The following is a 56,560-nucleotide window of genomic DNA, read 5'->3' as shown; positions in this document are numbered from 1 at the left end:
CTTTTCCTGCTGGCCGGCGGCCTTGGCGTGCATGGCAAGCGAAGCCAGCACGCACAGCGCGGCCAGCATGCTCAGGGTCATCATCTTCTGTCTGGACATGGCATCCTCCGGTCAGGCTTGCGATTGTCGGCGGCGCAGGCCGAGCAGGCCGAGGCCGGCGCCCAGCATCGCCCAGGCGGACGGCTCGGGCACCGCGGTCACCACGCTGACCGAATCCAGGCCGACGTAGCTCAGGGTGTCGGCCGGTCCATGGTAGCGGAAGGCGAAGCGCCCGGTGCCGCTGGCGTCCAGCGTGGCGCTGAACTGCTGCCAGTCGGTGGGGTAGTCGGCATTCCCGCCGACGGTGGCGAGGATGGTGGTGAAGCCGGCCGGATCCAGGCTTGGACCGGACGAGAAGCGCACTTCGAGCAGGTCGTTGAAGCCGGGATCGGCAGAGTAGCGGGTAGCGAAGTTCAGCACCGTGATGCCCGACAGGTTCAGGGTCGGGGTGATCAGCCAGTTGTCGACCGTGCCCATGCCGTTGGCCGCGCCGAGGAAGTTGGCGGCGGCATAGGCGTCGGCGGCGCCGGCCTGGGCGGAGAAGATGGCGGTGTTGCCCTGGAACCAGCCATCGCCCGCCGCCGGCAGGCTGTTGTTGACCTGGGCCCATCCGCTCAGGCCGCCGACATTGCCGAATCCTTCGTTGAGTACTTCGACCCCTTCGGCCTGCGCGGCCGGGGCGCCGATCGCGGCCAGCGAGAAGGCCGCTGCCGCAATCACATTGTTGACGGGTTTCATTGAAAGCCCTTTCCTGTTAGCCAGTAGGATGGTGAACCGCTCGCGCTGGCTGATCGACGAGGCCATGCTGAACTCATCATATGATCGAGATGACAACAGGCGTTGATATCCAACTAAGGTGCGGGCTGGACTTTGGAAGTACCGCCGCGCTGGCTGGAAGGGGGCGTGGAGTGGGACTGGGGCGGGACGAAAGAGGCGGAGAGAATGAGGCATGTCGCTCCCGCGAAAGCGGGAGCGACGGGGCATCATTTGCGGCGGAACCGCAGCTTGCCGACGATGCCGATCGGGAAGAAGTAGATCGAGAGGATGAACAGCACGCCCAGCCACAGCATCCAGCGGTCGGGATGCAGGGCGGCGGCCAGCATCGGCAGGCTGGACAGCGCCTCGGAGGCCTGGCCCATCAGGGTCTTCAGGTAGTTCTGCGCGATGATGAAGAGGGCGGCGCCGACCACCGCGCCGTACATGGTGCCCATGCCGCCGATCACGACGATCAGCAGGATGTCGGTCATCACCTCGAAGCCGAGCGACGTCTTCGGGCCGACATAGCGCAGCCACAGCGCCATCAGGGCGCCGGCCAGGGCGGCCACGACGGCGGCCAGCACATTGGCCCAGATGCGGTAGACCACGGTGCGGTAGCCCAGCGCCTCGGCGCGGAACTCGTTCTCGCGGATCGCCTGCAGCACGCGGCCGAAGGGCGAATTCACCAGGCGCAGCAGGAACAGGAAGAGGACCAGGCAGCCGAGGAACACGATGTAGTAGGTGATCAGCTTGCCGTCGATCGAGCGCCCGAAGACCTCGTTCTCGACCAGGGTGAAGCCGGGCGACAGCAGCTCGGGCACGCTGAAGGTGCGGCCGTCCTCGCCGCCCGTGAAGTCGGACAGCTGGGACGCCAGCACCGCGAACGAGGACGCCACCGCCAGCGTGATCATGGCGTAGAAGATGGCGCGCACGCGCAGCGCGAACAGGCCGATCACGAAGGCCAGCACGACGGTCAGCAGCACGGCCAGGCCGATGCCGGCGAAGACGATGCTCCAGCTGGGCTCCTCGCTGCTCGCCAGGGCGATGCCGACGCCGTAGGCGCCGATGCCGTAGAACATGGTGTGGGCGAAGGAGACGATCCCCGTATAGCCCAGCAGCAGGTCGTAGGACGCCACCAGCACGATGTAGACGCAGATGGTCGCCGCGGTGTTCAGCGGCCGCGCGCCGCTGAACAGGAAGGGCGCCAGCAGCAGTCCCAGCAGGGTCAGGAGCAGGAGGGCGGTCAACGCGCGGCTGCGCGGCAGGTCGCCGGAAAGAAGTTTGATCAGCATGCTCAGCCTCGCGACTTCGAATACAGGCCGGCCGGACGCCATAGCAGGATGGCGATCATCAGCACGATATTGGACACCAGCGCCACCTTGGGCGCCAGGAAGCCGGCATAGTTGGCCAGCAGGGCCATCAGCAGGGAGCCGATGAAGCAGCCGCCCACCGAGCCCAGGCCGCCGATGATGACGACGATGAACACCATGATCATGACTTCGCTGCCCATGCTGGCGACCAGGGTTTCCTTGTACAGGCCCCACATCACGCCGCCCAGGCCGGCCAGGCTTGAGCCAGCCGCGAACACGCCGACGAACAGGCGGCGGATGCGGTAGCCCATGGCTTCGACCATTTCGCCGTTCTCGACTCCGGCGCGGATCAAGAGGCCGATCTTGGTGCGGTTTAAGGTCAGGAACATCGCGGCAAAGACCAGCAGGCCGACCACCACCGCCAGCAGGCGGTATTTCTCGATCGCGGCGTCGCCGATGAAGATGGCGCCGCGCAGGGTGGCGGGCAGGGGCAGCGGGATCTGCTCGGCGCCCCAGATTACGTTGATCAGCTGCTCGGACACGATCATGCCGCCCATGGTGATCAGGATCTGTTTCAAGTGCTGGCCGTAAACCGGCATGATGACGATGCGTTCGAAGGCCCAGCCGATCAGGGCCGTCACCAGCATGGCGACCAGCACGGCCAGGCCCAGCACGCCGAGGTTGGCGAGCAGGGAGTCGGCTTCGAGCCAGCCGCGCATCGGCAGCAGCACCATGGTGGCGCTGAAGGCGCCGACCGAGACGAAGGCGCCGTGGCCGAAGTTCAGCACGCTCATCAGGCCGAACACGAGGGTCAGGCCGCTGGCCATGATGAAGATCATCATGCCCATGGCGAGGCCGGCCACGGTCAGGGTGAGCCAGGTCGGCAGGGAGACGAAGGGCAGCACTGCCAGGGCCAGCGCCGGGACCAGCAGCAGGGGCGCGAGGTCGCGCCGGGCCGCCGGCAGCGGGGCCTCCGCCTGGGATTGGGAGATGGGGAGGGTTGCGCTCATTGATGGCTCATTGATGGGAATCCAGTGAAAGGCCGAGCAGGCGCTGCTGCAGCGCCTCGTCCCCGGCCAGGTCGTGCATCAGGCCGGCATGGGCGACGCGACCGTCGTCCATCACGCTGACGGTATCGCCGAGGCTGCGAACGAAATTGAAGTTCTGCTCGACCAGCAGGATGGTGGTGTTGGTGTCCTTCAGCTCGCGGAAAGCCATCATCAGGCTCTGCACGATGGCGGGGGCCAGGCCCTTGGTCGGCTCGTCCACCAGCAGGAGCTTCCTCGGCTCGACGATCGCGCGGGCGATCGCCACCATCTGCTTCTGGCCGCCGGACAGGTTGCCGGCCGGGTAGTTCCAGAACTTCTTCAGGGCCGGGAAGAAGCCGCAGATCCAGTCGACGCGCGCCTCATCCAGCGGGCCGTTGCGGGCCGCCAGGTAGAGGTTCTCGCGCACCGTCAGTTCCGAGAACACGGCCATGCTCTCGGGGACGTAGGCGATGCCGGCGCGCGCGATGTCCGGGGTCGACATCCTGGTGATGTCGCGGCCGTCGAAGACGATGCTGCCGGCGCTGGCCTTCCACAGGCCCATGATGGTGCGCAGGGTGGTGGTCTTGCCGGCGCCGTTGCGGCCCAGGAGGACCGCCAGGCCGCCGCGCGGCACCACCAGGTCGACGCCCTGCAGGATGTGGTACTGGCCGATGTGGGTGTGCACGCCGGACAGGGTCAGGATCGGCTCAGACATGTTCCGGAGTTCCAAGATAGGCTTCCTSTACGATTTTCGATTGCATGACTTCGCGCGGCTCGCCGTCCGCGACCAGGGTGCCGTTGTGCAGCACGATGATGCGGTCGGCCAGCGAACGCACCACGTCCATCTTGTGCTCGACCAGCAGCACGGTCCTGTTGCGCTCGGCCTTGACCTGGTGGATCAGGTCGAGCACCACCGGGACCTCGTCCACGCTCATGCCGGCGGTCGGCTCGTCGAACATCAGGATCTCCGGTTCCAGCGCCAGCAGGATCGCCACTTCGAGCTTGCGCTGGTCGCCGTGGGGCAGGGTGCCCACCAGTACGTCGCGTTTGGCGATCATCGACACGCGCTCGAGGTAGTGCTCGGCGCGCGCGATGATCTCCTTGTGGCCGAACCAGACCGAAAACATGTTCAGGCCGATGCCGGCGCGGCTCTGCACCGCCAGGCGCACGTTCTCCAGCACCGTCAGGTCAGGGAAAAGATTCGTGAGCTGGAACGCGCGGCCCACGCCGAGGCGGGTGCGTTGCGCCGCCTTGTAGCGGGTCACGTCGCGGCCGGCCACGTGCACGCTGCCGGATGTCGCCGCCAGCTGGCCGGAGATGAGATTGAAGTAGGTGGTCTTGCCGGCGCCGTTGGGGCCGACGATCACGGTCAGGGTGCCCGGGTAGAACGCGGCCGTCACCCCGTTCACCGCGACGTGGCCGCCGAAGCGGATCGTCAGGTCGCGGGTCGCGAGGGAAGGCTGCGCCTGTCGTTCCTGGTCCGCCATGTCAGCGCTTGTTCCGCACCGGCAGCGGCAGTTCGCTGGCCGGGATCTCGCGCACCAGTTCCAGCAGGTCCCACTCGTTCTTCTGGTCCTTCTTGATGCGGAAGTGGTACATCGGCTGCAGGGCCTGGTGGTCTTCCTTGCGGAAGGTCATGGTGCCCTTCGGCGTCTCGAAGGACATGCCTTCCATCGCCGCCGCCAGCTGGTCGCCGTTCGCGTTCGGCACCTTCGACAGCGCCGCATAGACCGCGCCGGCCGCCGCCATGCCGCCCGCCGTGAACATGTCGGGCGGGGCCTTGAAGCGCCTGGTGTGCTCGGCCACCAGCCAGTCGTTCATCTTGTTCTTCGGGAAGCCGTAGTAGTAATAGATGGTGCCTTCGGTGCCGGCGTAGGCCTTCCAGGTCTTCATCACCGGCAGGATGTTGCCGCCCGGGGCCAGCGTGATGCCGTAGCGCTCGGGCTTCATGTCGGCGATCTTGTTCAGCGGGTTCGGGCCGGCCCAGACGATGGCCAGCACGCGCGGCTGCGGCTTGTCCTTGAGGGCGTCGAACAGGCGCTGGGTGGGCGCGGTGAAGTCGGTCGAGGCGGCCGGCGCGTATTCCTCGTGCACGACATTGGCCTTGCTGCCGGTGGCGGCCAGAGCTTCCTTGCCGGCCTTGATGGCGTCGCGGCCGAAGGCATAGTCCTGGGCCAGGAAGGCCACGCTGCCGCTCTTCAGGGTCGAGGCGGCGGCCAGCGCGTCCTGCATCGAGTTGCGCGCGGTACGGAAGATGTACTTGTTCCACTTGGCGCCGGTGATCTCGTCGGCCACCGCCGGTTCGACGATCAGCACCTTCTTGTATTCCTTGGCCACCGGCAGCATCGCCAGCGCCGAGCCGGACGAGGTGGTGCCGACCGCGATGTCGGCCTTGTCGTCGCCGTAGGCTTCGGCCAGCAGCGTGCGGCCGAGGTCCGGCTTGCCCTGGTCGTCCTTGACGATCACCTTGATCTTGCGGCCGTTGATTTCCATCTTTCCGCCGGTCAGGTACTCGAGGCCCATCATGAAGCCGGTCTCGGTTTCCTTGGCATAGGATTCCAGGGCGCCGGTCTTGCCGGCGATGAGGGCGACCTTGAGATCGGGCGCGGCGAGGGCGCTGGCGCCGGCGGTGGCGATGAAGGCTGCCAGCAGGGCAGTCGGGAGGGGCTTGATGCGGGTCATGTGGGTCTCCTCGTTTCTCTCACTGCGTTTTATTCAGGGCACGGTCGCCAGGAAGCGGGCGATCGCCTCGAGTGCCGCCGGTTCGGTCAGCATCGGCGCATGGCCGACCTGGGGCACTTCGACGTACTGCATGCCGGGGGCGGCGCGCCGCATCCAGTCGGACTGGCGCGGCTCCAGCAGGTCGGACAGCTCGCCGCGCACCAGCAGGACGGGACGCTTGCGCGCCAGCCGCCGGAAGGCCATGCGGCCCGCCAGGGACGTCGGACGGAGTTTACCGGTTTGTAATGCAATGGCAATGTTTGGATCGTAGCGCGGCGCCAGCCGGCCCTCGCCGTCCTGCTCGAAGGCGCGGCGCGCCCACTTGTCCCACTCCGCATCGGAGTTGTCGGGGAAGGCGCACAGGTTGATGTCCTTGACGTGGCGGGCGGCGTCGTCCCAGGACGCCAGCGAGGCGGTCTTGCCGGTATAGCCGGCGATGCGCGCCAGTCCTTTTTCGGACAGCACCGGACCGATGTCGTTGATGATGGCGGCCGCGATCAGGTCGATATCCCGGGCCGCCAGCGCCATGGTGATCAGGCCGCCCATCGAGGTGCCGATGAAGACCGCGCGGGCAATGCCGAGGTCGGACATCAGCTTGACCACGTCGCCGGCATAGACGTTCGGGTTGTAGTTGTCGGGATCGGGATCGCGCTGCGAGCGTCCGCGTCCGCGCACGTCGAGCGCCAGCACGCGCCGCGACAGCGCCGCGATCATCGGCGCGAGTTCGTCGAAGTCGGCCGAGTTGCGGGTCAGGCCGTGGATGCAGATCACTGGCAGGCGCGCGGGTCCCGAGGCGGAGGCGTAATCGCGTGCGTACAGCTGCAGGCCGTCATCGCTCGTAAAGCTGATTTCAGTGTAGTTGGACATTGGACCCCGTTGTGATTTTAAAAAAGGGCGCCCCGCGGGACGCCCTGCAGCCATCGGGCGGGGCGATCAGAACTTCACGTTGAGGGTGGCGCGCACGGTGCGCGGGTCCCCGTAGAACGCGGTCACGGTATTGAAGAAGCCGGAGAAGTTGTAGCCGGCGGTCTTGTAGCGCTTGTCGGCCAGGTTGCGGCCGTGCAGTCCGACCTGGATCTTGCGGTCGGAACTGGTCCAGACCACGCCCGCGTCCCACAGCGCATAGCCATCCTGGGCCAGCATCAGGTTGCCGGGGATGGTGGCGTCCAGGGTGGCCACGCCGGTGCTGCGCGCGATCTCGGTCTGGTACACCTTGCTCTTGTAGGAGACGCTGTTCATGAAGCTCATCGAACCCGAACGGCCCATGATGCTGACCGGCCAGTCGTAGTTGATGGCGATGTTGGCCGAGTTCTTCGGGGTGTTCTGGAACTCGGTGCTGCCGGCGATGTTCACCAGGCTGGCGCCGTTCGCCACCATCCACTCGTTGTACTTGGCGTCGATGTAGCTGTACATCGCGTTCACGCTGAGCTGGTTGGTCAGGTAGGCGACCGCTTCCAGTTCCAGGCCCTTGATCTTGGCCTTGCCCGCGTTGGTCAGGCTGCCGGCGAAGCCGTTCACGCTGCCGTCGGCGGCATAGGTCGGGATCGAACCCGGGATCTGCACGTTCTTGTAGTCGGTGTAGAAGACCGCGGCATTGGTCTGCAGGCGGCCGCCGTTCATCGACGACTTCACGCCCAGCTCGATGCTGCTGACTTCTTCAGGGTCGACGCCACGGCGCTTGGCCAGCGACACGACGGAGTTCGGACCGCCGGTGGCGGCCAGGTCCATGCGCGGATCGAACATGCCGCCCTTGAAGCCCTTCGACCAGGTGGTGTACAGATTGTGTTCCGGGGTCAGCTTGTAGCCGAAGCCGAGTTTCGGCGTGAACTTCTTGTCGGTGCGGTGCAGGGCATCCTTGCCGAGGTTGGTGTTCGGCGCGCCGAAGGCGACAGCGCCGGCATTGCCCAGGCGCGGCGAATCGTTCAGGCCCAGGTAGGTCTGCTTGAAGATCTCGGCGCGACGCTCGTCCTCGGTATACCGGCCGCCCACCGTGACGCTGAAGGCATCGGTCACGTTGTAGCTGGCGTCGGCGTAGGCGGCCCAGGTCTTGGAGTCGATGTCGTCGTGGGTCAGCAGCGACAGGCCGCCGGCGGCGTTGTACAGCACGTCGAAGTCGTTGTAGGCATTGGTCTTCATGTAGAACAGGCCGGCCACGCCCTGCACCTTGTCGCCGGTGTAGGTCAGCTGGAATTCCTGGCTGGTCTGGTTGTCCTTGTAGAAGGACGGCGCTTCCCACAGCGGCAGTTCGAGCGAATCGAAGTCGATCGGCGCATAGGACTTCGACTTGCGATAGGCGGTGATCGACTTCACCGACAGGGTCGGGTTGATCGTGTATTCGGCCAGCAGCGACGTTCCTTCGACGGTGACCTGCTGCTCGTGGCCCAGCACCTTGTACAGGTTGGCGCGGGTGTCGTAGGTGCCGGAGGCCGGCTGGATATTGCCAGGTGCCGGGCCCAGGGTCAGGCGCCGGCCCTGGCGCGCCTCGGAATCGTCGACGGTCTTGTCGGTGGCCAGGCGGATGAACAGCTCCGGGGTCGGGGTCAGCTCGAGGCTGACGCGGCCGGCGACCACGTCCTTGTTGTAGTTCTGGCGGCCGTTCAGGATGTTGTGGCCGAAACCGTCGCGGTTGAAGGTGCCGACGGTGGCGCCGATGCGCAGGATGTCGGAGATCGGCATGCTGCCCTTGACCACAAGGTCCTTCTCGCCGTAGTTGCCGAAGGTGAGCTTGGCGTCCAGCGTGGGCTTCGGCGCCAGCTTGCGGGTCACGTACTTGACGGCGCCGCCGATGGTGTTGCGGCCGTATAGGGTGCCTTGCGGGCCGCGCAGCACTTCGATGCGTTCGAGGTCGTAGATGTCGGTGAGGGCGCCTTGCGGACGGGCCAGGTAGACGTCGTCGAGGTAGATGCCGACACCCTGCTCGTAGCCGGCGACCGGATCCTGCTGGCCGATGCCGCGGATGAAGGCGGTCAGCGTGGTATTGGTGCCGCGCGACGCCTTCAGGGTGGTGTTCGGGGTGGAGTCGGTCAGGGCGGTGATGTCGGGCACGGCCTGCTTTTCCAGCTCGGCGCCGGAGATGGCGGTGACGGCGCCCGGCACGTCCTGGATCAGTTCGGCGCGGCGGCGGGCGGTGACGACCACCTGGTTGATGTTGTCGCCGTTGGCATTGGCATTGGTGTTTGCGGTGGCGGCGGGCGCGGCGTTGGCGGCGTCCGCACCTTCCTGGGCATGGGCTACCCCGACCGCGGCGCCGTAGAGCGCCAGCAGGACGGCGGTGGAGATGGCGGAACGGTTCAGCAGCATCAGTCTGTTTTCGGTACGACGCATTGTATGTCTCCTAATATTATTGATAGCGCATGCGTTCAGGTTTTTTCGCACGGAGGGAAGTTTGCCCCGCACAAGACTGGTTGAATAGATAACAACGCGCTCAACAGGTGTGCAAAAATGCACAGGGATGTTTTGAGACGCACCCATGTGTGACCTGAAAACGCCGGGTCTCACTCTGGCGGTAGGCGGCCGAAGACCCGATTCAAGGAAAGTCTTGGCGCCAAAATGTGCACTGGTGCACAATAATTGTTGCTGATATCAGACAATCAACCTATGAATACCTTGCCCGAGTGGACTGACCTGCGTTTCTTTCTTGAACTGGCGCGTGCGGGGACCCTGTCGGGCGCCTCGCGCCGGCTGGACGTCGAGCACACCACCGTGGCGCGGCGCATCGACCGCCTCGAGAGCCAGCTCGGGACTACCCTGTTCGACCGCTCGCGCGAGGGTTACGAGCTGACCGAGATGGGCCACGCCCTGCTGCCGCATGCGGAAGCGATGGAAGGGGCGTCGCTGGCCGCGCTCGAGCGGCTGGGCGGCACCGAGCTCGGCGCCCAGGGCGTGGTGCGGCTGGGCGTGCCGGACGTGTTCGGGGTGAGGGTGGTGGCGCCGCTGCTGGTCAAGCTGCTCGACACGCATCCCGACCTGTCGATCGAGATGCTGTCGCTGGCGCGCTTCGCCAACCTGGCCAACCGCGAGGCCGACCTCGGCGTGATGCTGGATCCACCGGCCACCGGCCGCTACGTGGTCACGCGCCTGGCTTCCTTCCGCTTCTACCTGTACGGATCGCCCGCCTACCTGGAGCGCCATCCGCCGATCCGTACCCACGCCGACCTCGAAGGCCACGATTTCGTCGATTATGTGCAGGACCGCCTGGCGAGCCGCGAGCTGTCCTACCTGAACGAACTCGGATTCACGCCGCGGCGACGCTTCTGCTCGCTCGGCATGGGCGCCCAGGTCGAGGCGGCGGCGCTGGGCATGGGCCTGATGATGGCGCCGCCTTATGCGATCCCGGACGACGGCCGCCTGGTGCCGGTGCTGCCGGGCTTCTACGCCGAACGCTCCTTCTGGCTCGCCGCGCCCACCGACCTCTATCGCCTGCGCCGGGTGAAGGTGGTATGGGACCTGCTGCGCGACCTGGCCGACAACAATCCCTCGCTGTGGTGGATCAAGGACGACATCGGGCGGGCGGCGTGATCCGCGTTCGCCCCTACGAGGAAGGCGACCGCGAGGCCGTCAACGCGGTGGCGCGCGCCGCCTTCATGCAGTATTCGCGGGATTACACCGACTGGCCCGGCTTCATCGAGGGGATAGCGCGGATGGCCGATCTCGCGGCAGGCGCGGATATCCTGGTGGCCGAACAGGCGGGCGAGATCGTCGGCGCGGTCGCCCACGTCGGGCCCGGCCGGCCGCGCGCCGCCTTCTTCCCGATGGCGTGGTCGGTGATCCGCATGCTGGTGGTGGATCCTCGGCGGCGCGGGCAGGGCGCGGGGAGGGAACTGGTGGCGGGCTGCCTGCGCCTGGCGCGCGACGCCGGGGCGCCCGCGGTTGGCCTGCATACGAGTCCGATCATGGCCTCGGCGCTGCGCATGTACGAGGCGCTCGGCTTCGTGCGCGACGCCGACCTGCCGCCGATCCGCGGCGTGCCCTACGGACGCTACGTGCTGCCGCTCAAGCCATGAAGTCGAACAGCGACATCGGCTTGACCTGACCATTGCCGAACAGCGCGCTGCCGCCGAGGCCCGATCCGGCCAGCGAATACTGCTGCGCCAGCATCGCCGCCTGGCGGCTGACGGTGTCCACGATCTTCGCTTTCTTGTCGCTCAGCTTGTCGGCATCCTGCTTGACCGCGATGGCCTGGTTCGCCACCGTCCCGCCGGTGGCGATCTGCTGGCCGGCACGCTTTGCCAGCTGTTCGGCCAGGCCCTTGCCGGCATTCGCGAACAGCGCCGTCACCTTGCCCGGGTCGGCGGCGATGGCCGCCTTCAGCTTGGTCTCGTCGAGCACCAGGGCGCCGCTCTTGCGCGTAACGCCGATTTCGGCCAGCGCCTTCGGATCGGCGGCGTCGAGCACCTGATTGATCTGCGCGGTCACCTGGTTCAGCGCCGAGTCCGAGCCCGGGTCGCCGCTGCGCAGCGTGGCCAGCTGGCTGCCCATGGTGTTGAAGGCGCTTACCAGGCTCTTCACGTTGGCGGCAATCGCGGACGGATCGCGGGCCACCTGCACCTCGCTCTTGCCGACCGCGCCCAGGGTCAGCGAGACGCCGGCGATGGCCTTGTCGACCTTGTTCGTGCTTGCCGTGACGGTCTTGCCGTCGACCACCAGCTGGGCGTCCTGGGCCGCGGTCTTTTCCGTCATCGCGCTGTTGCCGCCGTTGCCGTAGGAGAGCAGTCCTTGCACTGCCGGGTCGCCGCTGACGCTGATGCGCATGCCGTTCGCCGCGCCGCTGGTGCCGGTCAGCCTGAGGGCGAAGCCCTTGCCGTCCTGCACCACCTCGGCGTTCAGGCCGGCGTCGCGCATGGCCTTGGCGATGCCGTCCAGGGTGTTGTTGCTGCCGTCGATGCGCAGCGACTTGGTCGCCGAACCGGTGTCGATCTTGATCACAGTGGCGGCGCCGCTGCCGATCGGGGCATCGCGGGCGGCCAGGGCCTTGCTGGCCAGCTGCTGGGCCTGGGCCAGCTGTTTGACCTCGACCGTGTGCGAGCCGGCCGTGGCGGTTGAACCGCTCAGGCTGGCCTCGACCGCCTTGGTGCTGCTGCTGGCCGACATGTCCATCCCGGCGGCGGACAGGCCGCCGGCGGCGTTCCGGAAGCCGTCCAGCGCGAGCGCCATCCTGCCCAGGCTGGACAGGCGCGCATTGTCGCGCTGCAGCTGGGTGTCGATGAGCTTGACGGCCGGGTTCTTCGCCAGCAGCGACTGGGTAGCGCTGGTGTAGAGGCTGGACAGGCTGCCGCTGGTGGCGCCAAGGCCCGGCGACGAGGTCGAGGTCGAGATAGTCATGCGCACATTATGGGCCAGGCGGCTCCCTCTCGATGTATTCAATTGCAAGGGGTTTACCCGTCAATTCAAGCGTGCGGACCGATTGCCGACACTCGCCTATACTAGGTGAGGTATCAAAAAAACAACTACATAGCCACCAATCCATTCCTTTAGCTGATAAGCAATCCAATGGCGCCGCCGTTTTCCAAGCCTGCCGTGCTGGTCGTCAAACTGGCTTTACTGCTCATCCTCGGCATCGCCGTGGCGGCGGTGGCGGTGGCGCGTTGGGAGATGACGCCGCGTAACGGCATCTACGAACCGGTCAACCAGCCGATCGCCTTCAGCCACAAGCACCACGCCGGCGACGACGGCATCGATTGCCGCTATTGCCACACCTCGGTCGAAAAATCCGGTTTCGCCGGCATGCCCTCGACCGGCATCTGCCTGAGCTGCCACTCGCAGCTTTTCCTCGATTCGCCCGCGCTGGCCCCGCTGCACGAGAGCGCGCGCAGCGGCCGGCCGATCCACTGGGTGAGGGTGCACGACCTGCCCGACTTCGTCTATTTCCCACACGATATCCACGTGAACAAGGGCGTCGCCTGCGTCGAATGCCACGGCCGCGTCGACCAGATGCCGCTGACCTGGCGCACCGCCACCCTCGAAATGCAGTGGTGCCTGGGTTGCCACCGCACCGCGCCGCAGCACGTCCGCCCGCTCAGCAAGGTGCTGTCGATGGCGCCGCAGCGGCCGCTGACGCCGGAGGAAGTCCGCCAGCTCGACCGCCTGTACCGCCTGCGCAGCACGAATGCGCTGACCAACTGTTCGACCTGCCACCGATGAAAAGAACCGGCCATCCCGTCATCCCCATCCACGGCCACGGCCACGATCACGATCACGATCATGATCACGGCCGGGACGAGCCGTCGCGGCGCCGCTTCCTGAAGCTGATGGCGGCTTCCGCGGCGCTGGCCGGCGCCGGCTGCAGCGGGCCGCCGCCCGAGGCCATCGTGCCCTATGTGCGGATGCCGGAGCAGGACGTGCCGGGACTGCCGCTGTTCTACGCCACCGCCTTCGTCCGGCGCGGCTTCGCCCACGGCGTGCTGGTCGAGACCAATATGGGCCGGCCGACCAAGGTCGAGGGCAATCCCGAGCATCCCGTCAGCGGCGGCGCCACCGACGTCTTCGCCCAGGCCTCGATCCTGCAGATGTGGGACCCGGACCGTTCGCAGACGGTGCAGCAGGGTACGGAGCTGTCGAGCTGGTCGGCCTTCGAGGCGGCCCTGGAAGCGCGCCGCCCGCGGTTCGCGCGCGACGGCGGCGCCGGCCTGCGCGTGCTGAGCGGCCCGGCCACCTCGCCGACCCTGGCGGCCCAGCTGGCGGCGCTGCAGAAGAAGTATCCGGCGATGCGCTGGCACGCCTGGGATCCGTTGCACGACGACGGCGCCGCGGCCGCCTCCAGCCTGGCCTTCGGGCGTCCGCTCGACACCCTGTACCGGCTCGACAAGGTGGCCGTGCTCCTGACCCTGGACGCCGACCTGTTCGGCGCCGAGGGCGGGCGGGGCGGCAGCCTGGCGCATGCGCGCGCCTTCACCGCGCCGCGCCGGCTGGGCGCCAGCGTCGCCGCCAACCGCCTGTACGCGATGGAGTCTACGCCGACCCTCACCGGCGCCTACGCCGACGAGCGCCTGGCGCGGGCGCCGCACGAGATCGAGGCCTCGCTGTGGCGTATCGCCGGCCTGCTGGAAGCGGCGCCCGGCGGCGGCACCGCGCCGGATCCCGCCGTCGCGCGCTGGGAGACGGCGGTGGCGATGGCGCTGCGCGGGGCGCGCGGCCATGCGCTGGTGGTGGCCGGACCGAGTTTGAGTCCGGCCGGCCGCGCCCTGGCCCATCTGCTCAACCAGCGCCTGGGCGGGCAGCAGGGGCCCGTCGCCCATATCGAGCGGGTGGCGCTCGGCGCGCCCGAGCATGGCGCCACGCTGGCCGGACTGGCGGCCGACATGCAGGCCGGCAGGGTCGACACCCTCTTGATGCTGGACACGAACCCGGTCTATACCGCACCGCCCGCGCTCGGCTTCGCCCATGCCCTGCGCCGCGTACCGCTGAGCGTCCACCTCGGGCTCTACCGCGACGAGACCGCGCGCGAGGCCGGCTGGCACCTGCCGCTGGCGCACGGTTACGAAGCCTGGAGCGATGCCCGCGCCCATGACGGAACGGCCAGCATCGTGCAGCCGCTGATCGCGCCCCTGTATGGCGGCCGCTCCGCGCACACGGTGCTGGCGACCCTGCTGGGCGAGGGCAGCCGCGACGGCCTGGTGCTGGCGCGCGCCGTCTGGCAGGCCGCGCGTCCCGAACTGGCCGGCCCGGCCTTCGACGCCTTCTGGCGCGAAGCCCTGCGCCGCGGCCTGGTCGAGGGCAGCGCCGCGCCGGAGGTGACGGTGCGCGAGGTGCCGCCGGTGGACATGCCGAAGCTGGAAACGCCGCCGCTGGTGGCGCGCTTCGTGCCCGATCCGGCCGTCGATGGCGGCGAGTTCTGCAACAACGCCTGGCTGCAGGAGCTGCCGCGGCCGCTGACCTCGCTCACCTGGGATAACGCCGCCCTGATCGGTCCCGACACCGCCAGGCGCGCCGGCCTCCTCGATGGCGGCGTGGCCCGGCTGACGGTGGACGGCCGCAGCATCGAGGCGCCGGTGATGGTGCTGGCGGAGCAGGCCGAGGGCGTGGTCACGCTGCCGCTCGGCTATGGGCGCAGCGGCGCCGGCTCGGTCGGCAATGCGGTCGGCTTCGACGCCTACCGCCTGCGTCCCCAGGCCGCGCTGGGCGGACCGGTGCCGCTGCGGCTCGATGCCACCATGGGCGGCCATGTGTTCGCGCTGCGCCAGCGCGAGGTCGACATGCACGGGCGCGATCCGGTGAAAGTGGCGCAGGCCGGGGCGAAAGCCGCGCCGAAGAACCGCGAAGAGCAAGAGGGCGGCAAGACCTCGCTGTATCCGGAGTACCGCTACGACGAGTACAAATGGGGCATGGCGATCGACCTCAACGCCTGCATCGGCTGCGCCGCCTGCACCGTCGCCTGCCAGGCCGAGAACAATATCCCGGTGGTCGGCAAGGAAGAGGTGATGCGCGGCCGCAGCATGCACTGGATCCGGGTCGACCGCTACCGTCTCGGTGCGCGCACCTTGTTCCAGCCGGTGCCCTGCATGCATTGCGAGCATGCGCCCTGCGAAGAGGTGTGCCCGGTCGGCGCCACCGTGCACGACGACGAAGGCCTGAACGTCCAGGTCTACAACCGCTGCATCGGCACCCGCTTCTGCTCGAACAACTGCCCCTACAAGGTCCGCCGCTTCAACTTTCTGCAGTATTCGAACCAGAAGCTCGAGAGCCTGAAGGCGCTGCAGAACCCGGAAGTGACGGTGCGCCGGCGCGGGGTCATGGAAAAATGCAGCTACTGCCTGCAGCGCATCACGCGCGCCCGCATCGACGCCGAGAAGCAGGGCCGCCGCATTGCCGATGGCGAAGTCGTCACCGCCTGCCAGGCGGCCTGCCCGACGACGGCGATCCACTTCGGCGACCTGAACGACCCGCGCAGCGACGTCCTGGCGGCCAAGTCCTCGCCCTTCGACTACGCCCTGCTGCAGGAACTGAACACCCGGCCGCGCACCAGCTACACCACGCGCCTGATCAACCCCGACCCGGAGCTGGAATGAGCGCGCCGCAGCCCAGGTCCCGCGACACCCCGGAACTGCGCGCCGGCTGGGGCTATGCCGACGTCAGCGACAAGATCGCCGGCATCGTCCTGTCCGGAACGTTCGGCTGGAAGTGGTGGAGCGCCTTCCTCGTCGCCTCGGCCGGCGTGATGGCGCTGCTGGTGGCGGTCAGCTGGCTGCTGGCGAAGGGCATCGGCATCTGGGGCGTCGACATCCCGGTGGCCTGGGGCTTCGCGATCGGGAACTTCGTCTGGTGGATCGGGATCGGCCACGCCGGCACCTTCATCTCGGCCGTCCTGCTCCTGCTGCGCCAGCGCTGGCGGACCTCGATCAACCGCTTCGCCGAGGCCATGACCCTGTTCGCGGCCAGCATCGCCGGCCTGTTCCCGATCCTGCACCTGGGCCGGCCCTGGTTCTTCTACTGGATCGTGCCCTATCCGAACGTGATGAACGTGTGGCCGCAGTGGCGCAGCCCGCTGGTGTGGGACTTCTTCGCGATCGCCACCTACCTGCTGGTGTCGCTGATGTTCTGGTACGTGGGCCTGATTCCCGACCTGGCCACCCTGCGCGACCGCGCCGGCGCGCGCGGGCAGCGCGGGGCCCAGGTCGCCTACGGCCTGCTGGCCCTGGGCTGGCGCTTTGATGCCCGGCATTGGGCGCGCTTCGAGAAAGCCTACCTGCTGCTGGCGGGGCTGGCGACGCCGCTGGTGGTGTCGGTGCACACCATCGTGTCGCTCGACTTCGCGGTCGGGAACACGCCCGGCTACCACTCGACCGTGTTCCCGCCTTATTTCGTGGCCGGGGCGTTGTTCTCGGGCTTCGCGATGGTGCTGACCCTGGCGATTCCGCTGCGCGCGGCCTTCGGGCTGCAGGACTTCATCACCGGACGCCACCTGGCGAATGCCGCCAAGGTGCTGCTGGCGACCAGCTGGATGGTGGGCTACGGCTACCTGTCCGAGATCTTCACCGCCTTCTACAGCGGCGACAAGTACGAAACCTACATGACGATCAACCGCTGGGTGGGGCCGTATGCGCCGGTCTACTGGAGCATGCTGACCTGTAATATCGTGCTGCCGCAGATCCTGTGGTGGCGGCGCGTGCGCCAAAGCGTGCCGGCCCTGTTCCTGCTCAGCCTCGCGATCAACTGCGGCATGTGGATGGAGCGCTTCCTGATCGTGGTCTCCTCGCTGCACCGGGACTTCCTGCCATCGAGCTGGGGCATGTTCTACCCGACCCGCTGGGACTGGATCACGCTGTTCGGTTCGATCGCCTTCTTCGTCTGGCTGTTCCTGCTGTTCGTGCGCTTCCTGCCCCTGATCTCGATGGCCGAGATGCGCGAGCTGGTGCGCGACACCGCGGAGGGCAAGAAATGAGGCAAAAACCGAGCCGGGCAGTGTACGGCCTGCTGGCCGAATTCCCCAACGCGGACAGCCTGTGCGCGGCGGCGAAGGAGGCGAGGGCGCACGGCTACACCCAGGCCGAAGCCTACAGCCCGTTCCCGGTCGAGGGCCTCGAAGAGCTGCTCGGCACCCGGCGCAGCTGGGTCGCGCCGGCGACCCTGATCGGCGGCGTGCTGGGCGGCGCGGCCACCTATTTCCTGCAGTGGTATGCGGCCGTGATCGACTACCCGATCAATATCGGCGGCCGGCCGCTGCACTCCTGGCCATCCTTCATTCCGCCGACCTTCGAGCTGACCATCCTGGGCGCGGCGGTGGCGGCGGTGCTGGCCATGCTGATCCAGAACGGCCTGCCGCAGCTCTATCATCCGCTGTTCGAGGTCGAGGAATTCGAGCTGGCCAGCCGCAACCGCTTCTTCCTCTGCCTGCCCGCCCACGACCCGGTGTTCGCGCCGGGCCCGGCGCGCGATCTGCTGGAAGGCCTGCATCCCATGCTGCTGCGCGAGGTGCCGGCATGAGATTCCTGCCCGGCCTCCTGTTGCCGCTGGTCTTGCTGGCTGCTTGCGAACGGGCCAGGCAGGACATGTACGACCAGCCGCGCTACAAGACCTTCGCCGCCAGCACCCTGTTCCCGGACGGCGCCTCGGCGCGCATGCCGCCGGCCGGCACCCAGCCGCGCGCCCGCGGCGCCTTTTCCGACAGCACCGGCGGGCGCAAAGGCGGCACCGCCGTGCAGGAAGACATCGCCGCCGAGACCGCGCAGACGAATCCCTATCCGGTCGACCTGCGCCTGCTGGAGCGGGGCCGCGAGCGCTACATGATCTACTGCCTGCCCTGCCACAGCCCGGTGGGCGACGGGGACGGCCTGGTGGTGCGGCGCGGCTTTCCGGCGCCGCCGACCTATCACCAGCCGCGCCTGCGCGAAGCCCCGGACCGCCACATCTACGACGTGATCACGAACGGCTACGGCGTGATGGTGCCTTATGCCGACCGCATCGAACCGGCCGACCGCTGGGCCATCGTGGCCTTCATCCGCGCCCTGCAGCTGAGCCAGAACGCGCCGGCCGACGGCCTGCCGCCGGATATCCGGGCGAAGCTGGACGCGCAACCCGAAACTGCCGCCGCAGCCGGAGCTACGCCATGAGCCGCACCGTGCTCGCGATCGCCGCCGTAGTGATGGCCGCCGTGCTGGCCCTGATCGGCTGGCGCATCGACCTGCGCGCGCTGCTGGCGGGCTACCTGGTGCTGTGGTGGTTCGTCACCGGCGCGCTGCTGGGCGGCCTGGCGAATGTCTGGCTGCACCAGCTCACCGGCGGCGACTGGGGCGAGCTCATCCGCACGCCGCTGCTGCGCGCGGCGCGCTGGTTGCCGCTGGCCTGCCTGCTGTTCCTGCCGGTRCTGGCCGGCATGCATCTGCTCTATCCCTGGGCCGGCGCCGGGCCGGTGGAGCCGGCAACTCCCTTCCGCAAGCTGTGGCTGAGCCCCGGCTTCTTCGTGGCGCGCAGCCTGGCATACCTGCTGCTGTGGAGCGCGCTGGCCTGGATCGAATTGCGCGCCCGCCACCGTTCGGGTGGCCGCGCCGCCGCCTGCCTGCTGGCCTTCGTCTTCTCGAGCGGACTGGCGTCGGTCGACTGGCTGATGTCGCTGCGGCCGGAATGGTATTCGAGCGTGTTCGGCTGGCTGACCGGCACCGGCCAGATGCTGAGCGGGCTGGCGCTGGCGGTGCTGCTGATCGACAGGGAGGCCGCGCGCCAGCGCCTGCCGGACTTCGGCAACCTGCTGATGATGTATGTGCTGACCTGGGCCTACCTGGCCTATGTGCAGTTCCTGATCATCTGGTCGGCCGACCTGCCGCGCGAGATCTCCTGGTACCTGCTGCGCGCCACGCCGGGCTGGAAGGCGGTGGCCTGGACCCTGGCCGTCGTGCACTTCGCGGGGCCGCTGCTGATCCTGCTGTCGCGCCATGCCAAGCAGGCGCCGACGATGATGGGGGGACTGGCCGCGCTGCTGCTGGCGGTCCACCTGCTCGATTGCTGGTGGCTGGTGCTGCCCTCGGTGACGGGCCTGACGGATCACTGGACGTGGCTGGCGCCGCTGCCGGTGCTGGCCGGCGTCCTGCTGGCCTGGCTGGCCTGGCGCGGCGCGGAGACGAAGAGGAGGGCGGCCCATGCCTGAGAGCGAAGACAGCGGCATCCACGTCCGCGCGATCCGGCGCGGGGCGCTGGCGATCGCGGGCGGCATCGTGTTCGCGGTGGCGGGCTCGTGGTGGCTGCTGCACAGACTCGGTCCGGTGGCGAACACGGCGCAGCCGCCGGCCGCGATCCCGGCGCCGCGCCTGCAGCCGGCGCCGCAGGACGAGCGTGCGGCTTACTTCGCGGAAAAAGAGAAGCGCCTCGGCAGTTACGGCTGGGTCGACCGCCAGGCCGGCGTCGCCCACATTCCGCTGGACGAGGCGATACGGCTGATGGCGGCGCGCCGCCAGCAGGAGCGCAAGCCATGATCCGCTTGTTACGCTTGCTACGGCTGCTGGTGGCGGCCTGCTTCATGCTGGCGCTGTGCCGGGGGACGGCCGGCGCCCAGGCCCTGCGCCTGCCGGCCCAGCCGGCGGCGGATTTTTCGCCGGCGATCGGCACCCGCCTGCCGCTCGACGCCATGCTGCGCGACGAAGCCGGCCGGCCGCTCCGCCTGGGCGAGCTGTTCGGCGCCGCGCCGGTGGTGCTGGTGCCGGGCTACTACAGCTGTCCGAACCTGTGCAGCACCCTGTTCGAGGGCGTGCTGCAGGCCCTCTCGCTGGGCGGGATGGCGGCCGGCAGCTACCGCCTGGTCGGCTTCTCGATCGACCCGCGCGACGGCGCCCAGGCAGCAAGCTCCAAACGCCAGGCCTATGCTTCCCTGCTGCCCGGCGGCGCGGCCGACCTGCGCATGCTGACCGCCGACGCGCCGGCGCTGGCGCAGATCGAGGCGGCGCTGGGCTACCGTGCGCCGCGCGACCAGAAGACGGGGGAATTTGCCCATGCCGCCGGCTTCGTGGTGGTCGATGCCGGCGGGCGCGTCACGCAATATTTCCCCGGCGTGCGCTTCGATCCGGCCGCCCTGCGCACGGCGCTGCAGGCGGCTCGCGATGGAGGTATCGGCAGCAATAGCGGCAGCGGCGCTACCTCCCTCGGCGAGCGCATGCTGATGCTGTGCACCCATTACGACCCGGCGCTCGGCAGGAACAGCGGCGCGGCGATGGCGGCGGTGAGGACCGGCGTGCTGTTGGCCTTGCTGGGCCTGGGCGGCTGGCTGTGGCGCCGGCGCGGCTTCGATGCCACGAAGGAGGGCAGGCCATGACGGTGCCTTTCCACCTGTTGCCGGCCGACGGCGCCGCGTCCGCCACCCGCCTCGACAGCCTGGCGCTGTGCCTGCTGCTGCTGACCGGCGCGGTGGCGCTGGGCGTGCTGGTCATGATGATCGTGTTCTGCGTGCGCTACCGCGTCCGCTCCAAGGCCGACCGCAGCCACGTGCCGTCCAGGGACCTGCCCGTGGAAATCGCCTGGACCGCGATCCCGATGCTGCTCTTCCTCGGCCTGTACGCCTGGGGCGCGATCGACTATGCCGCCCTGTACCGCCCGGATCCCGCCGCCACGCCCGTCTTCGTGGTGGCCAAGCAGTGGATGTGGAAGGCCGAGCACCGCAACGGCCGGCGCGAAGTGGGCCAGTTGCACCTGCCGCTGGGGCGGCCGGTACGCCTGGTGCTGACCTCGCAGGACGTGATCCACAGCTTCTTCGTGCCGGCCTTTCGCATCAAGCAGGACGCGGTGCCGGGGCGTTACACCTCGATCGGCTTCACGCCCAGCAAGGCCGGCGAATACGAGCTGTTCTGCGCCGAGTACTGCGGCACCGAGCATGCCATGATGACGGGGAAGATCGTGGTGCTGCCGCCCGCCGAGTACGGACGCTGGCTGGCCGAGGGCCCGCGCCAGCCCGGCATGGCCGCGCGCGGCTTCGCGCTGTTCCGCCAGTACGGCTGCAGCGGCTGCCACGCCGCCGGCTCGAGCGTGCACGCGCCCGACCTGACGAACCTGCTGGGACGCCGCGTGCACCTGCAGGACGGCCGCGAGATCATCGCCGACGAAGCCTACGTGCGCGATTCCATCTACCTGCCGCGCAAGGACGTGGTGGCGGGCTACGAACCCATCATGCCCTCGTTCGCCGGCCAGATCGGCGAGGAGGACCTGCTGGCGATCATCGAATACATCAGGGAGAGCGGACATGACCCGTCCACAGAGCGACCTTAGCCTGATCGAGGAAGACGACACCCGGGCCGGCCGCAGCTACCTGTCGGAAGGCTGGACCCTGGGCTCCTGGCTGGGCACGCGCGACCACAAGCGCATCGCGCTGCTGTATGCGGTGTCGATCACGCTGTTCTTCTTCCTGGGCGGGATCGCGGCGGCCCTGATCCGCCTGGAGCTGGCCACGCCGCAGGGCGACCTGGTCAGCGCCGACACCTACAACAAGCTGTTCACCGCCCACGGCGTGATCATGGTATGGCTGTTCCTGATTCCCTCGATTCCCTCGGTGCTCGGCAACTTCCTGATGCCGATGATGATCGGCGCGCGCGACCTCGCTTTCCCGCGCCTGAACCTGGCCAGCTGGTACCTGTACATCGCTGGCGGCGCGATCGTCCTGTGGGCGCTGCTGGCCGGCGGCGTCGACACCGGCTGGACCTTCTACACCCCGTTCTCGACCATGTTCTCGAACTCGCACGTGGTGCTGGCCCTGACCGGGGTGCTGGTGGTCGGCTTTTCCTCGATCCTGACGGGGCTGAACTTCATCGTCACGGTGCACACCATGCGGGCGCCCGGCATGGGCTGGTTCCGGCTGCCGCTGTTCGTGTGGGCCAACTACGCCACTTCGCTGATCCTGGTGCTGGCCACGCCGGTGCTGGCCATGACCCTGGTGCTGGTGGCCGTCGAGCGCCTGTTCCAGGTCGGGATCTTCGACCCCGCGCTGGGCGGCGACCCGCTGCTGTTCCAGCACCTGTTCTGGTTCTACTCGCACCCGGCGGTGTACATCATGGTGCTGCCGGCGATGGGCGTGGCCAGCGAGATCATTCCCTGTTTCGCGCGCCGGCCCGTGTTCGGCTACCGCTTCATGGCCTATGCGATCCTGGCCATCGGCGTGATCGGCTTCCTGGTCTGGGGCCACCACATGTTCGTCAGCGGCCAGTCGGTGTATGCGGGCATGGTGTTCTCGCTGCTGTCCTTCATGGTCGCGGTGCCGTCCGCGATCAAGGTCTTCAACTGGACCGCCACCCTGTACAAGGGCCGCATCAGCTTCAGCGCGCCGATGCTGTACGCGTTCGGCTTCGTCGGCCTGTTCACAATCGGCGGCCTGACCGGGCTGTTCCTGGCCGCGCTGGCCCTCGACGTCCACCTGTCCGATACCTATTTCGTGGTCGCCCACTTCCACTACATCATGGTCGGCGGCTCGGTGATGGCCTACCTGGGCGGCATCCACTTCTGGTGGCCGAAGATTACGGGACGCATGTACTCGGAGGCCTGGGGCAGGCTGGCGGCGGTGGTGATCTTCGCCGGCTTCAACCTGACCTTCTTCCCGCAATACCTGCTCGGCTATGCAGGCATGCCGCGCCGCTACCACAGCTATCCGGAGGAGTTCCAGATGCTGCACGTGCTGTCCTCGGCCGGCGCGGTCACGCTGGCGATCGGCTACCTGCTGCCGCTGGGCTACCTGGCCTGGTCGCTGCGCTATGGCCGGCCGGCGCCGCCGAATCCCTGGCAGGCCACCGGGCTCGAATGGCAGGCGGCATCGCCGCCGCCCGTCCACAACTTCGCCCAGCCGCCGGTGGTGGCGCGCGGCCCCTACGCCTACCATACCGATTGAATCCCATGACTACGGTCAAGCAGCCCCACGCCGAGCAGTTCACCAGCCGCGAGCAACAATCCTTCGCCGGCACCTTCGGCATGTGGGTGTTCATCGCCAGCGAACTGCTGTTCTTCGGGCCGCTGCTGTTCGGCTACCTCTACCTGCGGGTTCACTATCCCGAGGCCAGCGCCGCCGCCAGCCGCCATACCGACTACCTGCTCGGCACCGCCAACACCGCGGTGCTGCTGACCAGCAGCTTCCTGATGGCGCTGGCGGGCAATGCCGCGGAAAGCGGCCGGCGGCGGCGCGCCATGCGGCTGTTGTGGGCGGTTGCGGCGCTGGGCCTCGTCTTCCTGGTGCTGAAGGGCTGGGAATACCACAATGATTTCCTGGACAAGCTCTTCCCCGGTCCCGGCTTCCGGCCGGAGCAGGGCGGCCGGCTGCAGGAGATGCCCGGCATGCAGCTCTTCTTCATCCTGTATTTCGTCCTTACCGGGCTGCATGCGGTCCACCTGACGATCGGCATCCTGGTGTGCCTGGCGATGGCCTGGCGGTTGCGCCATCCGCCGCCAGTGGGGGTATCCGCCGATGCGATCGAATACGCGGGCCTGTACTGGCACTTCGTCGACGTGGTCTGGATCTTCCTGTATCCGCTGCTCTACCTGGTCGGCAGGGCGGGAGGCTAGCATGGAGCGCGATACCCGTATCCTTCGCCGTCCCCCGGTCCTGACCTGGCTGGCCTTGCTGGTCCTGCTGGCGATCAGCGCCGGCRCGTCCTGGCTGCAGCTGGGCTGGATCAATACGGCGATCGGACTGGCGGTCGCCACGGTCAAGGTGGTGCTGGTGGGCCTGGTCTTCATGCGCCTGCGGGTGACCCACCCGCTGCTGCGCCTGACGGCGCTGGCGGGGCTGGCCACGCTCGCCCTGCTGTTCATCCTGTCCGGCACCGACTACGCCACCCGCAGCGAGGTGCAGGCGCCCTGGCAGCATCCATCCACGGTGGCGCCGCGCCTGGGACGCTGATCCGGCCCGGGTCCGGTTTCAGGCGTCCAGGCGGACCGCCCAGTCGGCGATCAGCTTGCGGTAGGCTTTGCCGACCGGCCGGATCTTGCGGTCCAGGTCGAACAGCCCGCGCGGATTGACCACGCCGCGCTGCTCGCGCAGTTCGATGTCCCAGTCGACCTGGTCGGTGACCGAATACCAGGTGAAGCCCGTCACCGCGACCCCGGCCCGCATCAGGCCGCGCACCAGCGCCCATTGCCTGGCCAGCCAGGCGCAGGCTTCAGTGCCCTGCGGTCCCTGGTCGCGGTTGGTCTCGGTATGCATCAGGGGCAGGCGGTAGCGCTCGGCGTATTCGCGGGCGATCACCGCATAGCCCAGCAGTTCGTCGACCGGATGCATGCCGCCGTCGGCCTCGACGTGGTGCTCGTTCGAGCGGTAGTAATCGGTGCCGAGGATGCAATGCTTGCGCAGCGCATGGTTCTCGAAGAAGCGCAGCTCTTCCTCGCTCATGCCGTTGTCCAGCACGAAGCCGCGCAGAGCGGGTTCCAGCTCGCGCCCGTAATTGAGGTCGAGGGTAAGGAAGCGCCGCAGGTTGCGCGTCTCGGCGATCGGTTCGGCGTCCGGCTCGGTGGCGTGGAAGTATTCGCTGGACTCGCTCTGGATGAAGCGGGTACCGGGACGCAGGGCGCGGATCGCATGCATGGCCAGCAGGTTGGCCTTGACCAGGTGCTTGATGGCGGTGACGTAGGCATGCTCGTCGCTCAGCTCTTCGTTCCACAGGCCATAGAGGGCGGAGAAACGCGCGCACACATACATCTCGTTGACCGGCGTGAACATGTGGATCCAGGGATAGCGCTGGGCGAAATCGGCGGCATAGCGCGCGAACAGCTCGGGGAAATCCGGATTCTGGAAATTGCCGATCCAGTCCGGCACGCCGAAGTGGCAGAGGTCGGCGATCGGCTCGATGCCGAGGCGGCGCAGCTCGGCGAAGGCCTGGTCGGCGAAATCCCAGTCGTAGCGCTGTGGGGCCAGCCAGCTGCGGTGCAGGGGCACGCCGTAGCGCAGGGTGCGGATGCCGAGCCCGGCCGCCAGCGCGAAGTCGGTGCGCCAATGGGTGTAATGGCCGCATTCCTCCATCTGGTCGCGGCGGATGCGGCCGTGGCCGATGGTGGGGCTGCTGTTTTCGATCCCGCTGGCGAACTTGAAAGAGGAGGGTGGCGCCGTCATCGGCGTCCTCCGAGCGGCGGCTGCGGGGTGACGACGCCGGGAGGGACCTCCGAGACGCTGGACAGCCCGGACAGCATCATGCAGTCCTGCAGCTCCTGCTCGAACAGCTGCAGCGCGCAGTAGACGCCGTCGCGGCCCTTGGCGCACAGGCCGTACAGGCAGGCGCGCCCACTCAGGCAGGCTGAAGCGCCGAGGCCGAGGGCCTTGACGATGTCGCCGCCGGTGCGGATGCCGCCGTCGAACAGCACTTCGATGCGGCTGCCGACCGCCTCCGCGATTTGCGGCAGCACCGAGATCGAGGAGGGCGCGCTGTCCAGCTGGCGCCCGCCGTGGTTGGAGACGACGATGGCGTCGGCGCCGATGTCGAGGGCGCTGCGCGCGTCGTCTGGATGCATCACGCCCTTCAGGATCAGCTTGCGCGGCCATTCCTTGCGCACCCAGCGCACGGTGTCGAGGTCGAAGCTCGGGTCGAACTGGGCTTCGATCCACTTCGACAGCGAGCCCACCGAGCCGCCTTCCTTGATCTCGTGTTCGAGGTTGCCGAAGGTGTGGCGGCGGCTTCCCGCCATGCCGGCCAGCCAGCGTGGATGGGTCAGCATCTCCATCAGGTTCCTGGGCGTCAGCCGCGGCGGCACGCCCAGGCCTTCCTTCTCGTCGGCCCAGCGCTTGCCCTGGGTGTGCAGGTCGATGGTCAGCACCAGCGCCGAACAGTTGGCCTCCAGCGCGCGGCGGATCAGGCTTTCGTTGACCTTCTTATCCTTCATCAGGTAGAGCTGGAACCAGAAGGGCTTGCCGCTTGCCTCGGCCACGTCCTCGATCGAATTGATCGAGCAGGTCGACAGGCAGTAGGGCACGCCATAGTCCGCCGCCGCGCGCGCCGCCTCGCACTCGCCGTTCGGCCACATCAGCCCCGCCAGCCCGRTCGGCCCGACCGCCAGCGGGATGCGGGCGGGGTCGCCGGCCATGGTGGTGGCGGTGTCGCGCCTGGCCACGTTGCGCAGGCTGTGCTGGCGCAGCGCCAGGGCGCGCAGGTCGTCCAGGTTGCGCTGCAGGGTCAGCTGCTGCTCGCTGCCGCCGTGGATGTAGTCGAACAGCACGCCGGGCAGGCGGGACCTGGCCAGGGTTTCGAGGTCGAAGATGCTGGCGATTTTGCTCATGGCTTGGTCATGTCAGAGTTCTCCACGGGCGGCCAGGATGCGGATGCGGTCGCCGATGCGGCAGGCCAGTGCCTGGATCGTGAGCGAGGGGTTGACCCCGCCGCTGGTCGGGAACAGCGAGCCGTCGCAGACCCACAGGTTACGCACGTCCCAGCTGCGCCCGTCGGCGTCGACCACGCTGGTGTCGGGATCGAAGCCCATGCGGCAGGTGCCGAGGATGTGGCTGGTGTCTTCGCTGGTCCACAGGTCCTTGCCGCCCGCCGCTTCCAGCATCCGGCCCATGTAGCGGCGGGCATGTTCCTGCATGCGGCGGTCATTGTCGGAGTACGAGAATTCGACGTGGGCGATCGGCAGGCCATGCTGGTCGCGTTCGCCGGCCAGAATGACGCGGTTGCCGGGCCGCGGTTCGGTCTCGGCCACCGCCACCAGGCCGCTCATGTAGTTGTAGTCGAGCATGGCCTGGCGCAGCCGCGCGCCCCACAGCTGGCGCGAGGTGGCGACCAGCTGGGCCCAGGCGCGCGGCAGCGGGCCCTGGCTCATGAAGGCATAGCCGCCGGCGAAGTGCTTGCCTTCGTCGGCGTAATTCCAGTGCTCGCAGACGGCCATGTTGGGCGGCCCCTTGTTCCAGCGGATTTCCTCGTCGAAGCGCGCCCACACGCCCGGTCCCGCATGGGTGGTCAGGTGGGTGCCGACCAGGCCAGAGCGGTTGGCCAGGCCCTGGGGAAAGGACGGGCAGCTCGAATTCAGCAGCAGGCGCGGGGTCTCGATCGCGTAGCCGGCCACCACCACGTTGCGCGCGCGCTGGAAGCGCCATTGCCCGCTGCGGCGGTAATGCACGCCGCTGGCCAGGCCATTCGCGTCCAGTTCGATGCGCCCGGCCATGGCGAGGTCGCGCACCTCGGCGCCGGCGCGCAGCGCGCGCGGGATCCAGACCACCAGCGCGCTCTGCTTGGCATTCGTCGAGCAGCCGAAGTTGCAGAAGCCGCGGTAGACGCAGGGCGGCGACTTGCCGCGCGGCGCCGACACCGTCGCCAGCGGCACCGCCGACCAGGCCACGCCCATGCGCTCGGCGCCGCGCGCCAGCACCAGGCCGGCGGCGTTCATCTCGTGCTCGCGGTAGGGATAGCGACGGTGCGGCGGGCCCCAGGGATAGCGCAGCGGGCCGGCAATCGCCAGCGCGCGCTCGGCTTCCTCGTAGTACGGCGCGATCTCCTCATAGCTGAGCGGCCAGTCGAAGCCATAGCCGAGCAGGCTGCGCGAACGGAACCACTCGGGCCGGAAGCGCAGCGAGATCATGCTGAAGTGGACCGTCGAGCCGCCCACGCCCCAGCCTGAATTATTGCCGCCGAGGGCGATCGGGTCGTCACCGGAGCTCAGGCGTTCGTCCAGCCAGTACAGCTGCTGCTGGGCTTCCTCGTCGGAGGCGAAATCCTCGAGCGGGCGCCAGAACGGACCGGCCTCCAGCACGACGACCGAGAAGCCGGCCTCGGCCAGCTTGCAGGCGAGGGTGCCGCCGCCGGCGCCGGCACCGACGATGGCGAAGTCCACGGCGTCGTCGTCGCGGTACTCGCGCATCGGCATCCAGCCCCCGCGTTCGAACACGTCGGGCGCGCGTCCTTGTCCGGTGCGTGGCTGGTAGTCCATCAGCCCGGGTCCTCCGCCTTGCGTGCGCGCGCCTCCCATGGGTCGCGGCTGTCGAATCCGAGGCGCACGTAGCCGCGCGGGCTGGCCGGGCCGCCGAACCCGATCTCGCTCCAGGACCAGGGGTGGGCGTAATAGATGCCGGCCGCGGTCTTGAGCAGCCAGTGCGTGAAGAAGCGTTCCGGATGCAGGGCCTGCCATTGCGGCGAGCGCACGTCCTGGTCCGCCAGCGCCTGCAGCACGGCATCCTGTTCGGCCGCATCGAGCGCCGTGAAGTCGCGGCCGTGGCGGCAGCGGGCCTCGTCGGCGAGGGCGGCGAGGCCCAGGCGCCAGCATTCGCGCAGCGGCGGCATGTCCGGATGGCGGAAGCCTTCGCCGACGTTATCGTGCAGCATGGCGTCGATCCAGGGCGTGATCGGGATCGGTTCAGGGCGGTCCGGCTGGGGCAGCAGGCGCCGGTTGACGGCTTCCAGCAAGTCCCACTCGGCTTCGCTCAGGAAGCGGCGCGGTGGAACCTGGCCCAGGCGTTGGGCCAATACGCGCCGGGTGGTGTCGTCGAAGGAAGGGCTGTCCCACTTGGCCAGCACGTCGTAGCCGGGATAGCGGGCGTTGGTGTTCATGCCGCCTCCCGCCAGGCCGGCTCGCGGGCGCGCAGCGCCAGGGCGGCGCGTCCGGCCAGCGCCAGCGCGGAAAAGCTGGGCGGCGCCGGCAGCGGCGGGCCGCTCAGCAGGTTCTGGCTCCAGTTGCGCCAGCCGCCCATCTGGCGCGCGATCCCGAAGGCGTGGAAGGCGACGCCCCCAGCGCCCAGCCAGGCGGTGGCGGCCAGCCAGCCGCGTGCCAGGCGCGAACGCCTGCGCGACGGGGCCGCCGGCGCGCTCGCCGCTGCCAGCAGCGCGGCGCCGACCGGCGGCAGGCCGACCGGCAGCCACATCGCCGGGTTGTGGTAGGCGCCGCGGAAGTGCAGCAGTGCCGCTTCCATGCTGGTGCCGGCCAGGCCGGCCGCCGCCAGCATGCCGAGGGCGCGGCCGCGCGGCATGCCGGCCAGGGTCGGCTCGCCACGCCCGACCTCGCGCGCGGCCAGCCCGAGCAGGCCGGCCAGGGACAAAGCCGCCGGCGCGCCGACCGGCGCCGCATAGAACAGATTGCCCCAGGACAGGCCGCCGGGCCGGCGCAGCACGTTGTAGACGTGAAAGCCCAGACCCGCCACGCCGATCGCGCAGGCGGCGCCGAAGGGCAGGGCGGCCACGCGCCGGCCGGGTTGCCGCGCCGCCTTCGAGGCGCCGGCCAGGACCAGGGTGGCGCTCGCCAGCGGCGCGAACATGCCCGGGTTGTCGAAGCCGCCGCGATAGTGTTCGAGGGCGCTGTCGCTCAGCACCGAGGCGGCCAGCATCGCCGAGGACAGGTAGAGCTGGCCTGCGGCGCGGGTTTCGGCGTCGGCGGCGCGCGGCGCTGCCGGGGAGCGCACCGGGCGCACGGAACGCGGCCGCGAGCGCGCCGCCAGCACCGCCGCCAGGGCCAGGCCGAGGGTGACGGCGCCCAGCGCCCGCGCCCCCGGCCCGGACTCTGTGCGCGCCAGCCGGGTCACGGCTTTTCCTTGGGCAGGATGCCGCTCAGCACCTGGCGCGCGACCCCGGCCAGCATCGAGCCTTCCTTGGGATCGCCCTTGACGACGGTTTCCATGAAGGCCTTGGCCTGTTCCAGCGTGATGTGGGAGGGCAGCGGCGGCACCTCGGGGTCGGTCCTGAACTCCAGCACCACCGGACGGTCGGCGTGCAGGGCTTCGCGCCAGGCGGTGCGGACTTCTTCCGGATTGTCGCAAAAGATGCCCTTCAGGCCGATCAGCTCGCCGAACTTGTGGTAGGGCACGTCGGGGATCTGCTGGGTGGCATTGAATTTCGGATCGCCTTCCATCACCCGCTGCTCCCAGGTCACCTGGTTCAGGTCGCCGTTGTTGAAGACGCAGACGATCCAGCGCGGATCCTTCCACAGGCGCCAGTACTTGGCCACCGTGATCAGCTCGGCCATATTATTCATCTGCATGGCGCCGTCGCCGACCATGGCGATCACCGGCCGCTCCGGGTGCGCGAACTTCGCCGCGATCGCGTACGGGACCGCCGCGCCCATCGAGGCCAGGCCGCCGGACAGCGAGAACATCTGGCCGCGCCGCACCTTCAGGTCGCGCGCATACCAGTTGGCGCAGGAGCCGGAGTCGCTGGTGACGATGGCGTCGATGGGCAGCTGCGGTGACAGGTCCCAGGCCACGCGCTGCGGATTGATCGGATTGGCCGGCTGCAGGGCGCGGTTCTCGAGCAGCTTCCAGGAGTCCGCCACTTCGCTCTCGACGTGGCGGCGCCAGTCGTCGGCCTTCTGTTCCAGCAGGGGCAGCAGCAGGCGCAGGGTCTCGGCGCTGTCGCCATGCAGGTTGACCTCTGCCGGGTAGCGGATGCTGAGCATGGTCGGGTCGATGTCGATCTGGACCGCGCGCGCCTTGCCTTCTTCCGGCAGGAACTCGGCATAGGGGAAGCCGCTGCCGATCATGAGCAGGGTGTCGCAATGCGTCATCAGGTCCCAGCTGGCCTTGGTGCCTAGGATGCCGATCGAGCCGGTGACCCAGGGCAGCTCGTCGGGCAGGACGCCCTTGCCGAGCAGGGCCTTGGCGGCACCGGCCTGCAGGCGGTCGGCCACGGCGATGACTTCGTCGGTGGCGCGCAGGGCGCCGGCGCCGACCAGGATCGCGACCTTCTTGCCGGCGTTCAGGACCTCGGCCGCGCGCCGCAGGTCGGCCTCGTGCGGCACCACGCGCGGCTTGCTGTAGCCGATGCCGGACCGGACCGAGCCGTGTTTATGGGGCGGATCTTCGTAAGGCAGTTCCTGCAGGTCGCCGGGAAGGATCAGCACGCCGACGCCGTTGCGCCCGAGCACCGTGCGCATCGCACGGTCGACCAGGTGGCGCACCTGCGACGGGGCCTCGGCCTCGTAGACGTAGTCGGCAACGTCCTGGAACAGGCGGTCCAGGTTCAGCTCCTGGGTGTAATGGGCGCCGCGCGCGGTGCGCGGGGCCTGGCCGCAGATCGCCAGCACCGGCATGTGGTCCATCTTGGCATCGTACAGGCCGGTCACCATGTGGGCGGCGCCGGGGCCGCCGGTCGACAGGCAGACGCCCGGCTGGCCGGTGAACTTGGCATGGGCGGACGCCATGAAGGCCGCCATTTCCTCGTGCCGCACCTGGATGAAGCTGATCTTGTGCCTGGACCGCTGGAGGGCGCCCAGCACCCCGTTGATGCCGTCCCCGGGATAGCCGAAGATGGTGCGTACGCCCCAGTCGTACAGGCGTTCGACGAAGAAATCACCGACGGTCTTGCTCATCCTTTCCTCCTTTTGCTCAATCCAGGCAGGCCCACGCCCGGCGCGGCGGCGCCCCACAGCCAGCCGCGGTGCTTCGCCGCCCAGAATTCCGGGCTGACGGACCTGGCGCCGCAATACGGCGATTGCAGGGGAATCGAGCGGTAGGCGAGGGCGGAGGTGTCGACGGGAATCGCGATGGCGCGCGGGGAGCCCCGGCGTTCGGCCTTGCTCCTGGCCGCTTCCAGGCGTTCGGGCTCGCGTGCGATCAGGGCGATCATGGCGCCATGGCGGCCAAATTCCCGTACCGCGGCGCGGCCGATGCCCGCGCTCGCGCCGGTGATCACCACCACTTCTGCGGCTCGGTCCGGCATGCTCTCTCCTTGCGTTTGCCAGGAATGAGGGAAGCTTAGCACCGCGCGGCTTGACGCCGCGTTCCGTTAGGTTTGTGCAAATGTTCCGGGCTTGAAGGGATTGCGATCGTTTAACTCATCGATATAGTCGTCGATCCCGCCGCTTTCCCTTTCCAGGAAGCGCTCGACCGCATCGGCAAACGAGGGATGCGCCAGCCAGTGCGCCGACCAGGTGCGGGTCGGCAGGAAGCCACGCGCCATCTTGTGCTCGCCCTGGGCCCCGCCCTCGAACACCTGGATGCCCTGCTCGATGCAGAATTCGAGCGGCTGGTAATAGGCGGTCTCGAAGTGCAGGCAGGGCACGTGTTCGAGCGCCCCCCAGTAGCGGCCGTACAGCGTGGTCTCGTCATGCACGACCAGCGAGGCGGCGATCGGGTTGCCGTCGCGCTCGGCGATGACGAGCAGCAGATTGCCCGGCATCTCGCGCCCGATGCGGCGGAAGAAATCCAGGTTCAGGTAGGGCTTCGAGAAATGCTCGGCATAGGTGTGGCGGTAGCAGCGCGTGAAGAAGCGCCAGTCCTCGTCAAGCGCGTCGACGCCGCGCACCCGGCGCATCGTGATGCCCGCTTCGGCCACCTTGCGCCGCTCGGCCCGGATGTTCTTGCGCTTCTTTTGCTCCAGGGTCGCCAGGAATTCCTCGAAGTTCGCGTAGCCGGCGTTCATCCAGTGGAACTGCACGCCGCTGCGCAGCAGGTAGCCTGCGTCCGCCAGCTGCCTGGCCTGCTCGTCCGGCGGGAACAGGATATGGGTCGAGGAGACATCGGCGGCCTGCTGGGTCGCGCGCAGCACCTCGACCAGGGCCGCGCGGGCGGCGTCGTCGCGGGCCAGCAGGCGCGGTCCCGTCACCGGCGTGAACGGAATCGCCGACAGCAGCTTGGGATAGTAATCCAGGCCGTTGCGCTGGTAGGCGTCGGCCCAGGCCCAGTCGAACACGTATTCGCCGTAGGAGTGTCCCTTCACGTAGAGGGGCAGGGCGGCGGCGAGTTCGTCATCGTCGTAGAGGGCGATGAATTGCGGCTGCCAGCCCGTTTCCGGCGTGGCGCTGCCGGATTCGTGCAGGGCGTGCAGGAAGGCGTAGGAAAGAAAGGGATTGGGGTTGTCTTGCCGGGCCAGCAGGCTGTCCCAGGCCCCCTGGCCGATCTCTGACAGAGAGGAAGCGATATGCGTGCGATAATTCAAGATGACTTCCGAATATGAAAAGCTGACTTCAATGGATAAGCGATTCTTCAACCTGTACTCGCACGATTTCGCGCGCGTGGCAGTCGCCAGTCCGCGTTGCCGCGTGGCCGACCCCGCCTTCAACGTCCAGGAAACGCTGCGCCTGGCGCGCGAAGCGGCAGACCAGGGCGCCGTGCTGGCCGCCTTCCCGGAACTGGGCCTGTCCGCCTATACCTGCGACGACCTGTTCCACCAGCGCGCCCTGCTCGACGCCGTGCTCGACGCCTTGCGGCAGCTGGTCGAGGCCTCGCGCGAGTTGCCGCTGGCCATGGTGGTCGGGGCGCCGCTGCGCCTGAACCACGTGCTGTTCAATTGCGCGGTGGTGGTGGCCGGCGGCCACATCCTGGGCGTGGTGCCGAAAAGCTACCTGCCCAATTATGGCGAATTTTACGAAAGCCGGCAGTTCAGCGCGGCGGACAACGCGGCGGCCGACCGCATCACGCTGCTGGGCCAGGACGTGCCCTTCGGTCCGGAGCAGATCTTCGAGCTCGAGGGTGTGCCGCTGTTCCGCTTCCACGTCGAGATCTGCGAAGACGTCTGGGTGCCGGTGCCGCCGTCGTCCTTCGCGGCCCTGGCCGGCGCCACCGTGCTGGTCAACCTGTCGGCCTCGAACGTGGTGGTGGGCAAGAGCGGCTACCGCCACCAGCTGGTCAGCCAGCAATCGGCGCGCTGCCTGGCGGCCTATCTGTACACCTCGGCCGGCCTGGGCGAATCGACCACCGACATGTCCTGGGACGGCCAGTCCCTGATCTACGAGAAGGGCGACCTGCTGGCCCAGTCGCCGCGCTTCCTGCAGGACTCGCACCTGATCTTCGCCGACGTCGATCTCGAACGCCTGTCGCTGGACCGCATGCACACGACCACCTTCGCGCAGTCGGTGCGCCGGCATGCGGCGGAGGTCGAGCGCTTCCGCAGCACGCGTTTCGCCCTCGCGCTGCCGCTCGACAAAGACCTGCCGCTGGCGCGCACCATCGAGCGCTTCCCCTATGTGCCGGCGGACGGCAAACGCCGCGACGAGCGCTGCACCGAGGTCTACAACATCCAGGTCCAGGCCCTGCTGCAACGCCTGCAGTCGTCCGGCCACCAGAAGGTCGTGATCGGCATCTCGGGCGGCCTCGATTCGACCCATGCGCTGCTGGTCTGCGCCAAGGCCATGGACCGCCTCGGCCTGCCGCGCTCGAACATCCTGGCCTATACGATGCCCGGCTTCGCCACCAGCGAACGGACCCTCCGGCAAGCGCGCCAGCTGATGGAAGTGGTTGGCGCCACCGCCCACGAAATCGACATCCGCCCGAGCTGCATCCAGATGCTGAAGGACCTCGGCCATCCCTATGCCGAGGGCAGGGAAGAATACGACGTCACCTTCGAGAACGTGCAGGCGGGCGAGCGCACCAGCCACCTGTTCCGGCTGGCGAACCACCACCATGCGATCGTGATCGGCACCGGCGACCTCTCCGAGCTGGCGCTGGGCTGGTGCACCTACGGCGTGGGCGATCATATGTCGCACTACAACGTGAACGCCAGCGTGCCGAAGACGCTGATCTCCCACCTGGTGCGCTGGGTGGCGGACACGCAGCAGATCGGTGAGAACGGCGCCGACGTCCTGATCAAGGTGCTGGAAACCGAGATCAGCCCGGAACTGGTGCCCGCCAAGACCGGTACCGGCAAACAGGCCGGCATCGCGCCGGCCGGCAAGCCGGCCCAGGTGACGGAAGACTTCATCGGGCCCTACGAGCTGCAGGACTTCAACCTGTATTACACGCTGCGCTACGGTTTCGCGCCGACCAAGGTGGCCTTCCTCTCGTACAGCGCCTGGCACGACCGCAACGTGGGGCCATGGCCGGAAGGCGGCAGCCCGGCGCGCAACGAATACGGGCTGGCGGCGATCAAGAAGAACCTGGGCATCTTCCTGTGGCGCTTCTTCAAGACCAGCCAGTTCAAGCGCTCCTGCGTGCCGAACGGGCCGAAGGTCGGCAACGGCGGTTCGCTGTCGCCGCGCGGCGACTGGCGGGCACCGAGCGATTCCGAAGCCACGGTATGGATGGAGCAGCTGGCGCGCATCCCGGACCAAGAATCAACCTGAAAGGAGAAAACCCCATGAAACAGATTACCTGCGTAATCAAACCCTTCAAGCTGGACGAAGTGCGCGAGGCGCTGGCGGAAGTGAACGTCACCGGCCTCACCGTGACCGAGGTGAAGGGCTTCGGCCGCCAGAAGGGCCATACAGAGCTGTACCGTGGCGCCGAGTACGTGGTCGATTTTTTGCCAAAAGTAAAAATCGAGGTGGTGGTCGACGATTCGATGACCGAGCAGGTGGTGGATGCCATCATCAAGGCCGCGCGCACCGGCAAGATCGGCGACGGCAAGATCTTCGTGCAGGAAGTCGAGCAGGTGATCCGGATCCGTACCGGCGAAACCGGCGCGGACGCGGTCTGAGCCTGCTTCCGTCAATTCGATCAAATCCGCTTGTCGTTCAGACCAGGCTCATGTTACATTTCCATTTTGAAATGTCACATTGGCCTGGGCGGCCATTCAGCATGCGGATGAGTCTACGGTGAAGCATATCCTGGTAGTCGACGATGAAGAAGCGGTAGGGTACGTGTTCGAGCGCTACCTGGCTATCAAGGGTTACCGGGTGTCGGTGGCTTACAGCGGAGAACAGGCGCTGGCGGCCTTCGAGGCCGACCGGCCCGACCTGGTGGTCACCGACTACAAGATGCCCGGCATGAACGGCGCCGAGCTGCTGCTGCGCCTGCGCGCCATCGATCCCGCCCTGCCGGCGGTCATGATTTCGGCAAATCCCATCGAGGTCGGCCCGACCCTGGAGGGCATCCGCTTCTTCCCCAAGCCGGTGTCGCTGGAGACCCTGGTCGAGCATATCGGCACCGTCATCTGAGCCGCCTCAGCGCCCCACCTGCAGGTTGAACTTCCAGGTCAGCAGGCGCAGGCCGCTGATGAAGAAGGCGCTCGACCACAGCGCGAACTCGCGCGGTACGCCATACATCCCCATCAGCAGGAACATCCAGCTGCCGAGGAAGGCGCAGATCGCATAGGGCTTGCCGTCGCGGAAGACCATCGGCACCTCGTTGCACACGATGTCGCGCAGCACCCCGCCGAAGATCCCGGTGATCACCCCCATCATCGAGGCGATGAACAGCGGCATATTCGCTTCCATCGCCGCCGATGCGCCCGCCACCGAGAACAATCCCAGCCCGAAGGCGTCGGCGATCACGATCAGGCGTTCGGAAACGATGTGCCGCAGGGTGCGCATCAGGGGCGAAGCCACCAATGCCAGTACGAAGATCAGGATCGCGTACTCCTGGTGCTGGACCCAGAACAGCGGTCTTCGGTCGAGCAGGATGTCGCGCAGGGTGCCGCCGCCGAATGCGGCGATGAAGGCGACGGTGAATACGCCGACCAGGTCCATGCGCTTGCGCCTCGCTTCGATGAAGCCGGAGAACGCGGCGACCAGGACCGCCGTGATTTCGATAATGGTGACCAGTCTCATGCAATGTGGGCAAGTGGCAACGTTGCTAGACTAACATGCCGAGCCCGACATTGGCTTATTCCTGGGCTGCGAGCGGCAGGTGCACCGTGAATGTGACCGCGCCGGTGCCCTGGCCGCCGGCGCCGGCCTGGTGGCGGTAGGCGATCTCACCCTGGTGCTCGCGCACGATCTGCTGGGCAATATAGAGGCCCAGGCCCATGCCGGTGCGGTTGCGCGGATTGTTCAGCGAGCTGCGCTTGAAGGGATTGAACAGGCCGGACTCGATCTCGTGCGGGATCGGCGCACCGGCATTCGCGATGCAGACCTCTGCCCGGCCGTCGACGCGGCGCAGCAGGATCTCGATCGGCTGATTCGGCTCGCCATGGTGGCGCGCATTGCTCAGCAGGTTGGACAGCACCTGGCCCAGGCGGCCGCTGTCGGCCATGACCACGGCCGGGCCATCGATCTTCAGCTCGTAGACGATGGTCGGGTAGGCCAGGCGGGCCTCCTCGACCATGTCCTCGACCAGCGCCGCCAGGTCGACCCGCTCCAGCGCCACGCCGAGGCCCATGCCGCGGTCGATGCGGCTCATGTCCAGCACCTGGCCGATCATGCGCTGCATGCGGTTGCTGGACGACTGGATGCGGCGTCCCAGGGTGCCGCCCTTGCTGGCGCTGTCGGTCTTTTCCAGCACGATGCCGGCCATGTTGATCGAGTGCAGAGGGTCGCGCAGGTCGTGGCCCAGCATCGCCAGCAGCTGGGCGCGCGTCGCTTCGGTCTGGGCGCGGCGCGCGTTCGAGACCCGGGCCAGTTCGCCCAGGGTCATGCGGGCATGGATCAGGACGCCATCTTCCCATTCGTGGGCGCAGCCGCGCACGGTTTCATGCCAGGCGTCGAAGGAGCCGCGCGGCGTCAGGCGCTCGCCCATCGGGCCGAACTGGCCGCTCTTGTGCGGCTTGCCGCCCCAGGCGACTTCCTCGATCTGCTCGTGGCGCAGCAGCAGGCACCAGCCCTTGCTGGGCGGGTCGTAGGGCAGGCCCAGCATGCCGGCCCATTTGCCGAGGCCGGCGCGCGCAGTGTCCGGCCAGTCGGCGGCGCACTRGCGCACCAGCAGCTCGTGGACATCGTCCGGCAGGGTGGCGACGATGGCCTCGCCGCTGGCCTGGTCGATGCCGCGGCAGACGACGCGGTCGAACTGGGTCGCGATCATGGCCTGGGCGCGCGCCGCCACCAGCATGCCGTCGGCGTGTTCGATCAGCGCTTCGAGCGGATCTTCTTCCAGCAGCAGCGATTCGACCAGGCTGGTGCGGACCTTGGCGGCGCGCTCGACCAGCTCGGCGTCCTCGCGCGATTCCAGGCCCTGGATCGTCGACGCGATCACCTGGGCCAGCACGTCGGCCGCCATACGGATCGAGTAGGGCACGCGCTTCGGCCCCATGTGGTGGCAGGCGAGCAGGCCCCACAGGCGGCCGTTGATGACGATCGACACGCTCATCGAGGCGCCCACGCCCATGTTCTGCAGGTACTCGACGTGGATCGGCGAGACGCTGCGCAGCAGCGCGAAGCTCATGTCCAGCGGCGCGGCGCCAGGTGCGCCGACCAGGGGCACGGCGTGATAGGTGACGTCGGCGATCATGCGCAGGGTGTTCAGCACGTACAGGCGGCGCGCCTGCGGCGGGATGTCGCCGGCCGGATAGCGCTGGCCGAGGTAGGGCGTGAGGTCGTCGCGACGCGCCTCGGCCACCACGTCGCCGCTGTCGTCGGGGCGGAAGCGGTAGGCCATCACGCGGTCGAAGCCGGTGAACTCGCGCACCTGGCGCACGGCGGTGTCCAGCAGGGCGTCGACGCTCTTCTGGCGGCGCAGGCGGTCGATCGAGGAGTGGGCCTTGATGGCGAACTGGGCGACGGTGTCGGCGGCGACCTCGCGCGCCTCGAACTCGGCGATCACGCGGCCCTGGTGGGCATGCACCACGCAGTCGTATTCGCTGTCGCCGACGGTAATCGCGGCAACCATCGGCATGGCCTCGCCCTCGCTCACGCTGTCCAGCGATTCCTGGATCAGCCCGGTGACTTCGGCCGGCAAGCCGAGTTCGCCGAAGGGCTTGGCGAGTTCGAGATGGGCGGCGAGGGCGGCGGGGGCGTTTTCGCTCCAGCCTTCGACCGCGCCGGCGGCGGTGAAGAAGATCAGTGCTCCGTGCGGCTGGATCGAACCCGGGATGTGGATCGGTTCATCTGCACAGTTGAGCAGGTCGACACGCATCGGGGCGCCCATCGGCACCGGAGATCTTGACTTCAATTCGCATCATCCCTTCTCATGCAAAACCACCATGGTTTCGCTAAGTGTGCATCTTACAGGTTTCAAACAAGGCATGCCGTGCGTTTTGCAAGCTGACGCGACAGGGAAGGGGTTTTGAATGAAGGCTTAATCGTCATTTAGCGCCGGGCGCAGCAGCACGATCAGGGCACCATGGCCGCCATCGGTGCGGCCGGCCACGCAGAAGGCGACCACCTCGGCGGTCTGCACCAGCCAGCTGTGCACCATGCCGCGCAGCACGGGCTCGCCGCCGGCGGAGCCGTAGCCGACGCCGTGGATGATGCGCACGCAGCGCACGCCGTTCTTGTTCGAGCGGCGCAGGAAGGCGTCGACCAGGCGCCGCGCCAGGTCGCGGGTATGGCCGTGCAGGTCCAGTTCGTCCTCGACCTGCCAGTGGCGTTTCCTGAGCTTCTTGACGACGTCGGGGCCGACGCCGGGGGCCGACCAGCTGAGGGTGGGATCTTCGTCGAGCAGGCCGTCGACGTCGAACTGGTCGGACAGCATCGACTCGCGCAGCACCGCCTCGATGTCTTCCTCGTGCAGCGGCGGACGCTGCGGGCCCGGCCCGGCGGCGCGGCGCTCGGCCTCCTGCACCGGGCGCCAGACGTAGCGGTCCGATTCCGGCATCGGCTTGACGTCCTTGACGGCCTCGCGGAACTCGACCGCGTTCGCCTTGTCGATGCGCTCGCGCCGCGCGCGCGCGGCCTTTTCGATGGCGCGCTGGCGCTGATCTTCCTTGAGCTGTTCGCGCAAGGATTTGAGATCGGAAAAGTCTTTCAGGCCCGCCACTTCATTTCACTCCTTTGTCATTCCCGGCATTGCCGGAGATGACCTCCCACCAAGTAATTACTCCAGCGCTTCCAGATAACGCTGCGCATCCAGCGCCGCCATGCAGCCCGTACCCGACGAGGTGATCGCCTGGCGATACACGTGATCCTGCACGTCGCCGGCCGCGAACACGCCCTCGACGCTGGTCGCCGTGGCCATGCCCTCGGTGCCGCTGCGGGTCTTGATGTAGCCGTTGTGCATCTCGAGCTGGCCGTCGAAGATGCCGGTGTTCGGCTTGTGGCCGATCGCCACGAACAGGCCGTGCACCGTGATGTCCTTGGTGGCGTCGCCGGCGCTCGACTTCAGGCGCAGGCCGGTCACGCCGCTGGCGTCGCCCAGCACCTCGTCCAAGGTCTGGTTCAGCTCCAGCACGATCTTGCCTTCCTCGACCTTGTGCATCAGGCGGTCGACCAGGATCGGCTCGGCGCGGAACTTGTCGCGGCGGTGGATCAGGGTCACCTTGCTGGCGATGTTGGACAGGTACAAGGCTTCCTCGACCGCGGTATTGCCGCCGCCGATCACCGCCACTTCCTGGTTGCGGTAGAAGAAGCCGTCGCAGGTGGCGCAGGCGGACACGCCCTTGCCCATGAATTCCTGCTCGCTCGGCAGGCCGAGGTACTGGGCCGAGGCGCCGGTCGCGATGATCAGGGCGTCGCAGGTGAACTCATGCGAATCGCCCACCAGGCGGATCGGCTTTTCGTTCAGAAAGGTCGTGTGGATGTGGTCGAACACGATCTCGGTATTGAAGCGCTCGGCGTGCTGCAGCAGGCGCTGCATCAGTTCGGGACCCTGGACGCCCAGCGGATCGCCCGGCCAGTTCTCGACGTCGGTCGTGGTCATCAGCTGGCCACCCTGCTCGACGCCGGTCACCAGCATCGGGCTCAGGTTGGCGCGTGCGGCGTAGACGGCGGCGCTGTAGCCGGCGGGGCCGGAACCGAGAATCAGGACTTTGGCGTGTTTGCGAGTGGTCATTGCAGGAATTCGTCTTATTGGTAAGGGAAGGGAACTGGGGCTGAAAAGCCACTTTATCAAGGGGATATGTGGCTCACATTATAGTCGATGATGCACACGGGCATGAATCGTGGGCCCGCTTGGCAATATATCGCTTAGAATGGTCGATCTTTGTAAGTTCCCAGCAGCATCGGTTTCAATCAGCATGAGTAAGAATAGTCAATCGACAACTTCGACCTATACCCGCAAGCCTGCGCCGCCCCGGCAGCCGATGCCCAACCGGCTGGTGCGCTTGCTGTCGGAAGCGCGCTGGCTGGCCACCGCCGTGGCACTGCTGTATTTCGTACTGATCCTGCTCAGCTATAACAAGGCGGATCCGGGCTGGTCGCACGAGAATGCGGTGCCCCACGTGGTCAACCTGGGCGGCCGCGCCGGCGCCTGGCTGGCCGACCTGCTGCTGTTCATCTTCGGCTTTTCCGCCTGGTGGCTGTGCGTCTGCTTCGCGCGCGCCGTGTGGAGGGGCTACCGGCGCCTGCACAACCGCTTCGTGATCGAGGCCGCCGAGCCGGAACCGGAGCACCAGGGCGAGACGGTGATCCGCTGGGTCGGCTTCGCCCTGATGTTCGCCGGCAGCGTCGGCCTCGAATACCTGCGCATGTGGACGCTGAAGGTGGAGCTGCCGCGCTCCCCCGGCGGCGTTCTGGGCCAGCTGATCGGCCATTCCGCCCACACCGCCTTCGGCTTCACCGGCGCGACCCTGCTCCTGCTGCTGCTGTTCGGCCTGGGCTTTTCCTGGTACTTCCAGGTGTCCTGGCTGGCGGTGGCCGAGCGCATCGGCGAATCGGTCGAGACCAGCCTCGCATGGTTCCGCCTGCGCTACGAAGACCGCGAAGACCGCCGCCAGGGCGAGGTTGCGGCCAGCCGCCGCGACGAAGTGGTGGTGAACGAGCGCGCCAAGTACGTCGAGAAGCATGCGCCGCCGGCCCCGAAGGCCTTGCCGGAGCCGGACGACGAGTCGGAGGACGCACCGGCGCCGGGCTTCCTGGCCAAGATGATGTCGAAGGTCGGCAAGGGCAAGGCCGAGAAGGCGGAGACCAAGGGCGAGGCCAAGCTCGAGCCGCGCGCCGAGCCGATGCTGGAAGACGAGGTCGACGAGGTCGACGAGGATGGCGTGGTGACGCCGCGGGCCCCGGCGCCGCGCGAACCCGCGTTCGCGCCGCCTGCCGCCGCCGAACCTGCGCCGCGCATCCCGGTATCGGCATCGGCCGCCGCGCCGGCGCCGATCAAGATCGAGCCCCAGGTGACCAGCGTGCCGCGCTCCGAACGCGCCGAGAAGGAAAGGCAGAACAAGCTGTTCGAAGGCATGCCGGGCGATTCGACCCTGCCGCCGCTCGGCCTGCTGGACGATGCGCCGCCGGCCCAGGAATCGGTGGCCATCGAAACCCTGGAATTCACCAGCCGCCTGATCGAGAAAAAGCTGTCCGACTTCGGCGTCGAAGCCAAGGTGGTGGCCGCCTATCCGGGCCCGGTCGTGACCCGCTACGAGATCGAGCCGGCCACCGGCGTCAAGGGCAGCCAGATCGTCAACCTGGCGCGCGACCTGGCGCGTTCGCTGTCGCTGACGTCGATTCGCGTGGTCGAGACCATCCCCGGCAAGAACTACATGGCGCTGGAGCTGCCGAATCCGAAACGCCAGATCGTGCGCCTGACCGAGATCCTCGGCTCCAAGGTCTACGGCGACAGCGCTTCCAGCCTCACCGTCGCGCTGGGCAAGGACATCGCCGGCAAGCCGGTRATCGCCGACCTGGCCAAGATGCCCCACCTGCTGGTGGCGGGTACTACCGGTTCCGGTAAGTCGGTCGGCATCAACGCGACGATCCTCTCGCTGTTATATAAAGCCGACCCGGACGATGTGCGCCTGATTCTCATCGACCCGAAGATGCTGGAGATGTCGGTCTACGAAGGCATCCCGCACCTGCTGGCGCCGGTCGTGACCGACATGCGCCAGGCCGGCCACGCTCTGAACTGGGCGGTGAACGAGATGGAGCGCCGCTACAAATTGATGAGCAAGCTGGGCGTGCGTAACCTGGCCGGCTACAACGGCAAGATCCTGGAAGCGGCCAAGCGCGAAGAGCACATCCCGAACCCGTTCTCGCTGACCCCGGACGCGCCGGAACCGCTGGACAAGCTGCCGACCATCGTCATCATCATCGACGAGCTGGCCGACCTCATGATGGTGGTCGGCAAGAAGGTCGAGGAACTGATCGCCCGTATCGCGCAGAAGGCGCGTGCCGCCGGTATCCACCTGATTCTGGCGACCCAGCGTCCGTCGGTGGACGTGATCACGGGCCTGATCAAGGCGAACATCCCGACCCGTATCGCGTTCCAGGTGTCGTCGAAAATCGACTCGCGCACCATTCTCGACCAGATGGGCGCCGAGACCCTGCTGGGCATGGGCGACATGCTCTACATGCCGCCGGGTACCGGCCTGCCGGTCCGCGTGCACGGCGCCTTCGTCTCCGACGACGAAGTGCATCGAGTTGTAAAACATCTGCAATCGACGGGCGAACCGAATTACATTGAGGGCATCCTCGAAGGCGGCGTGGCCGAGGAAGGCGGCGCCGACGGCGCGGTGGCGGGCGAGGGCGGCGGCGAATCCGACGCCCTGTACGACCAGGCCGTGCAGGTCGTGCTGAAGAACCGCAAGGCCTCGATCTCGCTGGTGCAGCGCCACCTGCGCATCGGCTACAACCGCGCGGCGCGCCTGATCGAGCAGATGGAGCAGAGCGGCCTGGTGTCGCCGATGCAGTCGAACGGCAACCGCGACATTCTGGTGCCTGCGACCAGCGCCGAATAATGTACGTCGCGTTTGCCCACCCTGCAAGGAACATATCGATGAAGAATATGACGCTGAAATTTTCCCTGGCCACCCTGCTGGCCGCAAGCTCGCTGGCCCTGAGCACCACCGCCTCCGCCAGCGCCCTCGAACAGTTCAAGAGCTTCGTCGCCGGCACCAAGTCCGCCCGCGGCGACTTCATCCAGACCCAGGTCCGCAGCAAGGCCGCCACCGGCAAGGCCCAGCCGGCATCAAGCGGGACCTTCGTGTTCGCCCGCCCCGGCAAGTTCATCTGGACTTACCAGAAGCCCTACGAGCAGGTGCTGCAGGCCGACGGCGAGACCCTCTATGTCTACGACAAGGACCTGAACCAGGTCACCACCCGCAAGCTCGGCAACGCCCTGGGCAGCTCGCCGGCCGCGATCCTGTTCGGCAGCAACGACCTGGAAAAGAACTTCACCCTGGTCGAAGCCGGCACCCGCGACGGCCTGGAATGGATGACGGCGACGCCGAAAGCCAAGGACACCACCTTCGAGCAGATCGGCATCGGCCTGAAGGACGGCGTGCCGCAGGCGATGGAGCTGAAGGATTCCTTCGGCCAGACCTCGGTGCTGAAGTTCACGAACTTCCAGCGCAATCCGCAGCTGGGCGCCCAGCAGTTCAAGTTCGAGGTGCCGAAGGGCGCCGACGTGGTGAACCAGTGAGACACGGCCTTGCGCTGCTGACGGCGGCGCTGGCCGCCTTTCATGCAGCGCCGGCCGCCGCCCGGATACCGCCGCCGCCCAAGGCCTGCGCCGCCGCGGAATACCCGCGCGAGGCGGTGCGCTACGAACTCGAAGGCATCACGACCCTGCGCTACCGGCTGGCCGCGGACGGCCGCGTGAGCGAAGTCCAGGTCGCCAGCTCGAGCGGCTGGGCGCTGCTCGACGCTGCCGCCATCCGCACCATCCGCTCCTGCAGGTTCACGCCCGCGGAAGCCGCGCGCGCACAAGGCGCGGCGCTGCCGGTGCAGTACGTCTGGCGCCTGAACGGCGGCGGTGTCCTGCGTCCCCACCTGGTGCCCGGCAGCTGCCCCGCGAGCGGCCGCTTCGCCGCCTTCCAGCCCTACGAGAACGCGTCCAGCGGTGCGGACGGGGTCAAGGTTCGCTTCGTCGTCGACGGCGCCGGCCAGGCGCGCGGCGTGAAGCTGGAAGGCGCCAGCCTGCCGCCGGAGAGCGCCGCCGCCCTGGTCAGCTATGTCGAAAGCTGCCGCTTCGGCTTCGACCCGGCCGTCAAGGGCGAGCGCACCGATACCGCCTACGGCCGGGTCTTGTTCCGCTGAGCCGCCGCACCGGCTGCCGGCCGCACGTCCATCGGCTACACTAAGCACATGGACAACCACGATTTATTCAAGGCCGAACCTTCGCCCCCGCTGGCCGAAGCCCTGCGGCCCAAAACCATCGCCGAGGTCATCGGCCAAAGCCATCTGCTGGGCCCGGGCAAGCCGCTGAACCTGGTGTTCCAGTCCGGCCGCCCGCACTCGATGATCCTGTGGGGTCCGCCGGGCGTCGGCAAGACGACCCTGGCGCGCCTGACCGCGAACGCCTTCGACTGCGAATTCATCGCGCTGTCGGCGGTGCTGTCCGGCGTGAAGGACATCCGCGCCTCCATCGAGCAGGCCGAGCACTACCTGGCCGGCGGCAAGCACACCATCCTCTTCATCGACGAGATCCACCGCTTCAACAAGTCGCAGCAGGACGCCTTGCTGCCGTTCGTGGAGAGCGGACTCGTGACCCTGATCGGCGCCACCACCGAGAACCCGTCCTTCGAAGTCAATTCGGCGCTGCTGTCGCGTTCCCAGGTGTATGTGCTGAAGGCGCTGAACGACGACGAGATGCGCCAGCTGTTGGCGCGCGCCCGGGAGCGGGTGCTGCAGAACCTGCAGTTCGACGAGGTGGCGGTCGACACCCTGGTCGGCTACGCGGACGGCGACGCGCGCCGCTTCCTCAACCTGCTCGAGCAGACCAAGACCTCGGCCGACACCGCCGGCGTCACGCGGATCACGCGCGAGTTCGTCGAGAACGCGCTGACCCTGAACGCGCGCCGCTTCGACAAGGGCGGCGACAACTTCTACGACCAGATATCCGCCTTGCATAAATCGGTGCGCGGCTCGCATCCGGACGCCGCCCTGTACTGGCTGTGCCGCATGCTGGACGGCGGCGCCGATCCCAAATACCTGTCGCGCCGTATCGTGCGCATGGCCTGGGAAGACATCGGCATCGCCGACCCGCGCGCGATCCAGCTCGCCAACGACGCCGCCGAGACCTTCGAACGCCTCGGTTCGCCCGAGGGCGAGCTGGCGCTGGGCCAGGCCGTGATCTACCTGGCGATCGCGGCCAAGAGCAATGCCGGCTACAACGCTTTCAACGCCGCCATGGCCTTCGTCAGGAAGGACAAGTCGCGCGAAGTGCCGGTCCACCTGCGTAATGCGCCGACCAAGCTGATGAAGGAGCTGGGCTACGGCCACGCCTACCGCTACGCCCACGACGAGCCGCACGCCTACGCGGCCGGCGAAACCTATCTGCCCGACGGCATGCCGGAGCCGGGCTGGTACCAGCCGGTGCCGCGCGGGATCGAGGCCAAGATCGCCGAGAAGCTGGCCTGGCTGCGCGGCCTGGACGACGAGGCGCGCGACGGCGGGGGCGGCGGAAGCTGAGCACGCTGCGGGCGCCGGAAAAGATCGCTTTTTCGCGTTTCATCCCGCATTTCGTGCGCTTTGTCGCATCTCGATGGAGTCCGAGGAGGGGAGTGGCTACAGTACCACCATACCGAAGCACCTCAACCAGACACTACACCAAGGACACCATCATGAAACTGCTCAAGAACCTCGAAGCCACCTTCCTCGTCGCCGCCGTCGTGACCAACTTCGCCAGCTACGCCGTCGCCTCGGCACAGGCACCGGAAGCGATGCGCGCCGCCCCGGTCGCCGCCGTGGTGAGCCCGGCCGTCAAAGCCGAAGTCAACCCGAAGGTGCCGGTGGTCGTGGTCAGGGCCCAGCGCCTGAGCGCCGCCGAAAAAGCGGCACTGAACTAAGACATTCCGAGCTGATTCTGTAATCGATCGATTACAAACTCGCGGACCTGGAGCTGTCGGCTTGGTACAATTGCGCATTCGATAAAACCAATCGCAACGCAAACCCCGACATGATTGACATCCAACTTCTCCGCAAAGACATCGACAACGTTGCAGCGCGCCTCGCGACCCGCAAATTCCAGCTCGACGTCGCCGGCTTCAATGCCCTCGAAGCCGAGCGCAAGGCGATCCAGACGCGCACCGAAGAACTGCAGGGCAAGCGCAACAGCCTGTCCAAGCAGATCGGCATGCTGAAGGGCAAAGGCGAAGACACCAGCGCCGTGATGGCGGAAGTGGCCGGCATCGGCGACGAACTGAAGGCCAACGAAGTGGCCCTGGCCCAGGTGCAGGAGAAGGTGGCGCGCTTCATGGAAGCGATCCCGAACCTGCCGCACGAGTCGGTGCCGGTCGGCCAGGACGAGTCGGGCAACGTCGAAGTGCGCAAGGTCGGCACGCCGCCTACCTTCGATTTCGAAGTGAAGGACCACGTCGACGTCGGCGCCCCGCTGGGCCTGGACTTCGACACCGCGACCAAGCTGACCGGCTCGCGCTTCTCGGTCATGAAGGGCGGCATCGCTAGATTGCACCGCGCGCTGGCCCAGTTCATGCTCGACACCCACACCGGCCAGCACGGCTATACCGAGTGCTACACCCCCTACATGGTCAACGCGGATTCGCTGCGCGGCACCGGCCAGCTGCCGAAGTTCGAGGAAGACCTGTTCGCCGTGAAGAAGGGCGGCGCGGAAGGCGAGGGCGAGAACTTCTACCTGATCCCGACCTCGGAAGTCTCGCTGACCAATATGGTGCGCGACGAGATCGTGGCGCTGGACTCGCTCCCGTTCAAGGTCACCGCCCACACCCCGTGCTTCCGTTCGGAAGCCGGCAGCTACGGCCGCGACACCCGCGGCATGATCCGCCAGCACCAGTTCGACAAGGTCGAGCTCGTGCAGGCCGTGCACCCGGAAAAATCGTACGAAGCGCTGGAAGAGATGGTCGGCCAGGCCGAGTTCATCCTGAAGAGCCTGGGCCTGCCTTACCGCGTGATGGCGCTGTGCACCGGCGACATGGGCTTCGGCGCCGCCAAGACCTACGACCTGGAAGTCTGGCTGCCGGCCCAGAACACCTACCGCGAGATCTCCTCGCTGTCGAACACCGAAGCCTTCCAGGCCCGCCGCATGCACGCCCGCTTCCGCAATGCCCAGGGCAAGCCGGAACTGCTGCACACCCTGAACGGCTCCGGCCTGGCAGTCGGCCGCACCCTGGTCGCCGTGCTGGAGAACTACCAGCAGCTCGATGGCAGCGTGGTGATCCCGGAAGTGCTGCGTCCGTACATGGGCGGCATCGAGCGCCTCGTTCCGGCTGCCTGAGCGGCTGCGTAAATAGCTCTTCCGTTTTCGCATCAGGCTGCTATAATGTGGCCTCTCGCGAATACAGCGACCGGTTACCAGGAGAGGTGGCAGAGTGGTCGAATGTACCTGACTCGAAATCAGGCGTACGGGTGACCGTACCGTGGGTTCRAATCCCACCCTCTCCGCCAGAACGAAAAAGGCTTCCTTCGGGGAGCCTTTTTTCATTCCTGCATGCCGGGAAGCAGTCTCGTCAAGTTGCCGTCCTGAGCACCGCATGCAGCCACACGGCCGCAATCCGCTCCACCCGCTCATACCCATCGCATTCCAGCTGCCCGCCAAAGATGTCCGGATCCAGCTCCTCATAGCGCCACTCCTCGCAGGACGCCTCCAGCAGCGGACGGATCGCGGACAGGAAGCGGTCCTCGCCGTCCACGATCGCGACGCCGGTGTAGAGCAGCAGGCTGCCGCCCGGATGCAGGCGCGCCAGGCCGGTCTTCACGATCTGGATCGACAGTTCGGCGCCGTGCTCGCCGCCGCCGTGGCGGTAGGGCAGTTCGTCGGCGTCGAGGATGTAGGGCGGGTTCGACATCACGACGTCGAAGTGGCCGTCGACGCCGTCCAGCAGGTTGCTGCGGCAGGGGATGAGCTTTGCGGCGCCGTTCAGCTCGGCATTGACGGCGGTGAGGGCCAGCGCATCGTCGTTGATGTCGGTGCCGTAGACGGTGGCGTCGGGGCAGCACAAGGCCAGCTCGATGGCGCCGGGACCGGCCCCGCAGCCGACGTCGACCGCGCGGCGTACCGGACGCCGCAGCAGGCTTGACGCCAGCGAACGGCGCAGCGCGGCCACATAGCGGTAGGTGTCGGGACCGAAGAAGACGGCGTCCTCGTCGTCGGTCGGCCAGGCGGAATGGAAGTACAGCTGGCGGCCGATGGTCGAGGCGCGCACTCGCGCGCGCCGGCCGGGCTCGCCGTCCTTTTCGATCTGCTCGCACAGCCCGGCCTCGACCAGCCGGGATTCGATCTCGTCCGGCACGGCGCCCGCCCGCCAGGGACGGCTCCAGCCGAGCACGCCGCGCAGGTCGTGGGCCCAGGCGTTCTCCGCGCGGCGGTTGACGCGCCTCTGGGTGGCCGGGGTGACGGTGACGAAGCGGTAATCCCGGTCGCGCAGCTGGCGGCCGAGGGCGACGAGGGCGGAAGGGGCGCGCAGATGCAAGGTCATTGCGCCAGCATGGCGTCGGCGCACACGGGTCTCCGTGCGTTAGCGTACATAGTGGCGTCATCGGCTAAAATCCTGAACCAGGGAAAACCCGATGCACTATGTGAAGGCTCGTACATACCCGGCCGGTACCTCCGCGCATACTGCGGCAACGGGCTGGGCGATGGCACCGGCCTACTTCACCAAGGATAGCCATGAGTACGAAACTGCCGAATGTCTCCACCCGCGACCGCATCGAGCGCGAAGTCGAACGCGAGCGCCATGAGCGCCATCTGCACGACGAGCGGCGTGCCGGGCTGGCGGTCGACGAGGAATTCCGGAACAAGGATGTCCGCGAACAGGCGGGCGTGGTGGGCCAGAGGCGGCCCATCGGAAAGTAAAGCAAGGAGAACGATATGCGTTGGGAAGGCGATGAACAGAGCAGTAATGTAGAAGACCGCCGCGGCAGTGGCGGCGGCGGTTTCGGCATCGGCGGCGGCACGGTGGGGATCGGCACGATCGTCATCGCGCTGCTCGGTTCCTGGTTCTTCGGCGTGTCGCCGGGCACCATCCTGAGCCTGCTGTCCGGCGGCGGCTCGCCCGCGCAGGTGCAGCAGGCGCCGTCCCATCCGCCCGCCACCGACCGCGAGACCCAGTTCGTCCGCACCGTGCTGCGCTACACCGAAACCACCTGGACCCAGATCTTCAAGGCCAACGGCGCCACCTACACGCCGCCGGTGCTGGTCCTGTACGACGAGCGCACGCCGACCGGCGGCTGCGGCACCGGCCAGGCCGCCGTCGGCCCCTTCTACTGCCCGGCGGACCGCAAGGTCTATATCGACCTGACCTTTTTCCGCATGATGCAGCAGCGCTTCCACGTGGGCGGCGAATTCACCCAGGCCTACGTGATCGCGCACGAGGTCGGCCACCACGTGCAGAACCTGCTGGGCATCTCGGGCAAGGTCGACGGCATGCGCCGGCGCCTGTCCGAGACCGAGGCGAACGCGCTGTCGGTGCGGGTCGAGCTGCAGGCCGACTGCTTCGCCGGCGTGTGGGCCTACCACACCAACGAAGCCAAGCAGATCATCGAGCAGGGCGACGTCGAATCGGCCCTGGCCGCCGCCACCGCGATCGGCGACGATGCCCTGCAGCGCCAGTCGCGCGGCGAGGTGGTGCCGGATTCCTTCACCCACGGCACCTCGGCGCAGCGGGTGCGCTGGTTCAAGCGCGGGTTGGAGACCGGCTCGGTCAATCAATGTAACACCTTCGACRCTCGTCAACTCTGACGCCGGCTTTGCAGCAGCGCCACGGCCGCCAAGTGCGGCCGTTTTCTATTGGAATTAAATATAGTTCCTTTTAAAAACAAAGAACTAACTGAAGCAAAAAAGTTGTCCAGAAACCCGTGTTCGTTTCCGTGCGCGTATCGCCTTCCTTGGCGTTTTGACATAACTTCGTGTCCAAGTGCCCATTCCTGAGCTGTGGGCCGTCAACCAATCCCGAGGAGGACATATGCTGGCAATGAATTACCGGGGGCCATATCGCGTCCGTGCCGACCACAAGCCCGATCCCATGATCGAGCATCCTGGCGACGCCATCGTGCGCGTGACGCGTACCTGCATCTGCGGTTCCGACCTGCACCTGTACCATGGCATGGTGCCCGATACCCGCGTCGGCCATACCTTCGGCCACGAGTTCATCGGCGTGGTCGAGGACGTCGGTTCGGAAGTGCAGACACTGAAACCCGGTGACCGCGTGATGGTGCCGTTCAACCTGTTCTGCGGCTCCTGCTTCTACTGCCAGCACGAATTGTTCGGCAACTGCCACAACACGAATCCGGAAGCCACCGCGGTCGGCGCCATCTACGGTTACTCGCACACCGCCGGCGGCTACGACGGCGGCCAGGCCGAGTACGTGCGCGTGCCGATGGCCGACGTCGGCCCGATGCTGATCCCGGACGACATCCACGACGACGACGCCGTGCTGCTGACCGACGTCACGCCGACCGGCTACCAGGCCGCCGAGATGGGCGACATCAGCGAAGGCGACACCGTGGTCATCTTCGGCGCCGGCCCGATCGGCCTGCTGGCCGCCAAGTCGTCCTGGCTGATGGGGGCGGGGCGCGTGATCGTGGTCGACGAGCTCGAGTACCGCCTCGAATTCGCCAAGCGCTGGGCCCAGTGCGAAGTGGTGAACTTCCGCGAAGTCAACGACATGGCCGAGCACATCAAGAAGATGACGGACTGGATGGGCGCCGACGTCTGTATCGACTGCGTGGGCGGCGACGCCGCCGGCTCGATCGCCCAGACCCTGACCGGGCGCCTGATGAAGATGCAGGCCGGTTCCTCGACCGTGCTGCACTGGGCCATCAACTCGGTGCGCAAGGGCGGCAATGTCTCGATCGTCGGCGTGTATGGCCCGACCTTCAACATGGTCCCGATGGGCAATGTCCTGAACAAGGGCCTGACGATCCGCGCCAACCAGGCCAGCGTGAAGCGCCACCTGCCGCGCCTGATCGAGCACATCCGTGAAGGCCGCCTGAGCCCGAAAGACATCATCACCCACCGGGTGCCGCTGGAAGAGGTGGCGGATGCCTACCACATCTTTTCGAGCAAGCTCGACGACTGCATCAAGACCGTCCTGATCCCGCCGCGCGCCCACGAGGTCCGCGCCGTTCAGGCCAGCGCACTGCATTAAGGAGCCCCCATGCAAACTTCCGATCAAGTCGATCCGCATTCGCACCAGCACCACCACCGCGGCCACGCCGACGAGCACCAGAACGACTACCCGATGGTGCCGCAGCGGCCGACCCGCGAACAGCTGTCCCACATCCACGGCTGGGGCGCCGACCTGGACCGCAAGAACCGTCCGGCGGTGCCGATGGAGCGCACCCCGCCGCGCTTCATCCACGCCCATGAGGGCAAGCTGACGCAGCAGCCGGAAAACGTCGAGATCCTGGTCTCGACCGAGCGTCCCGGCATCACCCCGATCTTCGGCACCGCCCAGCCGCCGAAGGGCCTGTCCGGCATGCTGCGCCGCCTGGCCTTCCGCTGGTCCGAGAACGACATGCGCCACTGGCTGATCCTGCTGGCGGCCGACCGCGTCAACGTGGTCGAAGGTGTCGGCGAAGACCTGGCCAGGGGCAAGGTGCCGAACGTGCTGGCCGAGATGGGCATCAAGTCCGAATGGCAGCACAACAAGGCTGGCCTGGTGAAGAAGGCGGCGATTGCCACTGCCGTTGTCGGTACGGCGGTGTACCTGATGCGGCGTCGGGATCGCTGAAACACCGGCTGCGCTGAGTCTCCGTCATCCCCGCGAAAGCGGGGGCGACGGTCAAGTACCAAAAGTACCGTCCCACGATACGCCCCACGGCGCTTCCCGCGCGCCGTGGGGCTTTTTGCGTTCGAGCAAATCCTTGAACGGAAGCTCGTCCACACTCTGATGGTGCCCAAAGCAGAGCTTGCTTACGGCTGTCCAACCGAATGGAGGCGAGATGAAACACCCTTCCCGCAAACTGCTGGCGGCGTCGATCGGCGCCGCTTCCTGTCTGGTCTGCCTGGCCTGCCTGCCGCTGGCGGCGGCGCCGCTTCCCCTGACGATGATGAGCGCGCCGGTCAAGGTCACGCCGCAGGCCAGCGCCGGCATCGTCGCCCAGCTCGAGGCGCGCCGGGCCCAGCGCGGCCTGGACGCGCGCCATGGCTTCGCGGTGCTGAGCCAGCATCCCGGCATGCAGGGCACCCAGGTCGCGCGCGTCGCCCACACCTGGAAGGGCGTGCCCATCTTCGGCTCGGAGTCGGTGGTGGTGCTCGGTCCGAACGGGAAGATCCAGTCCGAGTCGGCCTCCGAACGCCGTGCCGGTCTCGGCAAGAGCGCCCCGGGCGCCGCCACCGGCGGTCCCGGCAGCGACTTCAGCGTGGTGCCGGCGATCTCGTCCAGACAAGCGATCGACGCCGCCCTCGGCTCGCTCGGCGCCAACGCCAGCCACGTGGCGCCGCCGAGCGCCGAACTGATCATCTACCCGGTGCTGCGCACCGAGCGCACCGCCGCCGCGCGCGACAAGCCGGAGTATGAGCTGAACGCCCTCGACGTCGAGGACGTCGTCGACCACTACGAGCTGGCCTACCTGGTCCACACCCGCATGCACGCCGGCGAGAAGCCGGTCTACCACGACACCGTGGTCAGCGCGCGCGACGGCAGCATCCTCGACCAGTGGAGCATGCTGCAGACGGTGACCGGTGTCGGCAAGAGCCAGTACAACGGCGAGGTGCCGATCAACACCACCCTGGTCGACGGCAAGTACAAGATGATCGACGATACGCGCGGCACCGGCGGCATGTTCGGCGCGATGGCGATCACCAACGCCAACAACACCTCCAAGGCCGGCAATGTCTACGTCAACGACAGCAATACCTGGGGCGACGGCAAGAACTACATTCGCGGCGGGTCGACCACGGACGCCAACGGCCAGACCGCGGCGGTGAACGCCATGTGGGGCCTGATGAACACCTACGACACGCTGAAGAACGTCTTCGGCTGGCAGTCGCTGGACGGCCACAATACGGCCACCTACATCGCGGCCCACGTCAACACCGCCTACGACAACGCCTACTACAGCGACACCTGCCGCTGCATGTTCATCGGCGACGGCTCCAGCTTCTACAGCCTCGGCTCGATCGACGTGATCGGCCACGAGATGGGCCACGGCGTCACCGCCGCCACCTCGAACCTGATCTACTCGGGCGAATCGGGCGGCCTGAACGAATCGGCCTCCGACATCAACGGCGAAGTGGTCGAAGCCTATGCGCGCGCCGGCGGCAAGGGCGACACGATACCAAGCGAGGGCAACGACTGGGTACTGGGCAAGGAGATCAGCAAGAACGGCACGCCGCTGCGCTGGATGTACAAGCCGAGCAAGGACGGCAGCAGCCCGGATGCCTGGAGCACCTCGCTCAGGCGCATCGATGTGCACTACAGCAGCGGCCCGAACAACCGCATGTTCTACTTCCTGTCGCAAGGCTCGAACGCGGACAGGGCCAGCGACTACTACAGCAGATACCTGGTCAAGAATCCGGCGGCGATGAGCGGCATCGGCCTCGACAAGGCCTACCGGATCTGGTTCAAGGCCAACACCACCAAGTTCACCTCGAGCACCAATTACGCCGATGCGCGCACCAGGATGATCGAGTCGGCCGAGGAGTTGTACGGCAAGGGCAGCCGCGAGGCCATCGCCGTCCAGCGGGCCTATGCGGCGATCAATGTTGGGGCGGACGTGGACGAGTAAGCAGGCCTGTGTTCACTCGCCCAGCAGCGGATAGGGATTCACCGGGGTCCCTTTCCACCACTGCTTCTCGGGCGTCAGCTCGAACACGGCAAAGTGCAGGTGGGGCGCGTTCGGATCCGCATTGCCGGTGCTGCCCACATAGCCGATCAGGTCGCCGCGCTTGACGTCCATGCCTTCCTTCAGGCCCTCGGCGTAGCGGTCCAGGTGGGCGTAGTAGTAGGCGTATTTTTCGGTGGGATCGAACTCGTAGACGGTCAGGCCGCCCGGCTTGCTGGTGAACAGCTTGGCGATCTTGCCGTCGGCCGTGGCCAGCACCTTCGTGCCCTTGGGCGCCATGATGTCGAGCGCTTCGTGGTGGCGCTCGGTGCCGCGTGGCTGGTCGAAGTTGTCCTTGATGCTGGCCAGGCTCATGCCCTCGACCGGCACCATCAGCTTGCCGGAGGGGGCGGGCGCAGACGGGACGCCGGTATCGGCCGGCAGTGCCGTGACCGAGGGACGCAGCGGCAAATCGAGTTCGGTGAGGTCGGGCGTGACCTTGGGCGCCGGCGGCAGCCTGCTCTCGATGTCCGGCCCGGCCGGGGCGGGCAGGGAGCCCGTGTTCACCTGGGCTTGCGCCTGCGTCGTCGCCGGCGCTTCATGCGGCACCTGGCGCAGCCAGGCAAACAGGCCGCCCGCGCCCACCACCACGCCGAGCAGGAAGGTCAACAGCCATCTCATCGCGATCTCCTTGTTGTTGGTATTTTTCGTTGTGATACTGATTCCGTTAAGTATTTACTCCGTTAATACGACTTCCGTTCCCTTCTGCACCAGTCCGGCGACCTCGGCCGCGCTCCAGTTGGTCAAGCGGATGCAGCCGTGCGACTCGGTCTTGCCGACCAGGCCGGGCACCGGCGTGCCGTGGATGCCGTAGTGGGGAATCGACAGGTCGATCCAGGCCACACCGACCGGATTGTTGGGGCCGGCCGCGATCTTCGCCTTGGCGTCGCCGGGCTTGGCGTCCCAGAACAGCTTGGGGTTGTAGTTGTAGGTCGGGTTGCGCGCCACGCCGTCGATCTTCCAGTTGCCAATCGGGAGCGGGTCGTGCTCGCTGCCGGTCGAGGCCGGATATTGGGCGATCGGGCGGCCGCTAGCGTCTTCCAGGGTCAGGATGTGGGCCTCGCGCGAGACCACGACGCGGGCCGCCGGCGGCAGGGTCGGGGTGCCCATCACATTCGGCACCATGATCTGTTCGCCGGCGCGGCTGAGGTTCTTGCCCTTGTTGAGCTTCTCGATCAGGGCCGGGCTGGCGTGGAATTTCTCGCCCAGGCCTTCCTGCACGGTGGCGTAGCCGAGGGTGGGCAGCTTGGCCTTTTCCATCATGTCCTCGGGGACGGGGCGGAAGGGGCCGGCGACGTCGGCGTCGGCCAGCGTGTAGGTGACCAAGGTGGGCGCGTTGTCGGCGTTCAGCGCTTGCCAGGTGGCGTCGTCGAGCTTGCCCGTCACCGGCAGGCCGCGCGCCTTCTGGAAGCCGGACAGCGCCTGTTTCATGTTGGAGCCGAAGGCGCCGTCGATCTCGCCCGGCGAGAAGTGGGCACGGTCGAGCAGGACCTGGGCGCGCAGGCGGCGGTCGAATTTGGTGGCGACGCCGGCCGGCGCCGCGCCTTCGGTGGCGCTGACAGGGGCTTGCTGCGCCGATGCCTGATCGGGCGTCTGGGCGGGCATGGGCGCTGGCGTTTGCGCGGGCGCCTGTGTGGACGCAGGTGTCTGGGCTGGCGTCGAAGCGGCTTCCACGGCGCTGGTCTGCGCACGCGCGGCGGCGGCGGTCTGGGCGTTGGCGGCCGAGGCGGCGGCGACGCGCGACTGCACGGTCGGCTGCGCCGGCTGCTTGTTCTTGACGAGATAGGCCTGCTGGGCACCGGCGGCAGCGCAGACGCTGCCAAGGAGAACGGCCAGGGCGGGGGCAGTAAAGTATTTCATTGGCTTCCTGCATTACTTGCATATGGAAACCTCAGCGTAGTGCCGCCCTGGGCAAGGGTCTGTGCGCAAACGAACTCATCGTCCGGCTGAGTAAGCCGGCATCCGGACAGGTACAATCGGCAGCATCATGAG

The 56,560-nt window shown here is 67.5% G+C and carries 53 protein-coding genes and 1 tRNA gene (1 of these 54 cut by a window edge); 29 read left to right on the top strand and 25 right to left on the bottom strand.

The window, feature by feature from the left end; translation table 11 throughout:
• The 9 genes from AC1DIX_RS20190 to AC1DIX_RS20150 form a co-directional block, all read right to left on the bottom strand.
• Window positions 1–99 carry the 5' portion of a post-PEP-CTERM-1 domain-containing protein gene (locus tag AC1DIX_RS20190; protein WP_477326849.1) on the bottom strand. Its footprint begins 342 nt before the window's first position, so 99 of the gene's 441 nt are visible here — the first part of the coding sequence; it begins with the start codon at window positions 97–99; the stop codon falls past the left edge of the window.
• Window positions 100–111: 12 nt separating this feature from the next.
• A complete protein-coding gene (locus AC1DIX_RS20185) occupies window positions 112–777 on the bottom strand; it encodes a choice-of-anchor J domain-containing protein (protein ID WP_477326847.1) in 666 nt (221 codons plus the stop codon).
• 245 nt (window positions 778–1,022) lie between these two features.
• Window positions 1,023–2,087 (bottom strand): branched-chain amino acid ABC transporter permease, encoded by a 1,065-nt coding sequence (locus AC1DIX_RS20180; RefSeq protein WP_477326845.1) that lies wholly within the window; start codon window positions 2,085–2,087, stop codon window positions 1,023–1,025.
• Between the two features lie 2 nt (window positions 2,088–2,089).
• Window positions 2,090–3,115, bottom strand: coding sequence for a branched-chain amino acid ABC transporter permease (locus AC1DIX_RS20175; RefSeq protein WP_442123084.1), 1,026 nt, complete (start codon window positions 3,113–3,115; stop codon window positions 2,090–2,092).
• Window positions 3,116–3,122: 7 nt separating this feature from the next.
• A complete protein-coding gene (locus AC1DIX_RS20170; RefSeq protein WP_477326843.1) occupies window positions 3,123–3,848 on the bottom strand; it encodes an ABC transporter ATP-binding protein in 726 nt (241 codons plus the stop codon).
• Complete coding sequence (locus tag AC1DIX_RS20165; protein ID WP_477326841.1) at window positions 3,841–4,620, bottom strand: ABC transporter ATP-binding protein; 780 nt, start codon at window positions 4,618–4,620, stop codon at window positions 3,841–3,843. Before AC1DIX_RS20165 ends, AC1DIX_RS20170 begins: the two co-directional genes overlap by 8 nt.
• A gap of 1 nt (window position 4,621) precedes the next feature.
• The gene (locus AC1DIX_RS20160) at window positions 4,622–5,815 is read right to left on the bottom strand and encodes a substrate-binding domain-containing protein (RefSeq protein WP_477326839.1); all 1,194 of its coding nucleotides are present in this window, start codon (window positions 5,813–5,815) and stop codon (window positions 4,622–4,624) included.
• A 33-nt stretch (window positions 5,816–5,848) separates the two neighbouring features.
• Window positions 5,849–6,721, bottom strand: a complete 873-nt coding sequence (locus AC1DIX_RS20155; protein WP_477326837.1) for an alpha/beta fold hydrolase — start codon at window positions 6,719–6,721, stop codon at window positions 5,849–5,851.
• A gap of 66 nt (window positions 6,722–6,787) precedes the next feature.
• Complete coding sequence (locus AC1DIX_RS20150; RefSeq protein ID WP_477326835.1) at window positions 6,788–9,178, bottom strand: TonB-dependent receptor; 2,391 nt, start codon at window positions 9,176–9,178, stop codon at window positions 6,788–6,790.
• 273 nt (window positions 9,179–9,451) lie between these two features.
• Here AC1DIX_RS20150 and AC1DIX_RS20145 point away from each other — a divergent pair, with 273 nt between their 5' ends.
• Both AC1DIX_RS20145 and AC1DIX_RS20140 read left to right on the top strand, forming a co-directional pair.
• Window positions 9,452–10,372: a LysR family transcriptional regulator gene (locus tag AC1DIX_RS20145; RefSeq protein ID WP_477326833.1), complete on the top strand. Its 921-nt coding sequence runs from the start codon at window positions 9,452–9,454 to the stop codon at window positions 10,370–10,372.
• Window positions 10,369–10,857, top strand: coding sequence for a GNAT family N-acetyltransferase (locus AC1DIX_RS20140; protein WP_477326831.1), 489 nt, complete (start codon window positions 10,369–10,371; stop codon window positions 10,855–10,857). The genes AC1DIX_RS20145 and AC1DIX_RS20140 overlap by 4 nt, the downstream gene beginning before the upstream one ends.
• Here the strand turns inward: AC1DIX_RS20140 and fliD are convergent.
• Window positions 10,847–12,175: a flagellar filament capping protein FliD gene (gene fliD / locus AC1DIX_RS20135; protein WP_477326829.1), complete on the bottom strand. Its 1,329-nt coding sequence runs from the start codon at window positions 12,173–12,175 to the stop codon at window positions 10,847–10,849. The two genes, AC1DIX_RS20140 and fliD, sit on opposite strands and share 11 nt — an antisense overlap.
• Window positions 12,176–12,343: 168 nt before the next feature.
• On the opposite strand from fliD, the gene AC1DIX_RS20130 reads away from it, so the two are divergent.
• The 12 genes from AC1DIX_RS20130 to AC1DIX_RS20075 are packed head-to-tail and all read left to right on the top strand — an operon-like array spanning window position 12,344 to window position 24,146.
• Window positions 12,344–12,994 carry a cytochrome c3 family protein gene (locus tag AC1DIX_RS20130; RefSeq protein WP_477326827.1) on the top strand — a complete coding sequence of 217 codons (651 nt, stop codon included), beginning with the start codon at window positions 12,344–12,346 and terminating at the stop codon, window positions 12,992–12,994.
• Entirely contained in the window at window positions 12,991–15,858 is a 2,868-nt protein-coding gene (locus tag AC1DIX_RS20125; RefSeq protein WP_477326825.1) for a 4Fe-4S dicluster domain-containing protein, read from the top strand. Before AC1DIX_RS20130 ends, AC1DIX_RS20125 begins: the two co-directional genes overlap by 4 nt.
• On the top strand, window positions 15,855–17,231 hold the full coding sequence (nrfD, locus tag AC1DIX_RS20120; RefSeq protein WP_477250631.1) for an NrfD/PsrC family molybdoenzyme membrane anchor subunit: 1,377 nt from the start codon (window positions 15,855–15,857) through the stop codon (window positions 17,229–17,231). The genes AC1DIX_RS20125 and nrfD overlap by 4 nt, the downstream gene beginning before the upstream one ends.
• A complete protein-coding gene (locus AC1DIX_RS20115) occupies window positions 17,228–17,773 on the top strand; it encodes a DUF3341 domain-containing protein (protein WP_477326823.1) in 546 nt (181 codons plus the stop codon). Before nrfD ends, AC1DIX_RS20115 begins: the two co-directional genes overlap by 4 nt.
• Window positions 17,770–18,399, top strand: coding sequence for a c-type cytochrome (locus AC1DIX_RS20110; protein WP_477326821.1), 630 nt, complete (start codon window positions 17,770–17,772; stop codon window positions 18,397–18,399). The genes AC1DIX_RS20115 and AC1DIX_RS20110 overlap by 4 nt, the downstream gene beginning before the upstream one ends.
• A complete protein-coding gene (locus AC1DIX_RS20105; protein WP_477326819.1) occupies window positions 18,396–19,430 on the top strand; it encodes a hypothetical protein in 1,035 nt (344 codons plus the stop codon). The genes AC1DIX_RS20110 and AC1DIX_RS20105 overlap by 4 nt, the downstream gene beginning before the upstream one ends.
• Window positions 19,423–19,755, top strand: a complete 333-nt coding sequence (locus AC1DIX_RS20100; protein WP_477326817.1) for a hypothetical protein — start codon at window positions 19,423–19,425, stop codon at window positions 19,753–19,755. The genes AC1DIX_RS20105 and AC1DIX_RS20100 overlap by 8 nt, the downstream gene beginning before the upstream one ends.
• The gene (locus AC1DIX_RS20095; RefSeq protein ID WP_477326815.1) at window positions 19,752–20,588 is read left to right on the top strand and encodes an SCO family protein; all 837 of its coding nucleotides are present in this window, start codon (window positions 19,752–19,754) and stop codon (window positions 20,586–20,588) included. The genes AC1DIX_RS20100 and AC1DIX_RS20095 overlap by 4 nt, the downstream gene beginning before the upstream one ends.
• Window positions 20,585–21,535, top strand: a complete 951-nt coding sequence (gene coxB / locus AC1DIX_RS20090) for a cytochrome c oxidase subunit II (protein WP_477326813.1) — start codon at window positions 20,585–20,587, stop codon at window positions 21,533–21,535. The genes AC1DIX_RS20095 and coxB overlap by 4 nt, the downstream gene beginning before the upstream one ends.
• The gene (gene ctaD, locus AC1DIX_RS20085) at window positions 21,510–23,141 is read left to right on the top strand and encodes a cytochrome c oxidase subunit I (protein WP_477326811.1); all 1,632 of its coding nucleotides are present in this window, start codon (window positions 21,510–21,512) and stop codon (window positions 23,139–23,141) included. The genes coxB and ctaD overlap by 26 nt, the downstream gene beginning before the upstream one ends.
• Before the next feature lie 5 nt (window positions 23,142–23,146).
• Window positions 23,147–23,809, top strand: a complete 663-nt coding sequence (locus tag AC1DIX_RS20080) for a cytochrome c oxidase subunit 3 family protein (RefSeq protein ID WP_477326809.1) — start codon at window positions 23,147–23,149, stop codon at window positions 23,807–23,809.
• Window position 23,810: 1 nt separating this feature from the next.
• On the top strand, window positions 23,811–24,146 hold the full coding sequence (locus AC1DIX_RS20075) for a cytochrome C oxidase subunit IV family protein (protein WP_477326807.1): 336 nt from the start codon (window positions 23,811–23,813) through the stop codon (window positions 24,144–24,146).
• Window positions 24,147–24,164: 18 nt separating this feature from the next.
• Here AC1DIX_RS20075 and AC1DIX_RS20070 read toward each other — a convergent pair whose 3' ends face one another.
• From AC1DIX_RS20070 to AC1DIX_RS20035, 8 genes are all read right to left on the bottom strand, one after another.
• The gene (locus tag AC1DIX_RS20070; protein WP_477326805.1) at window positions 24,165–25,352 is read right to left on the bottom strand and encodes a family 1 glycosylhydrolase; all 1,188 of its coding nucleotides are present in this window, start codon (window positions 25,350–25,352) and stop codon (window positions 24,165–24,167) included.
• Entirely contained in the window at window positions 25,349–26,509 is a 1,161-nt protein-coding gene (locus tag AC1DIX_RS20065) for an alpha-hydroxy acid oxidase (RefSeq protein ID WP_477326803.1), read from the bottom strand. Before AC1DIX_RS20065 ends, AC1DIX_RS20070 begins: the two co-directional genes overlap by 4 nt.
• A 12-nt stretch (window positions 26,510–26,521) precedes the next feature.
• Entirely contained in the window at window positions 26,522–28,153 is a 1,632-nt protein-coding gene (locus tag AC1DIX_RS20060; RefSeq protein WP_477326801.1) for a GMC family oxidoreductase, read from the bottom strand.
• Window positions 28,153–28,770: a gluconate 2-dehydrogenase subunit 3 family protein gene (locus AC1DIX_RS20055; protein WP_477326799.1), complete on the bottom strand. Its 618-nt coding sequence runs from the start codon at window positions 28,768–28,770 to the stop codon at window positions 28,153–28,155. The genes AC1DIX_RS20060 and AC1DIX_RS20055 overlap by 1 nt, the downstream gene beginning before the upstream one ends.
• Window positions 28,767–29,663, bottom strand: a complete 897-nt coding sequence (locus AC1DIX_RS20050; RefSeq protein ID WP_477250737.1) for a hypothetical protein — start codon at window positions 29,661–29,663, stop codon at window positions 28,767–28,769. Before AC1DIX_RS20050 ends, AC1DIX_RS20055 begins: the two co-directional genes overlap by 4 nt.
• A 68-nt stretch (window positions 29,664–29,731) precedes the next feature.
• Window positions 29,732–31,516, bottom strand: a complete 1,785-nt coding sequence (locus AC1DIX_RS20045) for a thiamine pyrophosphate-requiring protein (RefSeq protein WP_477326797.1) — start codon at window positions 31,514–31,516, stop codon at window positions 29,732–29,734.
• On the bottom strand, window positions 31,513–31,866 hold the full coding sequence (locus AC1DIX_RS20040; protein ID WP_477326795.1) for an SDR family NAD(P)-dependent oxidoreductase: 354 nt from the start codon (window positions 31,864–31,866) through the stop codon (window positions 31,513–31,515). Before AC1DIX_RS20040 ends, AC1DIX_RS20045 begins: the two co-directional genes overlap by 4 nt.
• Window positions 31,867–31,932: 66 nt before the next feature.
• Complete coding sequence (locus AC1DIX_RS20035) at window positions 31,933–33,084, bottom strand: GNAT family N-acetyltransferase (protein ID WP_477250643.1); 1,152 nt, start codon at window positions 33,082–33,084, stop codon at window positions 31,933–31,935.
• 31 nt (window positions 33,085–33,115) lie between these two features.
• Here AC1DIX_RS20035 and AC1DIX_RS20030 point away from each other — a divergent pair, with 31 nt between their 5' ends.
• From AC1DIX_RS20030 to AC1DIX_RS20020, 3 genes are all read left to right on the top strand, one after another.
• The gene (locus AC1DIX_RS20030) at window positions 33,116–35,206 is read left to right on the top strand and encodes an NAD(+) synthase (RefSeq protein WP_477326793.1); all 2,091 of its coding nucleotides are present in this window, start codon (window positions 33,116–33,118) and stop codon (window positions 35,204–35,206) included.
• 14 nt (window positions 35,207–35,220) lie between these two features.
• Window positions 35,221–35,559 (top strand): P-II family nitrogen regulator, encoded by a 339-nt coding sequence (locus tag AC1DIX_RS20025; protein WP_477250644.1) that lies wholly within the window; start codon window positions 35,221–35,223, stop codon window positions 35,557–35,559.
• A gap of 118 nt (window positions 35,560–35,677) precedes the next feature.
• A complete protein-coding gene (locus AC1DIX_RS20020) occupies window positions 35,678–36,019 on the top strand; it encodes a response regulator (RefSeq protein ID WP_477326791.1) in 342 nt (113 codons plus the stop codon).
• 6 nt (window positions 36,020–36,025) lie between these two features.
• On the opposite strand, the gene AC1DIX_RS20015 is transcribed toward AC1DIX_RS20020, so the two are convergent.
• The 4 genes from AC1DIX_RS20015 to trxB all read right to left on the bottom strand — a co-directional run bounded on the left by AC1DIX_RS20015 (window position 36,026) and on the right by trxB (window position 40,724).
• Entirely contained in the window at window positions 36,026–36,631 is a 606-nt protein-coding gene (locus AC1DIX_RS20015; protein ID WP_477326789.1) for a trimeric intracellular cation channel family protein, read from the bottom strand.
• Between the two features lie 55 nt (window positions 36,632–36,686).
• Window positions 36,687–38,906 (bottom strand): ATP-binding protein, encoded by a 2,220-nt coding sequence (locus tag AC1DIX_RS20010; protein WP_477326787.1) that lies wholly within the window; start codon window positions 38,904–38,906, stop codon window positions 36,687–36,689.
• 126 nt (window positions 38,907–39,032) lie between these two features.
• Window positions 39,033–39,713 (bottom strand): Smr/MutS family protein, encoded by a 681-nt coding sequence (locus AC1DIX_RS20005; RefSeq protein ID WP_477326785.1) that lies wholly within the window; start codon window positions 39,711–39,713, stop codon window positions 39,033–39,035.
• Between the two features lie 57 nt (window positions 39,714–39,770).
• On the bottom strand, window positions 39,771–40,724 hold the full coding sequence (gene trxB / locus AC1DIX_RS20000) for a thioredoxin-disulfide reductase (protein WP_477326783.1): 954 nt from the start codon (window positions 40,722–40,724) through the stop codon (window positions 39,771–39,773).
• A gap of 184 nt (window positions 40,725–40,908) precedes the next feature.
• Here trxB and AC1DIX_RS19995 point away from each other — a divergent pair, with 184 nt between their 5' ends.
• The 7 genes from AC1DIX_RS19995 (at window position 40,909) to AC1DIX_RS19965 (ending at window position 48,187) form a co-directional block, all read left to right on the top strand.
• On the top strand, window positions 40,909–43,560 hold the full coding sequence (locus AC1DIX_RS19995; protein ID WP_477326781.1) for a DNA translocase FtsK: 2,652 nt from the start codon (window positions 40,909–40,911) through the stop codon (window positions 43,558–43,560).
• Window positions 43,561–43,598: 38 nt separating this feature from the next.
• A complete protein-coding gene (lolA, locus tag AC1DIX_RS19990) occupies window positions 43,599–44,243 on the top strand; it encodes an outer membrane lipoprotein chaperone LolA (RefSeq protein ID WP_477326779.1) in 645 nt (214 codons plus the stop codon).
• Window positions 44,240–44,860, top strand: a complete 621-nt coding sequence (locus AC1DIX_RS19985; protein WP_477326777.1) for an energy transducer TonB — start codon at window positions 44,240–44,242, stop codon at window positions 44,858–44,860. Before lolA ends, AC1DIX_RS19985 begins: the two co-directional genes overlap by 4 nt.
• Window positions 44,861–44,908: 48 nt before the next feature.
• On the top strand, window positions 44,909–46,234 hold the full coding sequence (locus tag AC1DIX_RS19980) for a replication-associated recombination protein A (RefSeq protein WP_477326775.1): 1,326 nt from the start codon (window positions 44,909–44,911) through the stop codon (window positions 46,232–46,234).
• A gap of 152 nt (window positions 46,235–46,386) precedes the next feature.
• Entirely contained in the window at window positions 46,387–46,611 is a 225-nt protein-coding gene (locus tag AC1DIX_RS19975) for a hypothetical protein (protein WP_442123217.1), read from the top strand.
• Window positions 46,612–46,721: 110 nt separating this feature from the next.
• Window positions 46,722–48,017 carry a serine--tRNA ligase gene (gene serS / locus AC1DIX_RS19970; RefSeq protein ID WP_477326773.1) on the top strand — a complete coding sequence of 432 codons (1,296 nt, stop codon included), beginning with the start codon at window positions 46,722–46,724 and terminating at the stop codon, window positions 48,015–48,017.
• 80 nt (window positions 48,018–48,097) lie between these two features.
• Window positions 48,098–48,187: transfer RNA gene (locus AC1DIX_RS19965), tRNA-Ser, on the top strand.
• Window positions 48,188–48,249: 62 nt separating this feature from the next.
• Here AC1DIX_RS19965 and AC1DIX_RS19960 read toward each other — a convergent pair.
• The gene (locus AC1DIX_RS19960) at window positions 48,250–49,218 is read right to left on the bottom strand and encodes a methyltransferase (RefSeq protein ID WP_477326771.1); all 969 of its coding nucleotides are present in this window, start codon (window positions 49,216–49,218) and stop codon (window positions 48,250–48,252) included.
• 191 nt (window positions 49,219–49,409) lie between these two features.
• Here AC1DIX_RS19960 and AC1DIX_RS19955 point away from each other — a divergent pair, with 191 nt between their 5' ends.
• The 5 genes from AC1DIX_RS19955 (at window position 49,410) to AC1DIX_RS19935 (ending at window position 54,472) form a co-directional block, all read left to right on the top strand.
• Window positions 49,410–49,595, top strand: a complete 186-nt coding sequence (locus AC1DIX_RS19955; protein ID WP_442123214.1) for a hypothetical protein — start codon at window positions 49,410–49,412, stop codon at window positions 49,593–49,595.
• A gap of 15 nt (window positions 49,596–49,610) precedes the next feature.
• Window positions 49,611–50,480, top strand: coding sequence for a KPN_02809 family neutral zinc metallopeptidase (gene ypfJ / locus AC1DIX_RS19950; protein ID WP_477326769.1), 870 nt, complete (start codon window positions 49,611–49,613; stop codon window positions 50,478–50,480).
• 223 nt (window positions 50,481–50,703) lie between these two features.
• Window positions 50,704–51,888 (top strand): zinc-dependent alcohol dehydrogenase, encoded by a 1,185-nt coding sequence (locus AC1DIX_RS19945; RefSeq protein ID WP_442123212.1) that lies wholly within the window; start codon window positions 50,704–50,706, stop codon window positions 51,886–51,888.
• 9 nt (window positions 51,889–51,897) lie between these two features.
• Entirely contained in the window at window positions 51,898–52,473 is a 576-nt protein-coding gene (locus AC1DIX_RS19940) for a hypothetical protein (protein WP_477326767.1), read from the top strand.
• A gap of 211 nt (window positions 52,474–52,684) precedes the next feature.
• The gene (locus tag AC1DIX_RS19935; RefSeq protein WP_477326765.1) at window positions 52,685–54,472 is read left to right on the top strand and encodes a M4 family metallopeptidase; all 1,788 of its coding nucleotides are present in this window, start codon (window positions 52,685–52,687) and stop codon (window positions 54,470–54,472) included.
• A gap of 12 nt (window positions 54,473–54,484) precedes the next feature.
• On the opposite strand, the gene AC1DIX_RS19930 is transcribed toward AC1DIX_RS19935, so the two are convergent.
• Together AC1DIX_RS19930 and AC1DIX_RS19925 are read right to left on the bottom strand one after the other, a co-directional pair.
• Window positions 54,485–55,189 carry a M23 family metallopeptidase gene (locus AC1DIX_RS19930; RefSeq protein WP_477326763.1) on the bottom strand — a complete coding sequence of 235 codons (705 nt, stop codon included), beginning with the start codon at window positions 55,187–55,189 and terminating at the stop codon, window positions 54,485–54,487.
• Between the two features lie 54 nt (window positions 55,190–55,243).
• A complete protein-coding gene (locus AC1DIX_RS19925) occupies window positions 55,244–56,428 on the bottom strand; it encodes a L,D-transpeptidase family protein (RefSeq protein WP_477326761.1) in 1,185 nt (394 codons plus the stop codon).
• Between the last annotated feature and the right edge of the window lie 132 nt (window positions 56,429–56,560).

It is taken from the genome of Massilia sp. 05N420 (genome assembly GCF_056397205.1).
This window is presented reverse-complemented; position numbering and strand designations above follow the sequence as displayed.

Bases quoted from the DNA above. Each gene is read 5' to 3' on its own strand.
- AC1DIX_RS20185 (WP_477326847.1), bottom strand. From the start codon at position 777: ATGAAACCCGTCAACAATGTGATTGCGGCAGCGGCCTTCTCGCTGGCC.
- AC1DIX_RS20180 (WP_477326845.1), bottom strand. From the start codon at position 2,087: ATGCTGATCAAACTTCTTTCCGGCGACCTGCCGCGCAGCCGCGCGTTG.
- AC1DIX_RS20175 (WP_442123084.1), bottom strand. From the start codon at position 3,115: ATGAGCGCAACCCTCCCCATCTCCCAATCCCAGGCGGAGGCCCCGCTG.
- AC1DIX_RS20170 (WP_477326843.1), bottom strand. From the start codon at position 3,848: ATGTCTGAGCCGATCCTGACCCTGTCCGGCGTGCACACCCACATCGGC.
- AC1DIX_RS20160 (WP_477326839.1), bottom strand. From the start codon at position 5,815: ATGACCCGCATCAAGCCCCTCCCGACTGCCCTGCTGGCAGCCTTCATC.
- AC1DIX_RS20155 (WP_477326837.1), bottom strand. From the start codon at position 6,721: ATGTCCAACTACACTGAAATCAGCTTTACGAGCGATGACGGCCTGCAG.
- AC1DIX_RS20150 (WP_477326835.1), bottom strand. From the start codon at position 9,178: ATGCGTCGTACCGAAAACAGACTGATGCTGCTGAACCGTTCCGCCATC.
- AC1DIX_RS20145 (WP_477326833.1), top strand. From the start codon at position 9,452: ATGAATACCTTGCCCGAGTGGACTGACCTGCGTTTCTTTCTTGAACTG.
- fliD (WP_477326829.1), bottom strand. From the start codon at position 12,175: ATGACTATCTCGACCTCGACCTCGTCGCCGGGCCTTGGCGCCACCAGC.
- AC1DIX_RS20130 (WP_477326827.1), top strand. From the start codon at position 12,344: ATGGCGCCGCCGTTTTCCAAGCCTGCCGTGCTGGTCGTCAAACTGGCT.
- AC1DIX_RS20125 (WP_477326825.1), top strand. From the start codon at position 12,991: ATGAAAAGAACCGGCCATCCCGTCATCCCCATCCACGGCCACGGCCAC.
- nrfD (WP_477250631.1), top strand. From the start codon at position 15,855: ATGAGCGCGCCGCAGCCCAGGTCCCGCGACACCCCGGAACTGCGCGCC.
- AC1DIX_RS20115 (WP_477326823.1), top strand. From the start codon at position 17,228: ATGAGGCAAAAACCGAGCCGGGCAGTGTACGGCCTGCTGGCCGAATTC.
- AC1DIX_RS20110 (WP_477326821.1), top strand. From the start codon at position 17,770: ATGAGATTCCTGCCCGGCCTCCTGTTGCCGCTGGTCTTGCTGGCTGCT.
- AC1DIX_RS20100 (WP_477326817.1), top strand. From the start codon at position 19,423: ATGCCTGAGAGCGAAGACAGCGGCATCCACGTCCGCGCGATCCGGCGC.
- AC1DIX_RS20095 (WP_477326815.1), top strand. From the start codon at position 19,752: ATGATCCGCTTGTTACGCTTGCTACGGCTGCTGGTGGCGGCCTGCTTC.
- coxB (WP_477326813.1), top strand. From the start codon at position 20,585: ATGACGGTGCCTTTCCACCTGTTGCCGGCCGACGGCGCCGCGTCCGCC.
- ctaD (WP_477326811.1), top strand. From the start codon at position 21,510: ATGACCCGTCCACAGAGCGACCTTAGCCTGATCGAGGAAGACGACACC.
- AC1DIX_RS20080 (WP_477326809.1), top strand. From the start codon at position 23,147: ATGACTACGGTCAAGCAGCCCCACGCCGAGCAGTTCACCAGCCGCGAG.
- AC1DIX_RS20070 (WP_477326805.1), bottom strand. From the start codon at position 25,352: ATGACGGCGCCACCCTCCTCTTTCAAGTTCGCCAGCGGGATCGAAAAC.
- AC1DIX_RS20060 (WP_477326801.1), bottom strand. From the start codon at position 28,153: ATGGACTACCAGCCACGCACCGGACAAGGACGCGCGCCCGACGTGTTC.
- AC1DIX_RS20055 (WP_477326799.1), bottom strand. From the start codon at position 28,770: ATGAACACCAACGCCCGCTATCCCGGCTACGACGTGCTGGCCAAGTGG.
- AC1DIX_RS20045 (WP_477326797.1), bottom strand. From the start codon at position 31,516: ATGAGCAAGACCGTCGGTGATTTCTTCGTCGAACGCCTGTACGACTGG.
- AC1DIX_RS20040 (WP_477326795.1), bottom strand. From the start codon at position 31,866: ATGCCGGACCGAGCCGCAGAAGTGGTGGTGATCACCGGCGCGAGCGCG.
- AC1DIX_RS20030 (WP_477326793.1), top strand. From the start codon at position 33,116: ATGGATAAGCGATTCTTCAACCTGTACTCGCACGATTTCGCGCGCGTG.
- AC1DIX_RS20025 (WP_477250644.1), top strand. From the start codon at position 35,221: ATGAAACAGATTACCTGCGTAATCAAACCCTTCAAGCTGGACGAAGTG.
- AC1DIX_RS20015 (WP_477326789.1), bottom strand. From the start codon at position 36,631: ATGAGACTGGTCACCATTATCGAAATCACGGCGGTCCTGGTCGCCGCG.
- trxB (WP_477326783.1), bottom strand. From the start codon at position 40,724: ATGACCACTCGCAAACACGCCAAAGTCCTGATTCTCGGTTCCGGCCCC.
- lolA (WP_477326779.1), top strand. From the start codon at position 43,599: ATGAAGAATATGACGCTGAAATTTTCCCTGGCCACCCTGCTGGCCGCA.
- AC1DIX_RS19980 (WP_477326775.1), top strand. From the start codon at position 44,909: ATGGACAACCACGATTTATTCAAGGCCGAACCTTCGCCCCCGCTGGCC.
- AC1DIX_RS19975 (WP_442123217.1), top strand. From the start codon at position 46,387: ATGAAACTGCTCAAGAACCTCGAAGCCACCTTCCTCGTCGCCGCCGTC.
- serS (WP_477326773.1), top strand. From the start codon at position 46,722: ATGATTGACATCCAACTTCTCCGCAAAGACATCGACAACGTTGCAGCG.
- AC1DIX_RS19960 (WP_477326771.1), bottom strand. From the start codon at position 49,218: ATGACCTTGCATCTGCGCGCCCCTTCCGCCCTCGTCGCCCTCGGCCGC.
- AC1DIX_RS19955 (WP_442123214.1), top strand. From the start codon at position 49,410: ATGAGTACGAAACTGCCGAATGTCTCCACCCGCGACCGCATCGAGCGC.
- AC1DIX_RS19945 (WP_442123212.1), top strand. From the start codon at position 50,704: ATGCTGGCAATGAATTACCGGGGGCCATATCGCGTCCGTGCCGACCAC.
- AC1DIX_RS19940 (WP_477326767.1), top strand. From the start codon at position 51,898: ATGCAAACTTCCGATCAAGTCGATCCGCATTCGCACCAGCACCACCAC.
- AC1DIX_RS19935 (WP_477326765.1), top strand. From the start codon at position 52,685: ATGAAACACCCTTCCCGCAAACTGCTGGCGGCGTCGATCGGCGCCGCT.
- AC1DIX_RS19930 (WP_477326763.1), bottom strand. From the start codon at position 55,189: ATGAGATGGCTGTTGACCTTCCTGCTCGGCGTGGTGGTGGGCGCGGGC.
- AC1DIX_RS19925 (WP_477326761.1), bottom strand. From the start codon at position 56,428: ATGAAATACTTTACTGCCCCCGCCCTGGCCGTTCTCCTTGGCAGCGTC.